This is a genomic window from Rhizobium skierniewicense Ch11, assembly GCF_023757665.1.
GTDB classification, from domain to species: domain Bacteria; phylum Pseudomonadota; class Alphaproteobacteria; order Rhizobiales; family Rhizobiaceae; genus Agrobacterium; species Agrobacterium skierniewicense.
In genome coordinates this window covers 57672-115342 of the sequence record NZ_RXPG01000002.1, presented here as the reverse complement: position 1 = coordinate 115342, position 57671 = coordinate 57672, and the positions used below count along the sequence as shown (strand labels likewise).

56 protein-coding genes and 6 pseudogenes (2 of these 62 cut by a window edge) are annotated in these 57671 nt (G+C 54.7%); 49 read left to right on the top strand and 13 right to left on the bottom strand.

Going from position 1 to position 57671, the window contains the following annotated elements; all coding sequences use genetic code 11:
* A pseudogene (locus EKM04_RS01340) lies at positions 1–35 on the top strand (IS66 family transposase) (its annotated part extends 165 nt beyond the left edge of the window); the annotation flags it as partial.
* A gap of 388 nt (positions 36–423) precedes the next feature.
* Here the strand turns inward: EKM04_RS01340 and EKM04_RS01335 are convergent.
* Positions 424–1593: a phospholipase D-like domain-containing protein gene (locus tag EKM04_RS01335; RefSeq protein ID WP_234900485.1), complete on the bottom strand. Its 1170-nt coding sequence runs from the start codon at positions 1591–1593 to the stop codon at positions 424–426.
* Positions 1594–2873: 1280 nt separating this feature from the next.
* Here EKM04_RS01335 and EKM04_RS01330 point away from each other — a divergent pair.
* From EKM04_RS01330 to virG, 25 genes and pseudogenes are all read left to right on the top strand, one after another.
* Complete coding sequence (locus tag EKM04_RS01330) at positions 2874–3752, top strand: hypothetical protein (RefSeq protein ID WP_012478051.1); 879 nt, start codon at positions 2874–2876, stop codon at positions 3750–3752.
* Entirely contained in the window at positions 3749–4207 is a 459-nt protein-coding gene (locus tag EKM04_RS01325; RefSeq protein ID WP_012478052.1) for a hypothetical protein, read from the top strand. Before EKM04_RS01330 ends, EKM04_RS01325 begins: the two co-directional genes overlap by 4 nt.
* Positions 4208–4225: 18 nt before the next feature.
* Complete coding sequence (locus EKM04_RS01320) at positions 4226–4561, top strand: hypothetical protein (RefSeq protein WP_174018771.1); 336 nt, start codon at positions 4226–4228, stop codon at positions 4559–4561.
* Between the two features lie 626 nt (positions 4562–5187).
* Complete coding sequence (locus EKM04_RS01315; protein ID WP_012478054.1) at positions 5188–5532, top strand: hypothetical protein; 345 nt, start codon at positions 5188–5190, stop codon at positions 5530–5532.
* Entirely contained in the window at positions 5522–7387 is a 1866-nt protein-coding gene (locus EKM04_RS01310; protein WP_173994894.1) for a zeta toxin family protein, read from the top strand. The genes EKM04_RS01315 and EKM04_RS01310 overlap by 11 nt, the downstream gene beginning before the upstream one ends.
* A gap of 365 nt (positions 7388–7752) precedes the next feature.
* Entirely contained in the window at positions 7753–9021 is a 1269-nt protein-coding gene (locus EKM04_RS01305; RefSeq protein ID WP_012478062.1) for a cytochrome P450, read from the top strand.
* 68 nt (positions 9022–9089) lie between these two features.
* Positions 9090–10265, top strand: a complete 1176-nt coding sequence (locus EKM04_RS01300; RefSeq protein WP_065657570.1) for a cytochrome P450 — start codon at positions 9090–9092, stop codon at positions 10263–10265.
* Between the two features lie 236 nt (positions 10266–10501).
* Positions 10502–10939 (top strand): VirK family protein, encoded by a 438-nt coding sequence (locus tag EKM04_RS01295; protein ID WP_012478064.1) that lies wholly within the window; start codon positions 10502–10504, stop codon positions 10937–10939.
* Between the two features lie 351 nt (positions 10940–11290).
* On the top strand, positions 11291–11428 hold the full coding sequence (locus EKM04_RS22870; protein ID WP_080728825.1) for a transposase: 138 nt from the start codon (positions 11291–11293) through the stop codon (positions 11426–11428).
* Positions 11429–11530: 102 nt separating this feature from the next.
* Positions 11531–11797: a hypothetical protein gene (locus EKM04_RS01285; RefSeq protein WP_174066250.1), complete on the top strand. Its 267-nt coding sequence runs from the start codon at positions 11531–11533 to the stop codon at positions 11795–11797.
* A gap of 456 nt (positions 11798–12253) precedes the next feature.
* The gene (virA, locus tag EKM04_RS01280) at positions 12254–14743 is read left to right on the top strand and encodes a two-component system sensor kinase VirA (RefSeq protein WP_012478065.1); all 2490 of its coding nucleotides are present in this window, start codon (positions 12254–12256) and stop codon (positions 14741–14743) included.
* A gap of 819 nt (positions 14744–15562) precedes the next feature.
* Entirely contained in the window at positions 15563–16306 is a 744-nt protein-coding gene (locus EKM04_RS01275; RefSeq protein ID WP_012478069.1) for an AcvB/VirJ family lysyl-phosphatidylglycerol hydrolase, read from the top strand.
* Positions 16307–16892: 586 nt separating this feature from the next.
* Positions 16893–17536 (top strand): annotated as a pseudogene (locus tag EKM04_RS01270) (IS5 family transposase); the annotation flags it as partial.
* A gap of 246 nt (positions 17537–17782) precedes the next feature.
* Positions 17783–18502, top strand: coding sequence for a type IV secretion system lytic transglycosylase VirB1 (locus EKM04_RS01265; RefSeq protein WP_012478071.1), 720 nt, complete (start codon positions 17783–17785; stop codon positions 18500–18502).
* Positions 18503–18516: 14 nt separating this feature from the next.
* Positions 18517–18882 (top strand): pilin major subunit VirB2, encoded by a 366-nt coding sequence (gene virB2, locus EKM04_RS01260; protein ID WP_012478072.1) that lies wholly within the window; start codon positions 18517–18519, stop codon positions 18880–18882.
* Positions 18882–19208, top strand: a complete 327-nt coding sequence (locus EKM04_RS01255; protein ID WP_012478073.1) for a type IV secretion system protein VirB3 — start codon at positions 18882–18884, stop codon at positions 19206–19208. Before virB2 ends, EKM04_RS01255 begins: the two co-directional genes overlap by 1 nt.
* Positions 19208–21577 (top strand): type IV secretion/conjugal transfer ATPase VirB4, encoded by a 2370-nt coding sequence (gene virB4, locus EKM04_RS01250; protein ID WP_012478074.1) that lies wholly within the window; start codon positions 19208–19210, stop codon positions 21575–21577. Before EKM04_RS01255 ends, virB4 begins: the two co-directional genes overlap by 1 nt.
* 14 nt (positions 21578–21591) lie before the next feature.
* Positions 21592–22254: a pilin minor subunit VirB5 gene (gene virB5 / locus EKM04_RS01245; RefSeq protein WP_012478075.1), complete on the top strand. Its 663-nt coding sequence runs from the start codon at positions 21592–21594 to the stop codon at positions 22252–22254.
* A gap of 96 nt (positions 22255–22350) precedes the next feature.
* Entirely contained in the window at positions 22351–23238 is an 888-nt protein-coding gene (locus tag EKM04_RS01240) for a type IV secretion system protein (RefSeq protein ID WP_012478076.1), read from the top strand.
* Positions 23239–23259: 21 nt separating this feature from the next.
* Entirely contained in the window at positions 23260–23439 is a 180-nt protein-coding gene (locus EKM04_RS01235; RefSeq protein ID WP_371507047.1) for a type IV secretion system lipoprotein VirB7, read from the top strand.
* Complete coding sequence (locus tag EKM04_RS01230) at positions 23426–24139, top strand: type IV secretion system protein VirB8 (protein WP_012478078.1); 714 nt, start codon at positions 23426–23428, stop codon at positions 24137–24139. The genes EKM04_RS01235 and EKM04_RS01230 overlap by 14 nt, the downstream gene beginning before the upstream one ends.
* The gene (gene virB9 / locus EKM04_RS01225) at positions 24136–25017 is read left to right on the top strand and encodes a P-type conjugative transfer protein VirB9 (RefSeq protein WP_012478079.1); all 882 of its coding nucleotides are present in this window, start codon (positions 24136–24138) and stop codon (positions 25015–25017) included. Before EKM04_RS01230 ends, virB9 begins: the two co-directional genes overlap by 4 nt.
* Positions 25014–26147, top strand: coding sequence for a type IV secretion system protein VirB10 (gene virB10, locus EKM04_RS01220; protein WP_173994896.1), 1134 nt, complete (start codon positions 25014–25016; stop codon positions 26145–26147). The genes virB9 and virB10 overlap by 4 nt, the downstream gene beginning before the upstream one ends.
* 39 nt (positions 26148–26186) lie before the next feature.
* Positions 26187–27218, top strand: a complete 1032-nt coding sequence (gene virB11 / locus EKM04_RS01215) for a P-type DNA transfer ATPase VirB11 (RefSeq protein WP_173994897.1) — start codon at positions 26187–26189, stop codon at positions 27216–27218.
* Positions 27219–27349: 131 nt separating this feature from the next.
* Positions 27350–28153, top strand: coding sequence for a two-component system response regulator VirG (virG, locus tag EKM04_RS01210; protein WP_012478082.1), 804 nt, complete (start codon positions 27350–27352; stop codon positions 28151–28153).
* 110 nt (positions 28154–28263) lie between these two features.
* Here the strand turns inward: virG and EKM04_RS01205 are convergent, their stop codons facing one another.
* Together EKM04_RS01205 and EKM04_RS01200 are read right to left on the bottom strand one after the other, a co-directional pair.
* Complete coding sequence (locus EKM04_RS01205) at positions 28264–28872, bottom strand: conjugal transfer protein VirC2 (protein WP_173994898.1); 609 nt, start codon at positions 28870–28872, stop codon at positions 28264–28266.
* A gap of 2 nt (positions 28873–28874) precedes the next feature.
* Positions 28875–29570 (bottom strand): conjugal transfer ATPase VirC1, encoded by a 696-nt coding sequence (locus tag EKM04_RS01200; protein WP_012478084.1) that lies wholly within the window; start codon positions 29568–29570, stop codon positions 28875–28877.
* Between the two features lie 268 nt (positions 29571–29838).
* On the opposite strand from EKM04_RS01200, the gene virD1 reads away from it, so the two are divergent.
* The 8 genes from virD1 (at position 29839) to EKM04_RS01160 (ending at position 41469) form a co-directional block, all read left to right on the top strand.
* On the top strand, positions 29839–30282 hold the full coding sequence (gene virD1 / locus EKM04_RS01195) for a T-DNA border endonuclease subunit VirD1 (RefSeq protein ID WP_173994900.1): 444 nt from the start codon (positions 29839–29841) through the stop codon (positions 30280–30282).
* A gap of 33 nt (positions 30283–30315) precedes the next feature.
* The gene (locus EKM04_RS01190) at positions 30316–31590 is read left to right on the top strand and encodes a T-DNA border endonuclease VirD2 (RefSeq protein WP_173994902.1); all 1275 of its coding nucleotides are present in this window, start codon (positions 30316–30318) and stop codon (positions 31588–31590) included.
* Between the two features lie 654 nt (positions 31591–32244).
* Complete coding sequence (virD4, locus tag EKM04_RS01185) at positions 32245–34203, top strand: type IV secretion system ATPase VirD4 (RefSeq protein ID WP_035258346.1); 1959 nt, start codon at positions 32245–32247, stop codon at positions 34201–34203.
* A gap of 100 nt (positions 34204–34303) precedes the next feature.
* Positions 34304–36814, top strand: a complete 2511-nt coding sequence (locus tag EKM04_RS01180) for a virA/G regulated protein (protein ID WP_173994904.1) — start codon at positions 34304–34306, stop codon at positions 36812–36814.
* Between the two features lie 449 nt (positions 36815–37263).
* Entirely contained in the window at positions 37264–37461 is a 198-nt protein-coding gene (virE1, locus tag EKM04_RS01175) for a type IV secretion system effector chaperone VirE1 (protein ID WP_012478090.1), read from the top strand.
* Positions 37462–37465: 4 nt separating this feature from the next.
* Positions 37466–39115 (top strand): type IV secretion system single-stranded DNA binding effector VirE2, encoded by a 1650-nt coding sequence (locus EKM04_RS01170; RefSeq protein WP_012478091.1) that lies wholly within the window; start codon positions 37466–37468, stop codon positions 39113–39115.
* A 66-nt stretch (positions 39116–39181) separates the two neighbouring features.
* A complete protein-coding gene (locus EKM04_RS01165; RefSeq protein WP_012478092.1) occupies positions 39182–41200 on the top strand; it encodes a VirE3 in 2019 nt (672 codons plus the stop codon).
* Complete coding sequence (locus EKM04_RS01160) at positions 41134–41469, top strand: TIM barrel protein (RefSeq protein WP_234900486.1); 336 nt, start codon at positions 41134–41136, stop codon at positions 41467–41469. The genes EKM04_RS01165 and EKM04_RS01160 overlap by 67 nt, the downstream gene beginning before the upstream one ends.
* A gap of 103 nt (positions 41470–41572) precedes the next feature.
* Here the strand turns inward: EKM04_RS01160 and EKM04_RS01155 are convergent, their stop codons facing one another.
* The 3 genes and pseudogenes from EKM04_RS01155 to xth form a co-directional block, all read right to left on the bottom strand.
* The gene (locus tag EKM04_RS01155; protein WP_174018307.1) at positions 41573–42055 is read right to left on the bottom strand and encodes a hypothetical protein; all 483 of its coding nucleotides are present in this window, start codon (positions 42053–42055) and stop codon (positions 41573–41575) included.
* A 12-nt stretch (positions 42056–42067) separates the two neighbouring features.
* Positions 42068–42313: a hypothetical protein gene (locus EKM04_RS01150; RefSeq protein WP_012478103.1), complete on the bottom strand. Its 246-nt coding sequence runs from the start codon at positions 42311–42313 to the stop codon at positions 42068–42070.
* A 44-nt stretch (positions 42314–42357) separates the two neighbouring features.
* Positions 42358–43106: pseudogene (gene xth, locus EKM04_RS01145) on the bottom strand (exodeoxyribonuclease III).
* Positions 43107–43278: 172 nt separating this feature from the next.
* Here xth and EKM04_RS01140 point away from each other — a divergent pair.
* From EKM04_RS01140 to EKM04_RS01075, 14 genes and pseudogenes are all read left to right on the top strand, one after another.
* Positions 43279–44160: pseudogene (locus EKM04_RS01140) on the top strand (lactate dehydrogenase); the annotation flags it as partial.
* Positions 44161–44291: 131 nt separating this feature from the next.
* Entirely contained in the window at positions 44292–44594 is a 303-nt protein-coding gene (locus EKM04_RS01135; RefSeq protein ID WP_065657584.1) for an integration host factor subunit beta, read from the top strand.
* A 3-nt stretch (positions 44595–44597) separates the two neighbouring features.
* Complete coding sequence (locus tag EKM04_RS01130) at positions 44598–44942, top strand: hypothetical protein (protein WP_012478106.1); 345 nt, start codon at positions 44598–44600, stop codon at positions 44940–44942.
* A 98-nt stretch (positions 44943–45040) separates the two neighbouring features.
* A pseudogene (locus EKM04_RS23125) lies at positions 45041–45103 on the top strand (cold-shock protein); the annotation flags it as partial.
* 32 nt (positions 45104–45135) lie between these two features.
* Positions 45136–45756: pseudogene (locus EKM04_RS01120) on the top strand (DUF7007 domain-containing protein); the annotation flags it as partial.
* Positions 45753–46118 carry a dsRNA-binding motif domain-containing protein gene (locus tag EKM04_RS01115; RefSeq protein WP_065657589.1) on the top strand — a complete coding sequence of 122 codons (366 nt, stop codon included), beginning with the start codon at positions 45753–45755 and terminating at the stop codon, positions 46116–46118. The pseudogene EKM04_RS01120 and the gene EKM04_RS01115, both read left to right, overlap by 4 nt.
* 386 nt (positions 46119–46504) lie before the next feature.
* Positions 46505–47104 carry a hypothetical protein gene (locus tag EKM04_RS01110; RefSeq protein WP_173994906.1) on the top strand — a complete coding sequence of 200 codons (600 nt, stop codon included), beginning with the start codon at positions 46505–46507 and terminating at the stop codon, positions 47102–47104.
* 165 nt (positions 47105–47269) lie between these two features.
* Complete coding sequence (locus EKM04_RS01105; protein WP_233284305.1) at positions 47270–47665, top strand: ProQ/FINO family protein; 396 nt, start codon at positions 47270–47272, stop codon at positions 47663–47665.
* Positions 47666–47779: 114 nt separating this feature from the next.
* On the top strand, positions 47780–48199 hold the full coding sequence (locus EKM04_RS01100) for a helix-turn-helix domain-containing protein (RefSeq protein WP_065657591.1): 420 nt from the start codon (positions 47780–47782) through the stop codon (positions 48197–48199).
* A 184-nt stretch (positions 48200–48383) separates the two neighbouring features.
* Positions 48384–49316, top strand: a complete 933-nt coding sequence (locus tag EKM04_RS01095) for an ArdC family protein (RefSeq protein WP_173994908.1) — start codon at positions 48384–48386, stop codon at positions 49314–49316.
* 147 nt (positions 49317–49463) lie between these two features.
* Complete coding sequence (locus EKM04_RS01090) at positions 49464–50180, top strand: antitoxin Xre/MbcA/ParS-like domain-containing protein (RefSeq protein WP_065657593.1); 717 nt, start codon at positions 49464–49466, stop codon at positions 50178–50180.
* Positions 50152–50775, top strand: coding sequence for an RES family NAD+ phosphorylase (locus tag EKM04_RS01085; RefSeq protein ID WP_080728845.1), 624 nt, complete (start codon positions 50152–50154; stop codon positions 50773–50775). The genes EKM04_RS01090 and EKM04_RS01085 overlap by 29 nt, the downstream gene beginning before the upstream one ends.
* Positions 50776–51435: 660 nt before the next feature.
* Positions 51436–51747, top strand: a complete 312-nt coding sequence (locus tag EKM04_RS01080; protein WP_003517402.1) for a DUF736 domain-containing protein — start codon at positions 51436–51438, stop codon at positions 51745–51747.
* 320 nt (positions 51748–52067) lie between these two features.
* Positions 52068–52229 carry a hypothetical protein gene (locus tag EKM04_RS01075; RefSeq protein WP_174018777.1) on the top strand — a complete coding sequence of 54 codons (162 nt, stop codon included), beginning with the start codon at positions 52068–52070 and terminating at the stop codon, positions 52227–52229.
* A 149-nt stretch (positions 52230–52378) separates the two neighbouring features.
* Here EKM04_RS01075 and EKM04_RS01070 read toward each other — a convergent pair whose 3' ends face one another.
* The 7 genes from EKM04_RS01070 to traC all read right to left on the bottom strand — a co-directional run bounded on the left by EKM04_RS01070 (position 52379) and on the right by traC (position 56406).
* Positions 52379–52657, bottom strand: coding sequence for an HU family DNA-binding protein (locus EKM04_RS01070; protein WP_003517400.1), 279 nt, complete (start codon positions 52655–52657; stop codon positions 52379–52381).
* A 33-nt stretch (positions 52658–52690) separates the two neighbouring features.
* Positions 52691–53002: a WGR domain-containing protein gene (locus EKM04_RS01065; protein WP_035258710.1), complete on the bottom strand. Its 312-nt coding sequence runs from the start codon at positions 53000–53002 to the stop codon at positions 52691–52693.
* A 229-nt stretch (positions 53003–53231) separates the two neighbouring features.
* Entirely contained in the window at positions 53232–53744 is a 513-nt protein-coding gene (locus EKM04_RS01060; RefSeq protein ID WP_234902686.1) for a thermonuclease family protein, read from the bottom strand.
* Positions 53745–53746: 2 nt separating this feature from the next.
* On the bottom strand, positions 53747–53944 hold the full coding sequence (locus tag EKM04_RS01055; RefSeq protein ID WP_012478133.1) for a hypothetical protein: 198 nt from the start codon (positions 53942–53944) through the stop codon (positions 53747–53749).
* Between the two features lie 15 nt (positions 53945–53959).
* Positions 53960–55903, bottom strand: a complete 1944-nt coding sequence (traG, locus tag EKM04_RS01050; RefSeq protein WP_173994914.1) for a Ti-type conjugative transfer system protein TraG — start codon at positions 55901–55903, stop codon at positions 53960–53962.
* The gene (gene traD / locus EKM04_RS01045; RefSeq protein ID WP_065657595.1) at positions 55890–56105 is read right to left on the bottom strand and encodes a type IV conjugative transfer system coupling protein TraD; all 216 of its coding nucleotides are present in this window, start codon (positions 56103–56105) and stop codon (positions 55890–55892) included. Before traD ends, traG begins: the two co-directional genes overlap by 14 nt.
* 4 nt (positions 56106–56109) lie before the next feature.
* On the bottom strand, positions 56110–56406 hold the full coding sequence (traC, locus tag EKM04_RS01040; protein ID WP_012478136.1) for a conjugal transfer protein TraC: 297 nt from the start codon (positions 56404–56406) through the stop codon (positions 56110–56112).
* A 253-nt stretch (positions 56407–56659) separates the two neighbouring features.
* Between traC and traA the strand changes: the two genes are divergently transcribed.
* Positions 56660–57671, top strand: partial view of a Ti-type conjugative transfer relaxase TraA gene (gene traA / locus EKM04_RS01035; protein WP_173994917.1) — the start only. Its footprint extends 2291 nt past the window's final position; the window shows 1012 of its 3303 coding nt (coding positions 1–1012); its start codon is at positions 56660–56662; its stop codon lies off the right edge, out of view.

Sequence of the window (57671 nt, the reverse complement as noted above, 5' to 3'; positions counted from 1 at the left end):
GGCTGAACGACGTAGAAGCGAAGGCATGGCTCGCCTAATAACTGTGATGGCGACCTCGGGTGCTTTACCGGCGGCATTAAGATGGTCTTATTTGGACTTGAGGACGGCGTTCAGGCGGCATGCGGCGAGGGGTGGCTTTTTGAGCACCTGCCGGACGACGGCCCTTCGTCCGGCAATGGATGCCCGTCCGCTCCATCGTCCGGATTGACGGCTCATCGGGCGCCAGACCGGACAAAGCGGCTGCGGCCTTCTCATCCAACTACTCGTCGCTCGACGCTTTGCGATTCCGGCCGCACGCCGGACGAGGCGGTCAGCGGCGACCCCAGCGTTGACTAGCTGATCGACTGAGAGGTTCTTTGTTTTTCCGCTTCGCACCGGTAAATACCACCATGATCAGTCCTCAGATGGCACCAGAGGAAGCTCCTAAACCGCGACAACGAAGACGTCATCAAAGGCTGCGAAACCGCAGACATATTCACTAGCGATAGTATTTAGGACAGTCCTCGCGAGGATTGCGTTGAGCAATGTTGCGTCGTCTCCAACATCGGCTTCAACAATGAATGCGCTACAAGCTGATCGATAATATTTCCTGACATCGCCAAGCGTCATTTTTTCACGCGACTTTTTATAAAAAAGTTTTAGAAGACACTCAAGATTGAATAAAATTTCGTCACCTGGAGGGGGCGGAAGTGATTTCTCCATCAGCGCTCCAATTGAGCGATTGATCCCGCTCTCCGCGTAGAGGACATTTACCCAAGCCTGTGGCCAATACTTCCGAAGGTGTTTGCTGGACACAGCGTGGTCGACATCGTGCTTCGACAAGTTCACTCCTGTGCCGTAAGTCATTTCGACATAGCGCTGACACGCCGCACGATAGCTGTGAAAGTCAATGTGAGCCCAAATTTGAGAATAGCTCAAATAACCAGCTGGTGTTTGAACCTGTCCTCGTAAAACCAGAACCCGCTCCCTCTCAAAATCCTTCGCTCTTTTGAAGCGCGTTGAGAGCTCCGTGAGCTGGTGGTCTTTTGCCCAGTTGCGAAGGTGATCTTTCGTGCGAAAAGCAATTGGGGCTCGGTAGCCGTGTTCAACCAAGGTCTGAAAATCGAGCCCTGTACTGACAACGACGAAAGGATGTGAGCTAAAGGAGGGTGCTGGTATCATGACTTCCCGACTTGAACGACTTCGCGAAACCACAGTTAGCCCGAAGTGGTTAATCAGGGCCCAATATGCGTTTGAACAATTGCACACATCGAAGGCGCAACCGCGACTGTGACCGGAATATCCGAGGGTAGGCTGGATCGTCCACGACGCGTCATCGGCTACGCAGTTAAAGTCACCCATTCCCATTCTCTGGGGGAGTTCTCCGCTACCGACGGGCTCAACCCCATCCAGAACCTTCTTCAGGTTTTCGTCGAAAAGTCCCAGCAAGTAGGTCGCGATGCCGGGTGCCTCCAGGTACAGCCCCACCTCATCCAGCGGATCGTCTTCAGACCCGGATTGGGACCCCCAATTCATCGTACTGACGACCACGTCGTTGGAGTCCCATATGAGAAACCTTAGCATGAACCTGTGGTTCGCGCGCAGATATGACATCTACGGTTCCCTCCAGCCTTTTACGGTGAGCGGCCATGTGCTTGCGCTTCGTTGGACCGGATTGTCGTGAATAATAAATCCGGACGTCCTTCAGTCGACCTCCTGCGACCTCGGCCGGGTTCAATAATCCAGGGACGACGTTGGCGCCCATTCTGTTCGTGATGCAGACAAAGCTTTCATTTGCGCTGTGGGCTGCCTTTCGCAGAAGTGGTCCATGGTCTTGCGCGTGGAGCACAGTCAACCGTGCCTTGGTTGTTGGTGCCTGATCAGACCCGGTGGTCAGCGGGGTCTTACCCGTCTGGCTTCAGATGCAAGGAATTGAAGAATTTCCACCGATCGGCTCGCGCTGGCGAGGGAAACCGCTATCCCTTTGAGGATGTCTAGGCCAGCCGCGACGGCCATCGGTCGCGGAGTTCGATTGAAACCTCCACGGCGGAGAAGGGTGAGGACAAACAGTTGCATGATCCAATCACAACGACTGTTCCACCCTATACGTCGTCGGCAGCAAGGGATTTTGCATGACTTCCAACGCTGTCGCGATGGACCAGGAGGAAGCCGCGGCTAAGTCTTACTGCCCAAAGTCTCTCATGAAGTTCCTCCAGCGCCAATGCGTGCCTCGCTTTATCCAGGGAAGTGCCAAAAAATAAATGGCACCGCACGCCACCCCGATATGCGTCTTCCAGCGCCGTGTATATGCGCGCCCGGTGCACTCTTCCTCTTTCATCTGACTGGCTGACGATGAACGTCGACAGTACGAAGATGTCCAAAACCGCAGCCCGCACGATGCGTTCGAAGCGCTCGATGTGCTCGGGCGATCCAACAACCAGCTGATCGAGAGCGAAGGTCGTCTCAATCGAAGCAGGGGCGGATGGCTCGCCCTTCGATGCTCGAGGGAGAACCGCCGTCTTAGGGTTTCGTCCACCGCCGCGACCAGGTTGGCGCTAGCCCCCTCGGGATTTCGCCCCTCTTGAAAGCAGCGAGGTCGATCTCAAGGAATTTCTTCTCCATACCCGAGCCTGTGGTCCGAACTCCACGAAGCCATTCACCGGGGCGTAGAGATTGGGATACGAACTGACTGACCCGGTGAAGCCAAAGTGCTTGATCGAAATATTACGGTTTCGGGCTCCCATCAAGACTTGTACTGACCATACCGCTTCGGTGGTTGACGCGGACAAGCATTCCTTTATCGACGCGTATAAGAATAAGAAACGTAAAATTCTTCCTTGCAACCGAGAGTTATTTGATTAACACTTCATTATGGTGCCAGGGGGAAATAAAAAATGCGAATACTACTTGTTACGCTGACGTCAATTTGCGCTGGTTGCGCTGTTCTACCAAGCAAAAGCGACCTGGATGGTTTTGCCGCCGCCACATCGAGCAGTGCGAAAACGGTTGCTGCCGCCGTCTCAGCAAGCAATCAGGTGGCCACAGACCAGGACGAGCAACTGCAGGCGATACAATATATTCGCGGCGGCAGATATGCTCTTGTAGAGTTGCCACAGTCAAAGCTGACTAACAGACTGGATGCGGATCAGCTTCAAATACGCCTTGCGGCGATTAGCGATCTGCAAAACTATGCCAACGCGGTCGGCAAAGCCGCCGATCAGGGAACTGTCGATCAACTTGAGGCGTCGGCTGAAAAGCTGACGAATTCGGTGGCGGCTTTGGCCACCGCGATGGGCGGCTCGCCGATGGTCGCGCCAGCGATCAAAGTTGTGGGCCGCGCGGCCGCGTCTGCGGTCTCAGACACTTACGTTAGGCAGGTGCTGGATGTCGTTCGTAAGACGGATCCTGTGGTAAAAAACCTAGTCGATCTTCTCAAAAATGACCTTGGCCCCCTTCAAACGGATCTGTGGGTTCAAGCTACAGCCTATGCCGGGCTTCGCGACCAGCAACTTGCGGTCCTGCGACGGGATCCGCGTGTCAACAGAGCAGCCCTCTACGAAGCCTACATGAATGCACGCTCAGATGTTAAGGCGCGATACGCTTTAGGCGATGCCGCCACTCCGATTTCTGATCTCCTTCAGTCAATCCACGACACGCACCACGCGCTAACGACCGGTTCGGGCGATATCGGACTGACGATAAAGCGCCTCAGCGCATTGGCAAAGGACAGTGCGGCACTTATCGAAGTCACGAAAAAGGATGCTGTAGAATGACGCCCAGTGAAGAGTTTGACGCCGCAGCGCAAGAGGCACAGGAGATGTTCTCGAAGTTTCCGCTCGACGATATTAAACAGCCAAGTGCGATTCAGGAGTGGTTCGATAAACTAAAACCGTCGCTCTGGAAGGCTGATGCCGGCGTCAACGCCGCGAGGCTTGCGATCCTTATTGCCGACTCAATCAAAGTTCTGATTGCGACTAAGTCATTGTCCAATGACAGCGAGAAAGCAGAGTTTGCCAATTCAATCCGCGTCTTGCAGTCTCACTACTTCCTGGCGAGGAAAAAAGCGATGGAGGAGGCGGCTTCACGCTACACAATTACCGCACAACTTCGCGCCCAGGCGGGGACGCTGAATAAGGCGTATAAAAAGGTTATCGCAAGTACGGCAATCCTCAATCAGCTCGGCGATGCGATTGATGGCCTCACATCGCTCGTTGGCGCGCTCAGATGACTTGAGGTGTTTGTACGTTTGGACGAGCATCACGCGATCTTAGCTCCTCGACCGAAAACTCTGACAGATGCAGAGCTGCATGTTTTCGTGGCGATTGCGTATGCCGACCAAGAGGGGCTTGGTGATAAATTCCTCGATATTGAAGACCCTGCAGAATACATACCTGTTATGTCTGTTGAGGAAATGGATGCCACCACTTCCGATCTAGTGATCAACGGCTTCATAAATGAGCGTGATATTATTGGATCAAGAAATATTCGAGCGACGCAGCTTCTCTTTGAGACATTCGATGCTCAGGTGATGGGGTGGAGTACGGATGCAGATGCCGTCAAGCTTGCAAAGCTGATGTTATAAAATCCGGAGCATGATTCACCCAGTTTGGCCGAGAAAACAGAATGGCCGCTTCGACGGATCAATCCCACCATCCGCAATTTGATGAACGCACATCCTGAATGGCTATGGCGCGATGATTTCGGACAGCCCTATCCATCACACGGTCTGGTTATCGGCCGGCGGGAAAAATCCGGTCTCCAGCGCTTTATCGCTGACCATGGAAAAGCAGTCACGGCATAGGATAGTGAACAACCTCGCCATCAAATCCGCTGGACTGCGGATTCCGGCGTGAAACCGGCCCTCAATCCGACAGAAGACCGGCCACCATTCCGATTTGAAGCCGACCAATTTCCGGCACCGATGATACCCCTTGGTCAGCAACTTGGCATCAATTACCTCCGGACGAATGAGGACATTTTGATGCGTGCAATGAGAAGGCTGACCATGAGACAATTAAGACAAATGCTTCGGTTTGCCGGAAACGGGGCGAGCACCCGCGAGATCGCCGTCGTACTGGGAATAGCCTGCAGTATGGTGCAGAATATAGCCGCGTATACTGCAAATGTAACGTAAAAATCTTGGTCGCAATCAAAGGTTCTCATTGCGGCCGTATCTTTCGCCGATCGACTTTTAACGAGGAAGAAATCATGTTTCCGGATCTTGACTGCCGACTAGGCGTAGAACTGGGGCTTCCAAAACACTACCGGGATAAGCCAGCGTTTGAGATCATAAACGACGCTCATGATCTCGTGGGGGCACTCACTTCACGGCTGATCACCTTCAGATATAGCGGCTATGAGCATTTTGAGGAGCTCGGGGCACAATACACCTTAGCGGATACTAAACGCATCGAATTTTCACAGCGATTGGAACGACTTGATGGTAACGCAATAAAGGCAGTGAACCTGATCGATGAGCTAAATCACTTCGTAAGAATGTTCGTTGATCCGTGGCTCGTCAAATTTGAGGATTTACGCGTCAATGAGAGATGATCCAGGAGTTGCTCGAGCGCTTTCCCTCTCGTTACAAGATAAGCACGACATTTTCGAGACCCAGATCATTCCGGCAATCGGTGCGCGGGGGCCGTCTGTTGCAAAGCCAACTTTCACCGTTGTATGCGGCCAGCAGGGTGCCGGAAAGAGCACCTTAGTTCGCCAAATCAAGAGTAGAACGGGCGGTGAAAGCACCCAGCGAATAATAGCTGATGATCTTAATGCATACATTCCTGGTAACAATGCAGCCCTTCTGCAGGGCTCGCATGCGTTAGAGCGAGCGAATTCGACGGCAGTGACAGAATGGTATCATCAATTATTTGATCGCAGTATCACTAATAGATATAATATTATACTGGAGTCTTGCTATCCGCCAAATCATTACGCGTCGCTCTTAGATAAGGCGCGCTCCAATGGATACAGAACAGAACTAAATATTATCGCGACGGACAGGATAACGAGCTTTACAGCTATTCACGATCGCTTTGAAAGGGCACTGGCGAACTCGTTTATTGCCTCAACCGTATTGCCAGATGTCGAAACTCACGATCATTATTATTCAATTTGGCCACGTGTAGCGCTCGAGGTCGAAAATTACAAAACATTTGATAGAATTGCAATTGTACGCAGGGACGGTGAAACGTGTTACGACAATGAACAAGCTCTAGCAAATAACGGAGAATCGATTTGGGGCCGGGAGCCAGGCGCGTTAAGGGCATTGATGGATCATCGAAATCGCCCGCTGGACGAGAGACAGCAGCACTGGGTTAACAGCGTTTGGGAGAGGCTCTGTCGAAGCGTCGCATTCGCCCAACATCCAGATTCCGCCCGCCTGCCAATCGCTTCATATCAAAGTGACATCGCAACAAGGCTGAGAGAACACAGTGATCTCAGTTCGTTCGAAACACGTCCCGAATATATGCGAGAGTTTTCGAACAAGTTTTCATGGAATTTAAAGCGCGACATTTCTTTTGTGGTTAATCGCAAGAGTAAGAACGGTGAATTCCGAGAAGATGCGTTTGAAGAGCTGTTTTGCGAAAGGATAACGTCTGTCCATCATTCTCTTCAGGAGGCGATCACGGCACGGTTTGAATCCGCCGTCGGAAAATCGAATGACGAAGGCGATGTACGTTCTCGCGATGTTTCGACATTTTACGCTCGCACTGCTGGGGAGAGTTCTACAACCAAGCGATTGAACATCAGCACAAACCCACGAGGCGTGGTGCCGAGTGCTGACGTCGTCAATATCTCTGAACAGCAGGCACAGTCTGTCAAGTATCGGCGTCCTAAGTTTCTCGTTGAGGTCTCAAAGCACGTCTATAGACCAATCGAACAGTATAATCGGATGGTCTTCGATCGAGTCAGATTTCCAAACATCACTCGTGACCGGCGTAAGTTGAATGTATTGATCCGCACGGAAGACGGCACTGGCTACGAAACATCTAGCTCGTTAAAAACGCGCCTGGGATCGGAGCAGCATAATCTCTTCACCAAGACAATGAACGAGGGTCAGCTACCCCATAGTCTCGCGTCCACGAAGACTGGTAAACTGCCTATAGTTTTGGTTGACGCGGGAAATGGTGCAACCTTTATCGCCGGCGAGAAATTCCCTTTGTTGGACAACGGACGCCGGATACCAACGACTATTTCTGCCGATAGAATTTTAGTCAGAAATGAAAATGGGACTTTCAGCGAGCTTTGTCAGCGTTTGGCTGGAAACACCGAACTATTGCTTCCACCAGAAGCGATAGTTCAACTGGGACTGCAGCGTCAACAAGCTGTCAATCGAGCTCGTGCCAGAGAAGCATCGGAGTTGGAGCAACGAACTCGCGAACATTCCTCTGGAAGAGTTTGATCAAAAGTGCACCGGCCGGTTTTGTCGGATGAAACTCCGGATTCGGGACGCCGATCATGAAAGCTATCAGTGTTCAGTGCGATACGTCCGACAAGTCGACATCGTGCTTCCGCCGATCTATGCCCGTCGCAGAAAATTTTTGATCGCCATAGTAAATACCGCCAATGAGGTGCGCGATGGTGACGCGTCACCGATAGCTCGGCAATGACGATTTGATTCGTTCGTTACAGATGAAACCCGATTCTAATGTGTAAGACTATTTTTTGTTGCTACCGTGGGGCGAGAGCAGTCGCATAGGCTAAGCCTTTAAGTCTTATTGCCATTTACGTCGTCTCTCGCGTCGTCTTTGGTGAAGGTATATTGCAATGATTGCGAACAGCTCTTCCGATGTCTCTATGGCCGACCAGAAGTTTCTAAATGTCGCGAAGTCAAATGAAATCGATCCCGACGCCGTTCCTATAAGCAGACTTGATTCTGAAGGTCACAGTATTTTTGCAGAATGGCGACCGAAGCGCCCGTTTCTTCGGAGAGAAGATGGCGTCTTTCTCGTTCTCCGCGCAGACCATATCTTTCTGCTGGGCACCGATCCACGCACCCGGCAAATAGAAACTGAGCTCATGCTGAATCGAGGCGTCAAAGCTGGTGCCGTTTTTGACTTTATAGGTCACAGCATGTTGTTTTCGAACGGTGAAACGCATGGGAAGCGGCGCTCAGGCCTTTCAAAGGCGTTCTCATTCCGCATGGTTGAAGCGTTACGCCCGGAGATTGCGAAGATAACGGAGCGTTTGTGGGACGAACTACAAAAAGTTGACGATTTCAATTTTACTGAAATGTACGCGTCGCAATTGCCTGCGCTGACGATCGCAAGTGTCCTTGGCTTGCCGTCTGAGGACACGCCGTTTTTCACACGACTTGTTTATAAGGTTTCCCGCTGCTTGAGCCCGTCGTGGCGAGATGAGGAATTCGAGGAGATTGAAGCTTCCGCTATCGAGCTTCAGGATTACGTTCGGGGCGTGATCGCGGATAGTGGCCGTCGGATGAGGGATGATTTTCTCTCGCGCTACTTGAAGGCGGTACGGGAAGCCGGAACGCTTTCGCCCATTGAGGAGATCATGCAACTCATGCTTATCATACTCGCTGGGAGCGATACAACGCGCACTGCAATGGTTATGGTGACGGCTCTTGTGCTCCAAAATCCCGCGCTCTGGTCTTCTTTAACTGGCAATCAATCCTATGTCGCAGCCGCCGTGGAGGAAGGGCTCCGATTCGAGCCGCCAGTTGGCTCTTTTCCGCGGTTGGCCCTCGAGGATATCGATCTGGATGGATACGTGTTGCCAAAGGGAAGCCTCCTCGCGCTCAGTGTCATGTCTGGCCTGCGAGACGAAAAACACTACGAGAACCCTCATCTTTTTGATGTTGGGCGTCAACAAATGCGTTGGCACCTCGGGTTTGGCGCGGGAGTTCATCGTTGCCTCGGCGAGACGTTGGCTCGGATTGAATTGCAAGAAGGACTTGGAACACTTTTGCGCCGCGCGCCGAATCTTACGGTGGTAGGTGACTGGCCACGGATGATGGGTCACGGAGGCATCCGGCGCGCCACCGGCATGACGGTCAAATTGAGCGTCGACCGGTGAAGTCAATCCGCGCCGCTCGGGTGGAAGAGAGGCGCGTATCAATATCAAGCATCACTTGGAGATTTCCAATGCCATGTGCGCCAGTGGACGACGTGACGACCATCGATGACCTAACACTCGATCCCTATCCGATTTATCGCAGAATGCGCGTGCAAAACCCGGTGGTACACGTCGCCTCGGTCAGACGGACGTTTCTAACGAAGGCCTGCGATACTAAGATGGTGAAGGATGATCCTTCACGCTTTAGTTCTGATGATCCCAACACGCCGATGAAGCCGGCGCTTCAGGCTCATACTTTGATGCGTAAGGATGGAGTTGAACACGCTCGGGAACGAATGGCCATGACTAGAGCATTCGCACCCAAAGCGATCGCGGAGCATTGGGTGCCGATCTATCGTGACATCGTGAACGAGTATCTAGATCGCCTTCCGCGCGGAGACACCGTGGATCTTTTTGCAGAGATCTGTGGTCCGGTTGCTGCTCGCATACTGGCACATATTCTAGGAATTTGTGAGGCATCAGATGTCGAGATGATCCGCTGGTCGCAACGGCTTATTGACGGAGCCGGCAACTTCGGATGGCGACCCGAGCTCTTTGAGCGATCGGACGAGGCCAATACGGAGATGAACTGCCTCTTCAACGACTTGGTCGAAAAACACCGATCCGCGCCGAACCCCTCGGCTTTTGCGATCATGTTGAATGCACCTGATCCTATACCCCTAAGCCAGATCTATGCCAACATCAAGATCGCCATCGGCGGAGGGGTCAACGAGCCTCGTGACGCTCTCGGCACGATCCTCTATGGATTGCTGACCAATCCGGAGCAACTCGAGGAGGTCAAGAGACAGCAATGCTGGGGGCAGGCCTTCGAGGAAGGGCTGCGCTGGGTTGCTCCGATTCAAGCGAGTTCGCGTCTCGTGCGGGAGGACACGGAAATTCGTGGCTTTATCGTTCCGAAGGGCGACATTGTGATGACTATTCAGGCCTCCGCCAATCGTGATGAAGATGTCTTTGAGGATGGAGAAAGCTTCAATGTCTTTCGCCCGAAGAATGCGCATCAGTCCTTTGGCTCCGGCCCGCATCACTGCCCAGGCGCGCAAATCTCGCGGCAAACCGTCGGCGCGATCATGCTGCCCATACTGTTCGATCGATTTCCGGATATGATATTGCCCCACCCTGAATTAGTGCAGTGGCGCGGCTTCGGCTTCCGCGGGCCCATTAATCTACCTGTGACACTAAGATGATCGAAGCCACTTTCGCTCAGGAGTTATCACGTTAAGGCGCAACTCATAAAAATGCGTCACCGATTACTTGATGCGCACGCTTACTATATCTCAAATCAATTGTCGAACCTCGGTTGAAGTCCATTGTCTACGTCGCGTATATCTCCCGTATTTTGCTTTTGCTGCCGACCGATACCGCTGCGGTTCAATAGTTGCGGAATGTGGTGCTTTCGGATTCACTCAAAAAGGAGTCGCTTATGAAACGTATCAGTACAATCCTTGTCGGCGTATTTTTGGCTGCGCCGGTTTATGCAGCCGACAATATTCATACATTAGGGACGTTGTCTGAAATTGAACTAGCGCTCACTGCCGGAAAGCCGGTGAACGTCACGGTTGATTTAAGTTTGTGTGCTCCCGGGGTGGCCGATACTCCGGCGACGAAAACGCAAGGAGGCATGCGCATAGATGCGTATCGAATAACAACTGACGGCACCCTTGCGTTTGCAGATCAGCACTTCACCATTGACCGTGACGGTAAACCCATAACTCAATTTATTCGTTATCAGATTCGGTCAAACGGTGACGCCGATTTCACGATGGTTACATTCAACATGCCAACATATGAGCGAAAAGGTACCAGCTTGGCCTACAAGTGCGCGATCGACCACGGGTTGAGTTTTCGTACTCCACAGTGATTTTTGCGTCCAATCTGATCCGATGCAAGCCCAAGGTGACGCTTGCAATTACCCACATTTGAGCGTCGCTGCCATTTCGGTTCTGAGGCGAATATCTGTCAGCCGGCTGAGTCCACGCCAGACGACCGTATTTCCCGGAGGAGGATCTGAAGTTCTAGCAAGGTTGCCACCCAAACGAGCGAGTTTGGTGAGATAGAAGTTTAGCGATTCGCAACGAAGCACGACCGCAGAACCACTTACTTCGAAGGCTTCGTATATATCGTTCCTGCAGTGATCTGGCTGCGATGAATGTCGATTCGTCCTGGTGGTAGCATCAGGGATAGTCCTACGACGAAGCATAGGATTTAAGTCATCACGTCTGTTAAATGCCGCCGGCGCTGGCCACGCGAAGACAAAGAGCGCCTCGTCGCTGCCTGCTTTGAGCCGGGCGCAGTTATCTCTGAGATTGCCTGCGCGGACGGTATCAATGTCAGTCAGTCGGAAGCATAGCGATGTAATAATCAAGTTGGGTCGGGACCGACGTGTCCGCGTGGATAGCAACATCGACACGGAAGCACTTGGCCGTATTCTCGATTGCGTGCTGGGGCTGCGATGATCATGGTCCCTGCTGGTGTGAAGGTCTGGCAGGCAACGGGCTCCACCGACATGCGCAAAGGCTTCCCCGGTCTGTCGTTGATCTTGCAGAAAGCACTGATGCCTGACCCGAGGTGTGGGCACTGTTCGTATTATACGGTCGTGGCGGCCAACGACCGACATACTGCATACGGATATCGTTTCGCGACGATCTCCTACAGCCGTCAAAGCTTTCGAGCGCAAGCGCCCATCACGCAAACTCTTCCCGGTTCATCTGTCGCGTGAGCGTGTCGTTATCGCCACCCCTACGAACTGTGCCTGCTGCGAATCCGCCAAACTGTCATAGCTTGGCGAGGATGTTACCGAGACCCTTGGAAGTCATCCGAGATTTGGCGGCGGCAACCTCTGCAAAATGCGTTATGAGCCTGGTTTTTCAGCCACAGACAAGTATCGCGTTCGTGAAAAAGCGCACGCGCGATAGTTCTTTAGCCGCACCTCTGACGCCCCATTTACGGCCGGATCTTTGCCTGACCTTGCAAAGTCGACTCCATCGCCTTACGGCACGAATAACAACGTCGCGTTTCATCGACGTCCCATCAGCCGCTTGTGTGTTCAATTCTTCTCTGTTTCACTTGAAACAAATTGAATAGATATTCCCGCTTTCAAAGCCATTTACAAATCCTCTCGTGCAGCCTAACGCCATTGGCGTGGAACAAGCGTTGGCACGAGGAAGTAAGTGCGATGAACGGAAGGTATTCACCGACGCGGCAGGATTTTAAGACAGGCGCGAAGCCTTGGTCTATATTAGCCCTTATCGTTGCCGCAATGATTTTCGCGTTCATGGCGGTTGCGTCCTGGCAGGACAATGGGACTACCCAGGCAATCCTTAGCCAAATACGATCGATTAACGCTGACAGCGCCTCACTGCAGCGCGATGTACTCCGCGCTCACACGGGCACCGTGGCGAACTACCGCCCCATTATCTCCAGGCTGGGAGCTCTGCGGAAGAATCTGGAAGATTTGAAGCAATTATTTAGGCAATCTCATATTGTAAGTGAGAGCAATGCTGCTCAACTGCTACGCCGGCTAGAAGTGTCTCTAAATTCGGCTGACGCGGCGGTCGCCGCCTTTGGTGCGCAAAATGTCCGCCTGCAAGATTCGCTGGCCAGTTTCACTCGTGCTTTAAGCAATCTTCCAGGAAAGGCCTCAAGCGATCAGACTTTAGAAAAACCAACAGAATTGGCTAGCATGATGCTCCAATTTCTTCGGCAACCAAGCCCGGCTATTTCATTCGAGATCAGCCTTGAACTAGAGAGGCTCCAAAAACAACGCGGTCTCGATGAAGCTCCCGTGCGCATACTTTCGCGTGAAGGTCCCATTATCTTATCGCTTTTGCCACAGGTGAACGATCTGGTGAACATGATTCAGACGTCTGACACCGCAGAAATTGCGGAAATGTTGCAGCGTGAGTGTTTGGAGGTCTATAGCTTGAAAAATGTGGAGGAGCGGAGCGCACGTATCTTTCTTGGGTCCGCTTCAGTGGGTCTTTGCCTGTACATCATCACCTTAGTCTATAGGCTACGCAAAAAAACCGATTGGTTAGCGCGGCGTTTAGATTACGAAGAGCTAATCAAAGAGATCGGAGTATGTTTTGAAGGTGAGGCGGCCACTACGTCGTCCGCGCAAGCTGCACTTGGTATTATTCAGCGCTTCTTTGATGCCGATACGTGCGCGTTAGCTCTAGTGGACCATGACCGTAGGTGGGCTGTCGAAACATTCGGTGCGAAGCACCCAAAACCCGTGTGGGACGACAGGGTGCTACGCGAAATAGTCTCTCGTACCAAAGCGAACGAACGGGCGACGGTATTCCGCATCGTATCGACGCAAAAAATCGTACATTTGCCTCCCGAAATTCCAGGTCTTTCGATACTACTGGCTCACAAATCCACAGATAAACTAATTGCGGTTTGTTCACTGGGTTACCAAAGCTATCGCCCTCGACCTTGCCAAGGCGAAATTCAGCTTCTTGAACTCGCCACCGCCTGCCTCTGTCACTATATCGATGTTCGGCGTAAGCAGACCGAATGCGACGTTTTGGCCAGACGATTGGAGCATGCGCAACGCCTTGAGGCAGTTGGTACACTTGCCGGCGGAATAGCACATGAATTTAATAACATTTTGGGGTCAATCCTCGGGCACGCAGAATTGGCGCAAAACTCGGTGTCTCGAACATCTGTCACCCGAAGATACATTGACTATATCATTTCGTCAGGCGACAGAGCCATGCTCATTATCGATCAGATCTTGACGCTGAGCCGAAAACAAGAGCGCGTGATCAAGCCATTTAGTGTCTCAGAGCTTGTGACCGAAATCGCTCCCTTGCTACGTATGGCTCTTCCCCCAACCATCGAGCTTAGTTTCAGATTTGATCAAATGCAGAGCGTGATCGAAGGAAGCCCGCTTGAACTTCAACAGGTACTAATTAACCTCTGCAAGAATGCTTCCCAAGCCATGACTGCAAATGGTCAAATCGACATCTTCGTCGGCCAAGCTTATTTACCAGCTAAGAAAATTCTGGCGCATGGTGTTATGCCACCTGGCGACTATGTTCTACTATCTGTCAGCGACAATGGTGGAGGCATTTCAGAGGCTGTGCTACCCTACATTTTTGAACCCTTCTTTACGACACGTGCTCGCAACGGTGGAACGGGTCTCGGCCTTGCTTCTGTGCATGGTCATATCAGCGCGTTTGCAGGTTACATCGACGTTAGTTCAACTGTTGGGCATGGGACGCGCTTTGACATTTATCTCCCTCCGTCTTCTAAGGAGCCCGTCAATCCCGACAGCTTTTTCGGCCGCAATAAGGCACCGCGTGGAAACGGGGAGATTGTGGCACTTGTTGAGCCCGATGACCTCCTGCGGGAGGCGTATGAAGACAAGATCGCCGCTCTGGGATATGAGCCGGTCGGTTTTCGTACCTTTAGTGAAATTCGCGATTGGATTTCAAAAGGCAATGAAGCCGATCTGGTCATGGTCGACCAAGCGTCTCTTCCTGAAGATCAAAGTCCTAATTCCGTGGATTTAGTGCTCAAGACCGCCTCCATCATCATTGGCGGAAATGATCTCAAAATGCCCCTTTCAAGGGAGAATGCGACCAGGGACCTTTATCTGCCGAAGCCGATATCGTCCAGAACTATGGCGCATGCAATCCTAACCAAAATCAAGACGTAGAGTTGCGACGTATCAGGACTGGGCAATCAGATTTCGGTTCGGTGGAGCGCGACAGGGGAACTACATGAAAGATCGAACGGCATAGGTTCAATGGATCAAGCCGGGCGAGGCGGCTTGATTTGTCCGATCAGGTCCGGTCGTTTGGTTGAAAGGATTTGCGCACCAACTATGACACCACCATCATTGGTGCCAGCAGATTGAAGTAGGCCTGAACCGGTGCGGTCAAAAATCGGGGTGGACGTCGGCTATTGTACAGGTCAGATTGCTGCCAAATGCCGACGCGGGAATTGGGCACGGTGTCGTAAGCGTGGACAGAGATTACCTCGTCGTTGATCGAACACGAGAGCCATCTGACGAACACCTTATGCCGCCACCCATTAACATCCACTGCGATTCTCGTCTTCTTCAGCACGAGCATGAAGTCTCAAGAAGTAAACTTCGAGCGTTGGTCAGCCTATAAGATGAGTTCGCCAGAAAGGGCAGGCGTTCGCGCCTCCCTCAATGCAGAAGGCTACTTCCATTGTGGTCGGCAACTGCCAGGATGGGAACTCTCCCGATAATCCAACCAACGACAGCGCAGTGGTAAACAGAGCCACCCCATCAGGAATATCGCCCATTCCGTCATCAGCGTGGTGACGTGCATCAGGCGCGCTTGTTGCAGAACTTTAAGTGCTTCTTTCGATTCGAGATCTCAGCAAAAGTTCTCCGCAAACCTTCACCGCGGGCTTACGTGTCTTTTGTAACAAATTGCGACGCAGTTGATATCCACTTGAAACATTAGTCCGAAATTATCGAGATCTCCGCTGATAAGGTATCGAAATGGCGATAAAATTGGTATTGATACTCGTATTCACACTCTTTCCCGCGGCAGACGCTGCATATGCGAATGACCGCGCCAACGGTTTCATGTGGTCAAACGGGGGCGAAACTGGAGTGAGGCTTCCTCTTCGGGTGTTCAATGCCAAGCCAGCCAAGAACACGGTGGCGATCATTTATTCCGGAGACGCTGGATGGCAAAATATCGATGAGGCGATTGGTACCTATCTGCAGACGGAAGGGATTCCTGTCATTGGCGTCAGTTCACTTCGGTATTTCTGGTCGGAGCGGTCTCCAAGCGAAACTGCTAAGGATCTTGGTCACATAATCGATGTCTACACCAAGCATTTCGGTGTGCAGAATGTTTTACTTGTAGGATATTCTTTCGGCGCGGACGTCATGCCAGCAAGCTTCAATAGGCTTACGCTTGAGCAAAAAAATCGGGTTAAGCAAATCTCTCTCTTGGCATTGTCACATCAAGTCGACTATGTCGTCTCATTTAGGGGCTGGCTCCAACTCGAAACGGAAGGTAAGGGCGGCAATCCTCTGGATGATCTCAGATCCATTGACCCTGCAATCGTCCAATGCATGTACGGGCGCGAAGACCGTAATAATGCTTGCCCATCTCTCCGACAGACCGGCGCAGAGGTGATAGGCTTCAGCGGAGGCCATCACTTTGATAATGATTTCAAAAAACTGTCTACGCGCGTCGTCTCAGGCCTCGTGGCACGCCTAAGTCATCAGTAATCTTTAGTTCCTGCACCGCTTTAGTATTGACTGGGATAGCGACGCCTGTGATGCAGACATCGGATATTGTGTCGTTAAGTAAAAGGCCTTCGTCTGATCGCGAGACTCGCTAGTGGTTTTCAGGTGAGTGAGATGTTTTGCCGCAAGTTGCGCTGAGATCGCATCTGCCTGCGGCTGCCGCACCTCCAGATTGGCAGCAACAAGATCATCCTTCAAGGGAAGATGCCTATAACGCATGTGTTGACGACTTTCGCCTCGTGAATGATCCGGTCTGTTCCCGACAGTGGGATGCCGTCGCGATAGAGCAGGCTCTCGCGCCAGGAGGAATTTCTCCGATATGACTTCTCTCCTTCTACGTGCCCAAAGCAGCAACGAAATCATCTATCGCGGCCAAAAGAGCGGTCATGTGAAAGCACCCTTGCCAGTCAATTCCCTGGCCAAGGTCAGCACGGCGATACTGCGAGGTGTTGCTACACCACGGAGGCGATCTAGAAGGACGATTTCATCATTTAGGCCGCACACTCATAAATCAGGTTTGCAAATCGGTCTGATTTTGATTCATTGAGGCTTGACTTGGAGGCCACTGATAACCCGTCCCCGCTTTGATGTCACCGATTTCGAATGGACTGTTGTTCAGTCCTTTGTTCCCAAATAAGCCGCGTCGCGTGCCGCGCGTTGACGCGGGTGATCAATGTCATCTTGTGGCGCTTCCGGACGGGCCCGCCCTGGGCAGACGTTCCTGATCGATACGGTTCCTGTACAACCTGCTACAATCGCTTTGTACGATGGCGTGAGGCAGACGTCTGGGATCATATTCTGAGTGTGATTTCCAAGGCTTTCGATAGAATGTCGTCATGATTGACAGTTCCTGTGTCCGCGTCCACCAACATGCGGCGACGGGAAACAGCGGGATCAAGACGATGGCTGTATGGGACGTTCCCGTGGCGGTTTGACCACCAAGATTCACGCTGTTGTCGATGCCGACGGTTGACCGATCCGTCTTGCGCTGACAGCGGGTCAAGCCCATGACCGCCGCATGACCGAAACATTTTTACAAATAATCGCTTAGAGTGCGTTTCTGCTGGCGGACAAGGCATATGATACCAACGCGATAAGAGCATTTGCAAAGCGCAAGCAGGCATGGGCCAATATTCCTGCCAAGAGCAATCGGAAGGAAGCTTCCCGTTCATCGAATGGGTTTACAGACAGCGTAACCTCGCCGAGCATTTTCGTTCTGAGCCTGACCTGACCAACTGCGGCCTGAATAGGTCGATCCGGTTGCTTAGTCATGGATGCGCGGTTCTCGGTCCATGTTGCGTTCCAAGACGCCGGGCGAGGTTTCTCGCTTCAATTGAAATCATAAAGAAGCAATTGAAAATTTTCGAGTAACCGACCCTCCCGATAATCTTCAACATAAAACAACGCACTTCTTCCAACGGGAGAGGCGGTGTTAGTTGCGAGCTAAGGAGATAAGGTATGCTTAAGAGATCGGGGTCGCTTTCTCTTGCCTTGATGGTCTCCTTCTGTTCGTCGAGCCTTGCCACGCCACTCTCATCTGCTGAGTTTGACCATGTTGCTCGCAAGTGTGCCCCATCAGTTGCGACATCTACGCTTGCGGCGATAGCTAAGGTGGAGAGTCGCTTTGATCCTTTAGCGATTCATGACAACACGACCGGCGAAACGCTTCACTGGCAAGATCACAGCCAAGCAACCCAAGTCGTCAGGCACCGTCTCGATGCACGGCATTCGCTGGATGTTGGCCTCATGCAAATAAACTCTCGAAATTTTTCTATGCTCGGTCTGACACCTGACGGTGCGCTCCAGGCGTGCACATCATTATCTGCCGCTGCAAACATGCTGAAAAGTCGTTATGCAGGCGGCGAAACGATTGACGAGAAGCAATTTGCGCTTCGTCGGGCGATCTCCGCTTACAACACCGGTAATTTCATCGGCGGTTTTGCAAACGGCTACGTGCGAAAAGTTGAAACAGCTGCTCAATCGCTGGTGCCCGCGTTAATCGAGCCTCCAAAAGACGATCACGAGGCGCTAAAATCCGAAGAGACGTGGGATGTTTGGGGGTCATATCAGCGCCGCTCACAGGAGGATGGCGCTGGCGGTTTAATCGCTCCGCCACCGCCACACCAGGACAACGGCAAATCCGCAGACGACAATCAAGTCTTATTCGACTTATACTAAGGAGGTGCGCATTGATGCGATGCTTTGAGAGATACCGTTTACATCTAAATCGCCTCTCGCTCTCGAATGCGATGATGCGCGTGATATCGAGCTGCGCCCCAAGCTTGTGCGGTGCAATTGCATGGAGCATTTCCTCATCCGGACCCGCCGCAGCGCAATCTGCGGGTGGCGGCACTGACCCCGCCACAATGGTTAACAATATATGCACGTTTATCCTTGGTCCGTTCGGCCAGTCACTCGCTGTTCTCGGCATTGTCGCTATCGGGATCTCCTGGATGTTCGGGCGGGCTTCGCTTGGGCTGGTTGCCGGCGTCGTCGGCGGCATTGTTATCATGTTTGGGGCGAGCTTCCTCGGCCAAACGCTCACTGGCGGTAGTTGATGGCTGATCGTTTGGAAGAATCGACCCTTTACCTCGCAGCCACACGGCCCGCATTGTTTCTTGGGGTGCCACTGACATTGGCAGGGTTATTCATGATGTTCGCCGGCTTTGTCATCGTTATCGTTCAGAACCCGCTCTACGAAGTCGTTCTCGTGCCGTTATGGTTTGCAGCCCGGCTCATCGTGGAGCGAGACTACAATGCGGCGAGCGTCGTCCTGCTATTTTTGCGGACCGCGGGAAGAAGCATTGATAGTGCAGTTTGGGGGGGCGCTACTGTTAGCCCAAATCCAATTAGGGTTCCCCCACGAGGGAGAGGAATGGTGTGATGCTCGGCGCGAGTGGAACGACCGAAAGATCCGGTGAGATCTATCTCCCTTATATTGGCCACCTCAGCGACCATATCGTCCTTCTTGAAGACGGATCGATCATGACCATTGCGAGAATTGATGGCGTTGCATTCGAGCTTGAGGAAACTGAAATGCGCAATGCGCGTTGTCGTGCGTTCAACACGCTGTTGCGCAATATCGCTGATGATCATGTGTCAATATATGCTCACCTCGTACGTCATGCCGACGTGCCATCATCGGCGCCGCGACACTTCCGTAGTGTTTTCGCCGCTAGCCTGAACGAAGCTTTTGAACAGCGCGTGCTCTCCGGCCAACTCCTCCGCAATGAACACTTCCTTACGTTGATTGTCTACCCACAGGCGGCTTTAGGGAAGGTAAAGAGGAGGTTCACCAAGCTAAGCGGAAAAAGGGAAAACGATCTCACGGGCCAGATCAGGAACATGGAAGATCTTTGGCATGTTGTCGCTGGCTCTCTTAAAGCGTATGGCCTGCATCGTCTTGGCATCCGCGAGAAGCAGGGTGTGCTCTTCACCGAAATTGGCGAAGCGCTACGGTTGATCATGACTGGTCGGTTCACACCGGTTCCGGTCGTCAGCGGCTCACTCGGCGCTTCGATTTATACCGACAGAGTCATTTGCGGCAAGCGAGGACTCGAGATCAGAACGCCAAAAGACAGTTACGTTGGATCCATCTATTCGTTTCGCGAATACCCTGCAAAAACACGGCCGGGCATGCTCAACGCGCTGCTATCCCTCGATTTTCCACTTGTTCTCACGCAGAGTTTTTCGTTCCTGACTCGCCCGCAAGCGCACGCGAAACTTAGCCTCAAATCGAGCCAGATGCTGAGTTCCGGCGATAAAGCCGTGACTCAAATCGGCAAATTATCCGAGGCTGAGGACGCACTTGCGAGCAACGAATTCGTTATGGGCTCACATCATTTGAGCCTTTGCGTCTATGCAGACGATCTCAATAGTCTTGGGGACAGGGGCGCGCGGGCTCGGACACGAATGGCGGATGCAGGTGCCGTGGTTGTCCAAGAAGGTATTGGTATGGAAGCGGCCTATTGGTCCCAATTGCCGGGGAATTTTAAGTGGCGCACACGCCCTGGCGCAATCACTTCACGCAATTTCGCAGGGTTTGTCTCTTTCGAAAACTTTCCAGAGGGCGCCAGCTCAGGCCACTGGGGCAACGCGATTGCCCGATTTCGTACCAATGGCGGAACGCCTTTCGACTATATCCCGCATGAGCACGATGTTGGCATGACGGCAATATTCGGGCCTATCGGGAGGGGTAAGACGACGCTCATGATGTTTGTTCTAGCCATGCTCGAACAGAGCATGGTCGACCGTGCAGGTACGGTCGTGTTCTTTGACAAGGACCGGGGTGGCGAATTGCTGGTTCGCGCCACAGGAGGAACATATTTGGCACTTCACAGAGGCACACCCAGCGGGTTGGCGCCGTTGCGTGGCCTAGAAAACACAGCAGCCTCACACGATTTTCTGCGCGAATGGATCGTGGCTCTCATCGAGAGTGATGGTCGGGGTGGGATTTCTCCGGAAGAGAACCGCCGTCTGGTCCGTGGTATCCATCGTCAGCTCTCGTTTGATCCACAAATGCGTTCAATCGCGGGGTTACGTGAATTTTTGTTGCATGGGCCCGCCGAAGGCGCAGGAGCGCGGCTCCAACGCTGGTGCCGGGGCCATGCGCTTGGCTGGGCATTTGACGGCGAAGTTGACGAAGTAAAGTTAGATCCGTCGATTACCGGCTTCGACATGACGCATCTTCTCGAATACGAGGAAGTATGCGCTCCCGCTGCAGCATATCTCCTGCATCGGATTGGAGCCATGATCGACGGCCGCCGTTTTGTGATGAGCTGCGATGAGTTTCGCGCCTATTTGTTAAACCCTAAATTTTCGACTGTCGTCGACAAATTCCTCCTGACCGTTCGAAAAAACAACGGGATGCTAATACTGGCAACGCAGCAACCAGAGCATGTTCTGGAATCGCCGCTAGGAGCCAGCTTGGTTGCGCAATGTATGACGAAGATTTTCTATCCATCACCAACCGCAGATCGATCGGCTTATGTCGATGGACTGAAATGTACCGAAAAGGAATTTCAGGCGATCCGTGAAGACATGACGGTCGGCAGCCGTAAGTTTCTTCTTAAACGAGAAAGTGGAAGCGTCATCTGCGAATTTGATCTGCGGGATATGCGTGAATATGTCGCCGTGCTTTCGGGGCGTGCCAACACGGTGCGCTTTGCAACTCGACTACGCGAGGCACAAGAAGGCAACTCATCTGGCTGGCTCAGCGAATTCATGGCCCGTCACCACGAGGCAGAAGATTGATAAGGTAGGAAACGATGAAGACGACGCAACTTATTGCAACAGTTTTGACCTGCAGCTTTCTATATATTCAGCCCGCGCGGGCGCAGTTTGTTGTTAGCGACCCGGCAACGGAGGCTGAGACGCTCGCGACTGCGCTCGCGACTGCGGAGAATCTCACTCAGACTATAGCGATGGTTACGATGTTGACGTCGGCCTACGGCGTTACTGGACTACTGACTTCGCTCAACCAGAAAAATCAGTATCCTTCGACGAAGGACCTAGACAATGAAATGTTTTCGCCGCGAATGCCAATGTCGACCACGGCACGTGCGATCACCAGCGATACAGATCGTGCAGTCGTGGGTAGTGATGCTGAAGCGGACCTGTTGCGATCGCAGATCACCGGTTCCGCAAACAGCGCTGGCATTGCGGCTGACAATCTGGAAACGATGGACAAACGCTTGACGGCGAATGCTGATACGTCTGCTCAGCTTTCCCGATCTCGCAATATCATGCAGGCAACCGTGACCAATGGTTTGCTTCTCAAGCAGATCCATGACGCAATGATTCAAAATGTACAGGCGACAAGCCTATTAACGATGACTACCGCGCAGGCCGGCCTTCACGAGGCGGAAGAGGCGGCCGCTCAACGCAAGGAGCATCAAAAGACCGCTGTCATCTTTGGTGCCCTCCCCTAAGGCTGGGCGATTTGTTCATCCGCCCGCATCCTCGCCGAATGCGAGCTCATTTTATCCAACATTATGCGACAAACCAGTCAAGTTCAGGTCCAATCGATGAATTTCACGATTCCGGCGCCGTTTACGGCCATTCATACGATCTTCGATGTAGCCTTCACGACAGGCTTGGACTCGATGCTTGAGACTATCCAGGAGGCGGTGAGTGCGCCATTGATCGCCTGTGTCACTCTTTGGATTATTGTTCAGGGTATTTTAGTCATACGCGGCGAAGTCGATACCCGTAGCGGTATCACTCGGGTGATCACGGTCACCATCGTTGTTGCTCTAATTGTTGGGCAGGCTAACTACCAAGACTATGTGGTTTCCATCTTCGAAAAGACGGTCCCAAACTTTGTTCAGCAGTTTAGTGTAACCGGCTTGCCTCTGCAGACTGTTCCGGCACAGTTGGATACAATGTTCGCCGTGACCCAGGCCGTTTTTCAGAAAATCGCATCCGAAATCGGTCCGATGAACGACCAGGACATCCTTGCTTTCCAAGGGGCACAGTGGGTCCTTTACGGCACGCTCTGGTCTGCCTTCGGAGTTTACGACGCCGTTGGAATTCTCACGAAAGTGCTTCTCGCGATCGGGCCTCTGATCCTCGTCGGATATATTTTTGATCGCACGCGGGACATCGCAGCTAAGTGGATCGGGCAACTTATCACCTACGGTCTCTTGCTTCTCCTCTTAAACCTCGTGGCAACGATCGTCATCCTAACCGAAGCGACTGCGCTCACCCTTATGCTTGGTGTAATCACCTTCGCCGGTACGACCGCGGCCAAGATCATTGGTCTTTACGAACTCGATATGTTTTTTCTGACAGGGGATGCGCTCATTGTCGCTTTGCCGGCGATCGCCGGCAACATTGGAGGCAGTTACTGGAGCGGCGCAACCCAATCTGCCAGCAGCTTGTACCGTCGCTTCGCTCAGGTTGAGCGAGGCTAGGTCGCGCAAAAATTCGCCTCAATGGAGAATTCTATGAAGTATTGCCTGCTGTGCCTAGTTGTCGCTTTGAGCGGCTGCCAGACAAACGACACATTAGCGAGCTGCAAAGGCCCGATCTTCCCGCTGAATGTGGGGCGATGGCAGCCTACTCCGTCAGATCTTCAGCTCGGCAATTCGGGTGGACGCTATGACGGGGCCTGAATATGCCATGCTAGTGGCGCGCGAAAGCCTTGCCGAGCACTATAAGGAAGTAGAAGCCTTTCAAACCGCGCGAGCGAAATCGGCGCGACGTCTCTCCAAACTCATTGCAGCTGTCGCAGCTATCGCGATTTTGGGAAATGTTGCTCAAGCGTTCGCTATAGCCACAATGGTGCCGTTGAGCAGGCTTGTGCCCGTATATCTATGGATACGGCCGGACGGCACCGTTGACAGCGAGGTGTCTGTCTCGCGATTGCCTGCAACTCAAGAGGAGGCCGTCGTTAACGCCTCATTGTGGGAGTATGTTCGCCTGCGCGAGAGTTATGATGCCGATACCGCTCAGTACGCCTACGACCTGGTATCGAACTTCAGTGCCCCAACAGTGCGCCAGGATTACCAGCAATTCTTCAACTATCCCAATCCCAGTTCGCCTCAAGTCATTCTTGGCAAACGCGGCAGGGTGGAGGTCGAGCACATCGCTTCAAATGATGTAACTCCAAGCACGCAGCAAATTCGCTATAAAAGGACCCTCGTCGTTGACGGCAAAATGCCGGTGGTGAGTACGTGGACCGCGACAGTTCGCTACGAAAAGGTGACCAGCTTGCCCGGCAGATTGAGACTGACCAACCCGGCAGGTCTGGTTGTCACCTCCTATCAGACATCGGAAGATACCGTTTCAAACGTAGGCCACAGCGAACCATGATCAGAAAAGCACTTTTCATTTTAGCATGTTTATTTGCCGCTGCGACTGGTGCGGAGGCTGAAGACACTCCAATGGCGGGCAAGCTAGATCCGCGCATGCGTTATTTGGCTTACAATCCCGATCAAGTGGTGCGCCTCTCGACGGCGGTTGGAGCTACTTTGGTCGTCACATTCGCCACGAACGAAACGGTGACAGCGGTTGCCGTTTCAAATAGCAAAGATCTAGCAGCCCTACCGCGGGGAAATTATCTATTTTTCAAGGCAAGCCAGGTCCTCACGCCTCAGCCAGTAATCGTGCTAACCGCAAGCGACTCCGGGATGCGCCGTTATGTTTTCAGTATAAGTTCCAAGACTCTGTCCCACCTCGATAAAGAGCAGCCCGATCTCTATTACAGCGTCCAATTCGCCTACCCCGCCGACGATGCGGCGGCTCGGCGAAGGGAGGCACAACAGAAGGCTGTTGTGGACAGACTACACGCGGAAGCACAATATCAACGGAAAGCTGAGAATTTATTGGATCAGCCTGTCACAGCCCTTGGTGCGGCGGACAGTAATTGGCACTACGTCGCCCAAGGCGATCGTTCGCTGTTGCCACTCGAAGTCTTCGACAATGGATTTACGACGGTATTCCACTTTCCGGGCAATGTACGCATACCCTCCATCTACACCATCAATCCTGATGGCAAGGAAGCTGTTGCCAACTATTCAGTTAAAGGGAGCGATGTCGAGATTTCTTCGGTCTCCCGAGGTTGGCGTCTGAGGGATGGCCACACAGTCCTATGTATCTGGAATACCGCTTACGATCCCGTTGGCCAAAGGCCGCAAACGGGCACGGTGAGGCCCGATGTGAAACGCGTCCTGAAGGGGGCGAAGGGATGAATAACGATAGTCAGCAAGCGGCACATGAGGTTGATGCATCTGGATCCCTGGTCTCCGACAAACATGGCCGGCGTCTTTCGGGGTCTCAGAAATTGATCGTCGGAGGTGTCGTTCTCGCGTTATCATTAAGCCTCATTTGGCTAGGTGGGCGCCAAAAGAAGGTGAATGAGAACGCATCGCCGTCAACTTTGATCGCAACAAACACCAAGCCATTTCATCCAGCTCCGATTGAGGTGCCGCCGGATCCTCCAGCGGTTCAAGAGGCTGTTCAGCCTGCTGCTCCTCTACCGCCGAGGGGCGAACCGGAGCGGCATGAGCCACGGCCGGAAGAAACACCGATTTTTGCATATAGCAGCGGCGATCAAGGGGTCAGCAAACGCGCCATTCAGGGCGACACGGGCCGAAGACAAGAAGGCAAGCGTGACGACAGCTCGTTGCCGAATGGCGAAGTGTCCGGCGAGAACGATTTGTCGATACGTATGAAACCCACCGAGCTGCTGCCCAGCAGGGCCACGCTGTTGCCGCACCCCGATTTTATGGTAACGCAAGGGACAATAATTCCGTGCATCTTGCAAACCGCAATCGACACAAATTTGGCAGGCTATGTAAAGTGTGTCTTGCCTCAGGATATTCGTGGAACAACGAACAATATCGTGCTTCTTGATCGTGGCACCACCGTTGTTGGCGAAATACAGCGTGGCTTGCAACAGGGAGACGGGCGCGTTTTTGTGTTGTGGGATCGCGCCGAGACACCTGACCATGCGATGATCTCGTTAACATCGCCAAGCGCGGACGAACTCGGTCGCTCAGGATTGCCGGGCTCGGTCGACAGCCACTTCTGGCAGCGTTTTAGCGGAGCTATGCTCTTGAGTGTTGTTCAAGGCGCCTTCCAGGCAGCTAGCACCTACGCCGGCAGCTCGGGTGGCGGGATGAGCTTCAACAGCTTTCAAAATAACGGTGAGCAGACAACTGATACGGCCCTTAAGGCAACCATCAACATACCGCCAACCCTGAAGAAGAATCAGGGTGACACCGTTTCCATTTTCGTAGCACGGGACCTCGATTTCTTTGGTGTTTACCAGCTCCGCCTGACTGGCGGCGCCACGCGGGGGAGGAACCGCCGCTCTTAATGAATTCAAATTTCCGCTTAGAGATAGGATACATTGTAAATGGAAGTGGATCCGCAACTACGCTTTCTTCTGAAGCCGATTTTGGAATGGCTCGATGACCCGAAGACTGAAGAAATTGCGATCAATCGACCTGGAGAGGCATTTGTGCGCCAAGCCGGCATTTTTACCAAGATGCCTTTGCCCGTCTCTTATGATGATCTTGAAGATATCGCAATTTTAGCGGGCGCGCTGAGAAAGCAGGATGTCGGACCACGTAACCCCCTCTGCGCCACTGAACTTCCTGGTGGTGAACGACTACAAATCTGTCTGCCGCCGACCGTTCCCTCGGGCACCGTCAGCTTGACCATTCGACGGCCAAGCTCGCGTGTTTCTGGTCTTAAAGAAGTCTCCTCCCGTTATGATGCTTCGAGGTGGAACCAGTGGCAGACACGAAGGAAACGCCAAAATCAGGATGATGAAGCTATCCTTCAGCATTTTGACAACGGGGATTTGGAAGCGTTTCTGCACGCATGCGTCGTCAGCCGACTGACGATGTTGCTATGTGGCCCTACCGGAAGCGGCAAGACAACAATGAGCAAGACCTTGATCAGCGCCATCCCCCCCCAGGAAAGGCTAATCACCATAGAAGATACGCTCGAACTCGTCATTCCACACGATAATCATGTTAGACTACTCTACTCCAAGAACGGTGTTGGGCTGGGTGCTGTGAGCGCCGAGCACTTGCTCCAAGCAAGTCTGCGTATGCGGCCGGACCGGATATTGCTTGGCGAGATGCGCGACGATGCAGCATGGGCTTATCTGAGTGAAGTCGTCTCGGGACATCCGGGATCGATTTCAACAATACACGGCGCGAATCCAATCCAAGGATTCAAGAAACTGTTTTCCCTTGTCAAAAGTAGCGCCCAAGGTGCTAGCTTGGAAGATCGCACACTGATTGACATGCTCTCTACGGCGATCGATGTCATCATTCCATTCCGTGCCTATGAGGACGTTTATGAAGTAGGCGAGATCTGGCTCGCGGCGGACGCACGACGCCGGGGCGAGACCATAGGCGATCTCCTTAATCAATAGTAGCTGTAACCTCGAAGCGTTTCACTTGTAACAACGATTGAGAATTTTTGTCATAAAATTGAAATACTTGGTTCGCATTTTCGTCATCCGCGGTCAGCCGCAATTCTGACGAACTGCCCATTTAGCTGGAGATGATTGTACATCCTTCACGAGAAAATTTCTCAAGCGCTGTGAACAAGGGTTCAGATTTTAGATTGAAAGGTGAGCCGTTGAAACACGTTCTTCTTATCGATGACGATGTCGCTATGCGGCATCTTATTATCGAATACCTTACGATCCACGCCTTCAAAGTGACCGCGGTAGCCGACAGCACCCAGTTCACTAGAGTACTCTCTTCCGCGACGGTCGATGTCGTGGTTGTTGATCTAAATTTAGGTCGTGAAGATGGGCTTGAGATCGTTCGAAATCTGGCGGCAAAGTCTGATATTCCAATCATAATTATCAGTGGCGACCGCCTTGAGGAGACGGATAAAGTTGTTGCACTCGAGCTAGGAGCAAGTGATTTTATCGCTAAGCCGTTTAGTACGAGAGAGTTTCTTGCACGCATTCGGGTTGCCTTGCGCGTGCGCCCCAACGTTGTCCGCTCCAAAGACCGACGGTCTTTTTGTTTTACTGACTGGACACTTAATCTCAGGCAACGTCGCTTGATGTCCGAAGCTGGCGGTGAGGTGAAACTTACGGCAGGTGAGTTCAATCTTCTCCTCGCGTTTTTAGAGAAACCCCGCGACGTTCTATCGCGCGAGCAACTTCTCATTGCCAGTCGAGTACGCGACGAGGAGGTTTACGACAGGAGTATAGATGTTCTCATTTTGCGGCTGCGCCGCAAACTTGAGGCGGATCCGTCAAGCCCTCAACTGATAAAAACAGCAAGAGGTGCCGGTTATTTCTTTGACGCGGACGTGCAGGTTTCGCACGGGGGGACGATGGCAGCCTGAGCCAATTGCATTTGGCTCTTAATTATCTGGCTCAAAGGGTGACTGAGGACGCGGCCAGCGGCCTCAAATCTACACTCAATATTTGGTGAGGGGTTCCGATAGGTCCCTCTTCACCAATTGCTCGATGGCTTCTCTCCAGCAAAGAAGGACGCGAGCGCGGCGGTAGCCAGCTTGTGGCCGAAAGCTCGAGCGGTCTCCAACCCCAACGGATCAAAATGACTTCGAGCGACCTCGAGCAACGCAACCGGGAACATGCGTGAGGTCTGAACGAGAACGGATTTTTCTGTAGTTGAAGGGATCGGATAGCTTTTCGGGGCCACGCGAAATGATCCATCTGCCAGCATGCTTTCGAAATCGTCCAACGCGCGCCTTAAAATCATTTGTAGCGACTTCGAGGGACTGTATTGCCGAACGAGGTTGTCATATGTTTTCGACACTTGAGGCGCGGGCGGTCGCGCTGAAAGAAAAACCTGGAGCTTTTTCGGGGACGGAGGTGGACTAAGGGCATCCACAGTTAGCTTAAGTTGTCGATCGGGACTGTAAATGTGATCGGCGACGAGAGGCTCACGTTGCTGGTCTTTCTCGTCGGCTTTTTCAGGCAAGTGCTGGAGGTCCAGCTTCTGGGGAACAAGTGTCGGGTTGGGATGGTGGATCTCGGGTCGATCACCAGCAAGCCGCCGTGCTTCGCCGACCGACAACGCGGGCTTGTGAATTGCCATCTTCAAGCCTCCAAGATTTTGCTGATCAGTTTCGAAATGACCACGACTTCCTCCATCGCAATCCGAAGATTCCTCTCTATGAGGCGCATCGTCGGATCAGTTCCCGTGTTTAGTAATGTAAGATGCAACATGCCGCGTTCTTTCATCGCGGCAAATGCATCTCTTTCATGCATGGGAGACGGTACAACTGGAAGGCTCTCTAGCGTCTCTGACATCCTGCGTTGGGATGTTGTCAATCGGCCGACCGGGACGCGTTGGCGCAAAACAGCTGTAGGAATTGCCAAATTTTCACTCAACAGCAGCTCGATGACGTAGCGGTAGGTAGATAGTGCCTCGTCGATGTCGAGCGGCGTTAGCATGGTTGGGATCAGAAGCAGGTTTGAGCTAGCGATGATTGTGTTGTTGAGCTCGCTCGAGCCGCCACGCGTATCGGCCAACGCATAATCAAATCCTTCGAGCTCGGCATTTTCATAGGCTGCTTCAAGAAGGGGCATTTCGTCGGCGGAATAGACTTCACAGCGAGGATCCCAGGTACTGCTTTGTAAGGCGTTTTCTCTCCATCGCGTCAGAGGCCGGTTTTCGTCGGCATCGAAGAGGGCCACTCGTTTACCGTCATTTGCCAAAGCAGCGCAAAGGCCCATGAGTGCGGTGGTTTTGCCAGCACCCCCTTTGAAAGAACAAAACGTCAAAAGTTGCATATTCTGATCCCGCCTATCCTGTGAAACCGGAGTGCATTTGTATTTTTGTTCGTATAAATGTTTTTGTGGTTATCGATGAGTAAAAGCGTTGTTACACTATTTTTATTTCACATTCGTTATAAGAAAATTGCAAATGTAGCAAGTATATTCAGTATTTACTGTAAATGTACTGTTGATTTCATATTGAGCAGGGCTAGACTTCCATCCGTCTACCCGGGCACATTTCGTGCTGGAGTATCCAGACCTTCCGCTTTCTTTGGAGGAAGCTATGTCAAAACACACCAGAGCCACGTCGAGTGAGACTACCATCAACCAGCATCGATCCCTGAAAGTTGAAGGGTTCAGGGTCGTGAGTGCCCGTCTGCGATCGGCCGAGTATGAAACCTTTTCCTATCAAGCGCGTCTGCTGGGACTTTCGGATAGTATGGCAATTCGCGTTGCGGTGCGCCGCATCGGGGGCTTTCTCGAAATAGATGCAGACACACGAGAAAAGATGGAAGCCATACTTCAGTCCATCGGAATACTCTCAAGCAATGTATCCATGCTTCTATCTGCCTACGCCGAAGACCCTCGATCGGATCTGGAGGCTGTGCGAGATGAACGTATTGCTTTTGGCGAGGCTTTCGCCGCCCTCGATGGACTACTGCGCTCCATTTTGTCCGTATCCCGGCGACGGATCGACGGTCGCTCGTTACTGAAAGGTGCCTTGTAGCACTTGACCACGCACCTGACGGGAGAAAATTGGATGCCCGATCGCGCTCAAGTAATCATTCGCATTGTGCCAGGAGGTGGAACCAAGACCCTTCAGCAGATAATCAATCAGCTGGAGTACCTGTCCCGTAAGGGAAAGCTGGAACTGCAGCGTTCAGCCCGGCATCTCGATATTCCTGTTCCGCCGGATCAAATCCGTGAGCTTGCCCAAAGTTGGGTTACGGAGGCCGGGATTTATGACGAAAGTCAGTCAGACGATGACAGGCAACAAGACTTAACAACACACATTATTGTAAGCTTCCCCGCAGGTACCGACCAAACCGCAGCTCATGAAGCAAGCCGGGAATGGGCAGCCGAGATGTTTGGGTCAGGATACGGGGGTGGCCGCTATAACTATCTGACAGCCTACCACGTCGATCGCGATCATCCACATTTACATATCGTGGTCAATCGTCGGGAACTTCTGGGGAAGGGGTGGCTGAAAATATCCAGGCGCCATCCCCAGCTGAATTATGACGGCTTACGGAAAAAGATGGCAGAGATTTCACTTCGTCACGGCATAGTCCTGGATGCGACTTCGCGAGCAGAAAGGGGAATAGCAGAGCGACCAATCACATATGCTGAATATCGACGCCTTGAGCGGATGCAGGCTCAAAAGATTCAATTCGAAGATACAGATTTTGATGAGACCTCGCCTGAGGAAGATCGTCGGGACCTCAGTCAATCGTTCGATCCATTTCGATCGGACGCATCTGCCGGCGAACCGGACCGTGCAACCCGACATGACAAACAACCGCTTGAACCGCACGCCCGTTTCCAGGAGCCCGCCGGCTCCAGCATCAAAGCCGACGCACGGATCCGCGTACCATTGGAGAGCGAGCGGGGTGCCCAACCATCCGCGTCCAAAATCCCTGTAACTGGGCATTTCGGGATTGAGACTTCGTATGTCGCTGAAGCCAGCGTGCCCAAACAAAGCGGCAATTCCGATACTTCTCGCCCGGTGACTGACGTTGCCATGCACACAGTCGAGCGCCAGCAGCGATCAAAACGACGTCATGACGAGGAGGCAGGTCCGAGCGGAGCAAACCGTAAAAGATTGAAGGCCGCGCAAGTTGATTCCGAGGCAAATGTCGGTGAGCCCGACGGTCGCGATGACAGCAACAAGGCGGCTGATCCGGTGTCTGCTTCCATCCGTACCGAGCAACCGGAAGCTTCTCCAACGCGTCCGCGTGACCGTCACGATGGAGAATTGGGAGAACGCAAACGTGCAAGAGGTAATCGTCGCGACGATGGGCGCGGGGGGACCTAGAGACAGGAAGGACCGAATAATGGCAAATGGTCAGTTCACGATACGCTCTGCTCGCCCGGCCTCCGTCGGACTGACAGGCGAACGGCGTGGAGCCGCATCCGCCTCTAGCTCTGCACTGTCCAATGTTCAAAGAGATGTTAGGGATAGGCTGATTCCAACTAGCTCACCAAGATTACCAAATGCAGCCATATTGCGTGATTCCTCGGGAAGAGCGTCGACTGGTCTGCGGTACATGGCGGCTACTCTTCATTGGTCTGCGATCGCGCCATTATCGCTAATAAACAGCAACGACCTGGCTCCGGCCGCTTATGACTTTGAGACGCGAAATAACGCAAGAAATGTGACTGCCAAAGTCGGCAGGGCAGTCCCTGTTCCCAAGCAAGGCGGGCTCGGCAAAACGCTCGCATCCGTACCCCTTAGTACACGTATATCAAGGGTCAATTCCGACCGAAGACTGCCCGCTGACGCAGAAGACCGCCCTGAAACGCGCGACCCCCAGAAAGGACGTGGCAGTCATGGTGCGACGCCAACCTTACATGAAAAGATTGGAACCGCGTTTGCTCGAAGATTGCGAAAGCATACGTACTATATTGTTTGCAGTTGCTGCCAGACCCGGAGCGCGTTGACGATGGGTGCAAAGATTTCGGTGAAGTCATGAACTCCAGCAAGACTTCGCCCCAGCGTATGACCCTGAGCATCGTATGTTCGCTGGCAGCCGGTTTTTGTGCGGCCAGCTGCTATGTAACGTTCCGCCGGGGCTTCAACGGCGAAGCGATGATGACGTTCGACGTTTTCGCTTTTTGGTATGAGACCCCGCTTTACTTGGGTTATGCCAGCACCGTCTTCTGGCGTGGTTTATCTGTTGTCATCTTTACCTCGCTGATCGTTCTTTCAAGTCAGCTCATCATATCGCTGCGCAATCAGAAGCATCATGGGACAGCTCGTTGGGCAGAAATTGGCGAAATGCGGCATGCTGGTTATCTGCAGCGTTACAGTCGCATCAAGGGGCCGATCTTTGGAAAGACATGTGGTCCCCTTTGGTTCGGCAGTTATTTGACCAATGGCGAACAGCCACACAGTCTTGTCGTCGCGCCAACGCGTGCTGGCAAAGGCGTCGGCATCGTCATTCCAACGCTGTTGACCTTCAAGGGCTCGGTAATCGCCCTTGACGTCAAGGGAGAATTGTTTGAACTGACGTCCAGAGCACGCAAAGCGAGCGGCGACGCAGTTTTCAAGTTCTCCCCCCTAGATCCTGAGCGGAAGACTCATTGTTACAATCCGGTCCTGGATATTGCCGCACTTCCGCCCGAACGCCAGTTCACTGAAACACGCCGTCTAGCTGCGAACCTTATTACGGCTAAGGGAAAGGGAGCAGAAGGCTTTATTGACGGCGCACGTGACCTGTTCGTCGCGGGAATCCTTACCTGCATTGAGCGTGGCACACCAACGATTGGCGCGGTATATGACCTATTTGCGCAGCCTGGCGAAAAGTATAAGCTTTTTGCGCAACTCGCGGAGGAAAGCCTAAACAAAGAGGCTCAGCGTATCTTCGATAATATGGCGGGCAACGACACGAAAATTCTGACATCGTACACCTCTGTGCTGGGCGACGGTGGACTGAACCTGTGGGCTGATCCGCTTATCAAAGCAGCGACAAGCCGGTCAGACTTTTCCGTTTACGATCTCCGGAGGAAGAAGACCTGCATTTATCTTTGTGTCAGTCCCAACGATCTGGAGGTCTTGGCACCACTTATGCGCCTGATGTTTCAGCAGCTCGTGTCAATCTTGCAGAGATCGCTGCCAGGTGAAGACGAGTGCCATGAAGTTTTATTTCTCCTCGACGAATTCAAACACCTGGGCAAGCTTGAGGCCATAGAGACCGCGATCACAACCATCGCCGGTTACAGAGGCCGCTTTATGTTTATTATTCAAAGTCTTTCGGCCTTGTCGGGCACATACGATGACGCAGGAAAACAAAACTTTCTGAGCAATACTGGCGTACAAGTATTTATGGCCACGGCTGATGACGAAACTCCAACCTACATCTCAAAAGCTATCGGCGAATATACGTTTAAAGCGCGTTCGACCTCTTACAGTCAAGCCAGAATGTTCGACCACAACATCCAGATTTCTGATCAAGGTGCAGCCCTTTTGCGCCCCGAACAAGTGCGCCTGCTAGACGATCAGAGTGAAATCGTTCTCATCAAAGGGCGACCTCCACTCAAATTACGAAAGGTGCAGTATTATTCCGATCGTACGCTGAAAGGCCTTTTCGAACGCCAGATGGGCTCTCTGCCTGAGCCCGCACCCTTGATGCTTTCCGACTATAGCAACGATCAAGTTCAATACCACTTGGCTCCGATAGCAAATTTTAATGAGGATGCTGCACCGCAAAACAGAACTGTGGCCGAGGACCATGGAAGTGTTAAAGTCGGTGCTGATATCCCTGAACGCGTGATGGGAATAAATGGTGACGAGGAACAAGCCGATGCGGGCGAGATACCGCCGGAATCGGTTGTGCCTCCAGAATTGACGCTCGCTCTGACCGCTCAACAGCAATTGTTGGACCAGATTATTGCACTTCAGCAAAGATCGAGGTCCGCACCGGCATAGCCTGCGAAATGATCTTAATGGTGCAATTCGTTTCAGGCGGCATGTTGCGGTTCAACAAAGTGTACGCCAGATCCCAATTGGCCCTTTACGAGGTGTCGGTATGACAGGAAAGTCGAAAGTTCACATAAGAGGTTCGGCTGACGCGCTTCCTGACGTTCCTGGCGGAAGTACTACCGCCCCTTTTTTAACCGAACCTTCTCGGGATCAGGTTGATGCCTCGTTTGAGGTCCAAACCGACTACAGCCAGTCTACTTCCGTGTCGTTTACCTATGATGGTGTTGGACTTGGTCCTGCCGAGCGTGCGGCTTACGAGAACTGGTGCGAACCGGGCCGGCCCACTTGGAAAGATCTTATAATCAAGGCACGTGTCGATCCGATTGACGATGTGACCTGGCTCCGAGATTTAGAAGAGGACACCCCCTCAACCTTCAGATACGAAGGGATGCCTCTGGGCATCGGGGAACGACAGGCCTACGAAAATTGGCAAGAGGACGCTCAGCCGACATGGGAAGACCTTGTTGTCAGCGCACGCTTGACGGAACTTGGCCGTCCACACGGGATTACCGGCGAGTATACATCCCTCGCAGGATCGAAGAATACAAGTTCAATTTCATTGAAGCGAAAGCGGAGCAACTTAATTGATGATGAGAATTCATCCGGATCGTTTTCATATGACGGGATGAAGCTCGGGGAAGCCGAGCGTTCTGCATATGGTGACTGGGCCGAGGCGGAGCCACCCACGTGGAAAGATTTGGTATTGAGGGCACGCGTTTCCTCGATCAATGACTCTGCTTGGCTTTTTGATTCACAAACATCTTCATCATCATTTGAATACAACGGTGTTCCCTTGGGCGAGCCGGAACGGCAGGCTCTCAGACAATGGCAAGGAGACGCTCAGCCTACCTGGGAAGATCTCGTTGTTAACGCGCGTATGGCAGAACTTTGCCATGCTGGTTGGATTGAAGGTCAAAAAGGTTGCTTTGAAGAGCGCGGGGAGGCTCTGCCCGCGTCGGAACGCGGTTCGCAACGCCCCATTGGTCAACGGACAGATTCCTCCGATTCTTTTGTGTATGATGGCACAAGGCTCGGAGCACCTGAGCGAACTGCTTATGAACGCTGGAGTAAGAGGGAACGCCCGACTTGGGAAGATCTCATCTTAGATGCACACCAGGCCAGGACTGAAAGTGACGCTGTTACGACCCAAGCGATTGGTCAGTCGTCCTCACCGGTTTTCTTATATGAAGGAAAGTCGCTCGGAGACAGGGAACGAAAGGCTTACGAAAAATGGCGGCAGCCAGCCCAACCGCGATGGCAAAATCTTGTAGTGAACGCTCGTCTGGCAGAAATCGATCCCTCAGCCTGGATTGCCGATGAGCGCGATCCGCTTGATGATAGCGACGCGCTTGGTCGCCCGTCGTACACAAGCTTGACGGATAGATCAGACGTCCCTTTAGACGATCAATCAATCTATCGTCGTTCCGACCTAGTAAGGGAGCAGGTGCCAGAATCGTCTCAAAGGCAATTCGCAGCATGTTCAGAATCTGAAACGAGGCCTGTGCAATGGTTTACTGCTTCTGGGTCAGATGCAAACAATACGGAAAATATCACCGCCAGCGATCCCGTCGATCGCACGGGTGGAGTTAAGCGGCTAGGCTCCAAAAGCGACAGAACCGTTACAGCTTCTATCCATGACGTGAATTCCAGCACAAGGCGACCGTTGCTTAACGAATTTGGATCGGAGGCTCCGCGCCCTTCGCCAGAAAAGACTGTTCGCTTAAGAAGCGACAATATTGGCACCTATGGGAGCCGGAAAAATGAACGAGCGCGGCTCGCGACCGAAACCGGTGCGTATGAGTCGGAGCATATTTTCGGGTTCAAGGCTGTCCACGATACTGCGAGAGCGACGAAAGAGGGCCGGCGTCTCGAAAGGCCCATGCCCGCCTACCTTGAGGATAAGGGGCTTCATCGCCAACATATTGGCACCGGGAGAGGACGGACCAAACTTGTCGGGCGCGGATGGCCGGATGACACAAGCTATCGCTCGGATCAAAGGGCAACTCTGTCGGACCCCGTTGCGCGCTCGGAAGGCGCGACGGCCTCAAATGGGTATCAATTGAACCAATTGGGTTACGCGCACCAACTCGCTAGCGATGGCCTGCAAAGTGAATCGCCCGATGGTGTTGCCTTGCCAATTCAAGTGGCAACAACGAGCTACAACTATACAGTGAGCCGCGATCCTGTCCTTGTTCCGCCGGATAAAAACGAAGCCCCTCAATTGCTGCATCTTGGTCCCCGTGGTCAAACCGAAGCTGTTCTTGCCCGCGAAACAGCATTGACTGGAAAATGGCCGACTCTCGAGCGTGAGCAGCAAGTGTATCGCGAGTTTTTGGCCTTATATGACGTAAAAAAAGATCTTGAGGCCAAATCAGTCGGCGTAAGACGGAAAAAAAAAGAAGTTATTTCTGCGTTAGACCGAACTGCGCGCTTGATAAGCACGTCGCCTTCGAAAGCTCGATCCAAAGCAGAGACTGAAAAAGCCATTGACGAGCTCGATGATCGACGAGTTTATGATCCGCGTGATCGAGCTCAAGACAAAGCGTTTAAACGCTGATAAGTCGCCAATATAGTGATCATTTGCAGTATTCGCATCGATCGCTGGTTGATATTCTGCCGCTGGTCGACCGGCTGCTCGTCGCCAAAAATGCTCACAGGGATACGATGGCCTCGGTCAGGCCGCGTGCGTCCTGTCTTTCCAGTTCCTCCCTTTCAGCTCGATTGTGGCATCATTTATTGCCTGCTCATTGCAGTTGAAACGCGATATCCGTTTCAAGACCCGGGTATGGATGGTACTTTGGAGATATGAGCACTTGCCAGACTTCCCGGTCGGAGACTTAAAAATTCCGATAAGAGGTTACGGACGACGGACCTTATAAGTGGATCGTCTAGTGGTGGCGCCGATCAAAACAGTTCCGCCCCCGGCTTTGCTCAAAGTAGCAAAGCAGCTTTAACTCGGGTTGCGGAGGATTTTCTAGAAAACCGCAATTTTGCAGGAGAGAACATATGGCCATCATCAAGCCGCATGTGAACAAAAATAGGACAACCTCGCCGATAGAGAGACCGGAGTCTCTCATAGAGGAAATGAGCGGCAGTCATCCGCCGAGTGGTTTTACCAACCTGGATCTCGCTATGATCGAGCTGGAGGACTTTGTCCATCGGTGCCCGCTCCCAGAAGACAATCTTGCTGGTCAGAAGGAGTGAGACGATGGATCCGTCTAGCAATGAGAATGTCTATGTGGGTCGCGGTCACAACATCGAAAATGATGATGACACTGACCCCAGGCGTTGGAAGAAGGCGAATATCAGTTCCAACACCATCTCCGATATTCAGATGACGAATGGCGAAGACGTACAATCAGGGAGCCCTACCCGAACGGAAGTTGTAAGCCCACGTCTGGATTATGGATCGGTCGACTCCTCCTCCAGCCTTTATTCTGGCAGCGAGCACGGAAATCAAGCTGAGATTCAAAAAGAGCTGTCCGTCTTGTTCTCGAACATGTCTTTGCCAGGCAACGATCGGCGCCCGGACGAATACATTCTCGTGCATCAAACGGGACAAGATGCTTTTACTGGTATTGCCAAAGGCAACCTCGACCAAATGCCCACCAAGGCGGAATTTAACGCGTGCTGCCGTCTCTACAGGGACGGAGCCGGTAATTACTACCCGCCACCTCTCGCATTCGACAAGATTAGCGTTCCAGAGCAACTGGAGGAAAAATGGGGGATGATGGAGGCGAAGGAACGTAACAAACTGCGGTTTCAGTACAAGTTGGACGTATGGAATCATGCGCACGCTGATATGGGGATCACGGGCACAGAGATCTTTTATCAAACAGATAAGAACATAAAGCTCGACCGGAATTATAAACTAAGACCTGAAGACCGATACGTACAAACAGAAAAATACGGGCGCCGGGAAATTCAAAAGCGATATCAACACGAACTCCAGGCTGGTTCGCTGCTGCCCGATATTATGATCAAAACTCCCCAAAATGACATCCACTTCGTGTACAGGTTTGCCGGCGACAATTACGCCAACAAACAGTTCAGCGAGTTTGAACACACCGTCAAGCGCAGGTATGGCGACGAGACTGAGATCAAATTGAAGTCAAAGTCAGGCATTATGCATGACTCGAAATATCTGGAATCCTGGGAACGGGGCAGTGCGGATATTCGCTTCGCGGAATTCGTTGGGGAAAATAGAGCTCACAATCGGCAGTTTCCAACTGCGACAGTAAATATGGGACAGCAGCCAGACGGGCAGGGCGGTTTGACCCGCGACCGTCATGTGAGCGTTGACTTCCTAATGCAAAGCGCACCCAATTCGCCTTGGGCGCAAGCTTTGAAAAAGGGAGAACTGTGGGATCGCGTTCAGTTGCTTGCTCGCGACGGCAACCGCTATCTGTCGCCGCCCAGATTGGAATATTCTGACCCTGCACATTTCACCGAGTTGATGAACCGGGTTGGTTTACCCGCATCGATGGGTCGGCAAAGCCATGCGGCTAGTATCAAATTCGAAAAGTTTGACGCGCAGGCAGCGGTTATTGTCTTAAATGGCCCAGAGTTACGTGACATTCATGACTTGTCTCCTGAAAAACTGCAAAATTTGTCCACCAAAGATGTCATCGTCGCCGATCGCAATGAGAATGGTCAGAGAACTGGCACGTACACCAGCGTCGCGGAATATGAGCGCTTGCAGTTAAGGCTGCCACCCGATGCAGCGGGGGTGCTTGGTGAAGCAACTGACAAATATTCACGTGATTTCGTTCGGCCAGAGCCGGCGTCGCGTCCAATCAGTGACAGCCGCAGGATATACGAAAGTCGACCGCGTAGCCAAAGCGTCAACAGCTTTTGACGTTCCTGCTGCCGCGTCAACGAGGAAGCTCGTTTGACCCGGGTTTGCCAATGAAAGGGCTCAATCATGGTGAACACTACAAAGAAAAGTTTTGCGAAGTCGCTTACGGCAGATATGCGCCGTTCTGCTCAGCGCGTTGTCGAGCAAATGCGAAAAGCATTGATTACCGAAGAAGAGGCGCTCAAGCGGCAAGCCAGACTGGAGAGTCCCGATAGGAAGCGAAAGTATGCTGCTGATATGGCGATAGTCGACAAACTCGACGTAGGGTTTCGAGGCGAAATAGGCTATAAAATTCTTGGAAATAACCGGCTTCGAGTAGACAACCATAAAGAATTAACGCGTGAGCACGGTAGACTTCGCAAAACCAAAACGGTTCTGAAGCGTAACCCGGTGACGCAGGAAGTCTATTTGGGTTTATATGAAAGGAAGTCCTGGTTAAGTGTCAGCAGCCATTTGTATGCTGCGGACGGCACACTCCGCATGAAGCACGTGAAATACAAAGACGGACGTTTTGAGGAAAAATGGGAGCGCGACGAAAATGGCGACCTGATCCGCACAAGGTACGCCAACCGTGGCAGGCTCTTTCAACCTGTATCCGAGAAAATGGGCGCGCCGTATCGGAGCGGCCCTGACGACCGGCTCTATCGCGATCTAACCCGTCGAAACGGTTTCAGACGGGAGACATTCGAACGGGACGATCACGGAAACCTCGAGCGTATCGGCAGCAACCATGTCGGCTTTTCCAAGATTTCAGTGAAGGCACCCAATCGTCAAACCTCCCAGACGAAGATTCAAAAACTTGGTGGCGCTTTCAACAAATCTTTTAGGTCCCTTCTGGACAAGGAGGGCAATGAAATGGGCCGCGATATTTTGAGCCATCGACGGCTCTATAACAAGCGGTCTGCTGTCTACGATGAAGCTACCGGACAATTGAAGAGTGCCAAGCATACCTTCGGCAAGATCTACAGGAGCGAAACCGAATATCTCAGCGCGGGCCTCAAGAAGGTTTCAAAAAAGATACTCGGGGTGACGGTCTACCGGAAATTTGCGGCGCTCAGCGAGCGAGAATCCGAGGCTGAGAGACTGCGTAGTTTTGAATCCGGTGCGCATCGCCAGATCTGGCAGGAGCGGGCAGCGATTCCCGGTTCGCCCCTCCCGGAGACTGATGACATTCATTTCGCACAGCAGTCGCACCTAGCCAAAGCCAACCCTGATCACGTCGAAGCTGACGTCACGCGTGTGACAGATCAACATGTTGATGTTGCTGGACAAACATCATCGTCTCCCCAACGGAACTTGGAAGGATGGTTAGATTCTCAATCACGATACAAGCCAGCAAACATGCTGTTGTCAAATCCAGACCTTCAAGCGAACGGACCTCGCCCATACGAAGGGTTAGCTCATCTCACCCTCCGGCGCGATAATGAATCTGACGGGCACAAGGAGAATGATCAGCGGCTGCGACATTTCTCCCAGCCAGAGCCGTTGGTGTTACCGCATCCCGGGTCGCCGGAAATAACTAAGGTGTTTGGCTCGCGGGGAGAGCCGGCACACCCGAGTGGAAATCTGCACACGGCGGTTGGAGAAACGGCTTGCGAAGGACCGGTGATGTCTTCATCCTCGGACAATCATCAGCCAGCTCCAGGACAGCAAGAACTTTTAAGTTTCCTTCATAATGCGCCAGCCCCAGTTTCTGTAGCAATACATGATGATCAAGAGCGACTTGCGGGGGAGGCGCCCGGCGGCTCTTTCAGAGGTAGCTCAGGGCGAACGAGTTCAATGTCGGAGAGTATCTTCGACGAAGATGTACAAGGGCATTTGGTACGGGATTATTCGATCAATACTACTAACGGGTTTATTGACCCGCAATCGTTGTTCGGTGAACCGGACTTATCGAGAGGTCCAAAATCGGGGCCAGAAATTCCATCGGAAGATTACCATTTGTCAGCTTCGGAACAGGAAAATTTGCTGAATCAATTGCTTAGTGTGCCACTGCCGGTTCCTTCACCGAAGCCCGAATGCGCGAGGTCTATGATTTTCGAAGGTTCACGTTCAAGAGAGCGTTCCACCTCCAGAGGGTTCTAAGGTGGAACGCGTCTAGGCTTGCCTATCATCACCACCTCATGATGGTCGCGGAGACCTTCGAAGAGATATCCGACATCATTGGAGAAGCTGGGCCGGAAACTGGGCTTCTTCTTGACACCGGACACGCCGCGGCAGCCGGATTCGACTACGCGAAGCTCATCGAGCGGTTCGGCGACCGCATCGTTCATATTCATCTGAAGGACGTTCGCAAGGCAAGCCGCGCCGAGGTCCAGTCAAAGGATCTCCCATCGGTTGACGAAAAGACATGATTTTCGTTAAGCGCGTCGCAGGGCAAGGCCGCAATCGCCCGCAGCAAAGGGCCGGCAATTGAGGTTGGCCCCGCTACCCCCTATCAGATTGTCGCCGACATCATCAGACGAGATTGGCAAAAGCTGCAGCTGGTATGCTGCTATGCGGCAAATCAAGACGGTGGTCGATCGTCTCGAGCGGTTGAGTGCGGCGGCCAGAGCGAGCCAGACCAACTTTTTGTCGAACTGTTCGCAGAAGATGGGCCGCCCGCAGGGAACTGCATCGCACCAGAACCGACGCGACCATCAAGTCTGCTCGCGGACCGCTGAGGTGCAGGTCAGCGGGCCGACGCAGATATCGGCTTTGAACGTTGGCTCCCGCAGACGGGGCTCGCCGCGGCGGGCCAATCGTTCGCTGACTCCTCGACGTCTTCAGCCGGATCGGGTCACGGTCGTAAGCCAAGCGATGTTTTGCAATGACGTCTTGGAGCGTTTCGATCACCGTGACCGTTCGATGGCCCTCATTCGCAAACCGGTCGATAATCTCGGCGACAAGATCATCCAGACGCTTGAACAGTAGTTCGGCATTGTCGGGTCCATTTGTCACGATCTTCGCTCCTCAGATATCGATCCGCCGCTGCTGCCAGTCCTTATATGGCACCAATAGCTGTCCGGGAAATCGCTCTTCGATCGTGATCTCAACCATGGCGATCCTGACAAAGACCTCGCTGCTGTCACGGTCTTTGGAGGGGGTATTTTCGCTTTCGTCTTCGAGCTTTTGCATCAGCGCAAACAGTTCTTCGTCGGTCATCGCGGAAAGTTGGTCTGCAAACTCCGCATCATCAAACTCTTGTCCCTCTGCCATTGTCTGTCTGCTCCTCTGTCATCGATGGGTTTGGCGACAACGGACTAATCATCATCCAGTTCAATCCAGACCGGGGCATGGTCGCTGGTGTGCTCCCAGGCACGCACATGTTTGTCGACACCGCAGGTCTGCAGTCGCTCCCGTAGTGACGGACTGAGAAGAAAATGGTCGATGCGCAGACCGGCATCACGCGCGAAGGCTTTCCGGAAATACTTCCAGAACGTATAGATCCGTTGTTCGGGATGCAGCAGCCTGACGGCGTCCGTCCAGCCTATGGCAATAAACTCGGCATAGGCGGCCCGTACTTACGGCCGAAACAGGGCATCGTCTCGCCAGCGCTCGGGTTTGTAGACGTCGAGATCGGTCGGCATCACATTAAAAGCGCCGACAAGGGCGACGGGCACATCAAGCTCCAACAGCCCCGCGGCATAGGAATGTAGCCGCTCGAACCAGCGGAGTTTGTAGTCAAACTTTGGCCCTGGTGCTGGATTGCCGTTCGGAAGATAAAGGCAGCCGACGATCAGGCCATTGATGGCAGCCTCGATTTAACGGCTGTGACTGTCGTCGGGGTCGCCCGGGAGGCCGCGGCTTGTCTCGCGCGGCTCCTATCCCGGACAAGGACCGCAACGCCCTTCCAGCTCTTCTGACCATGCCAGATGGCGCCGTAGCCGGCACGCTCGATTTCCCGGCGGGGAAACTTCTCGTCCGGCGCCTTGAGTTCCTGCAGACAGACGACATCAGGCTGCGCTTCGGCCAGCCACCGCAGCTGCGCTCGCATTCCGGAAGCGGACATTTCCGCCCGAGTTGGTGACGATGGAGCGGACAAGCGAGCTATGGGCGAAAAAGAAAGCTGCGCCCGAGGCGCCGCTGCTGCTTTGATGGCGGCTTCTTCCTGTCGATACCGGAATTCATGCGATGCCAATCACCGAGGCGCGTACGAGACCTTTCGATTAATCACCGAGTAACAGGATAACCAGCACGACGAGGTCGAGATCTACCCCTATGCCACGCAAGGCTCACTCGACGCCACCATGTGGCAGAACAACGAACGCAAGGCGAGGTTCATTGCCGCGGCCCTTTCGGGTGATACCTCGATCCGCCGGCTGGAGGACCTGAACGAGGGGCGGGCCAACCAGTTCGCCATGGCCAAGGCGATTGCAAGTGGTGACGAGCGCCTGATGCAAAAGGCGGGGCTGGAGGCCGACATTGCGCGGCTGGAACGGCTGCGTGCCGCCCATGACGACGATCTCTTTGCCGTGCAACGGCAGGTCCGCGACGCCGAGCGCGAGATCGAAACCGCCGGCCGTCGCCTTGGCGATATCGCAGTTGATATCGAGCGGCTTGTGCCGACCTCAGGTGATGCTTTTGCGATCAACGTCAAGGGCGAGACCTATAGAGAGCGTAAGGAGGCGGGGAGGGCGCTGATGAAGGAAATCCTCACCCTCGTCCAGTTGCGGCATGAAGGGGAGATTCACATTGCTTCCATCGGTGGCTTCGATCTCGTCTACGATGCCGAAACGTTCGGGCGTGGTGACAATTACCACTATCAGACCCTGCTTCAACGCACCGGCGCGGATTATGAAATTGAGTTGCCGGTGACCGTCGCGCCGCTTGGAGCTATCTCTCGTCTCGAACATGCGCTCGACGGGTTCGGGGAGGAGCGGGAGCGCTATCGCCAGCGGCTGGAGGAATACAAACGCCGGCTGATCTCCTACCAGTCACGGCAGGGTGGCGCCTTTGCATTCGCGGATGAACTGGCGGAAAAGCGCCATGCGTTGCGAAAGGTTGAGGAGGCGCTGGGAAAATCGGCGCGCGGTGATGTGGAGACGAACGAACTCGCCGCATGAGATCACCTCCATGAGGCGCGGTCCGCTGCGGCGAACACCACGGTAACGAGGCCTAGCCGAACCGCGCACGGTTTGTCGTTGAGAAGGCCTACAGGCTTCCCAAATGCCTCGTTTTCGCTAAAAAGTCTGTCATGATTAAATCCGAGCTTGTTGATCTCCTTGCCGCGAGAAATCCATACCTCCATCGTCGCGATGCGGAGAATGCCGTCGAGTCCGTTCTCGATGAAATCACCGGCGCCCTCGAACGGGGAGAGCGCGTCGAAATCCGGGGTTTTGGCACCTTTGTCGTAAGGCATCGTCCCGCACGCTCGGGGCGCAATCCCCTCAACGGCAACGCGGTGCTCGTCGAGGAAAAATGGGTGCCGTTCTTCCGCGCCGGCAAGGAGATCAAAGATCGTCTGAATATGGCGGAAGAACCGCGTGGCAAGGAGTAATCGTTGATCGAATATTCGAGACATGGGTTCTGCGAGGCCCTTCCCGAGGACATTCGTGAGACGGTCGAGATGATGGCGCTGGAATTTCTGCCCGAAACCTGGCCCGTCCGGTTTGTCGCGCTTCTCTCGATGCTGGAGGACATCACAAGCAAGGTCGAAGAGGTCCACCGGCCGTATGTGGTCAACAACTGGGTGGTCATCGTCAGCGGCTTGCTCGAACATTTGCCACGTGATCTGGCCTCGCCGGAGTGCCTGGCCCTGATGCGTCACAGTGTACTTGACCGTTTTCGGCAAAGCCATTCAACAATCGCCGGACGTGGAGCAGCAGAACGAGATCTTGCGGCGTGAATATCCGCAATAGTCGATCGCCGAAGATCTGCTCCGCGATTATGAAATGTGGTCCGCCAAACAATCGCAGATAAAGCCCAGCTAGCAGGGAGAAGAATATGCCGACAGGCAAGGTCAAGTGGTTCGATGCCACCAAGCGGTTTGGCTTCATTACGCCGGACGATGGTGGTCCGGATGTTTTTCTGCACCTGAGCAGCATAGCCGCGAGCTGCTTCTCCTTGCACGCAGACCCGCGCGGATACACTGCAACACGCCCTGGGGTCCGTCGCAAGGCGCGACGATCTATGCCGAGGGTGTGGTTTTCCACACCACGGTGGGACATGGCGGCTTCAAACTCTCGGCTGAGCGCAACGCCCGGGTCCATCCGATGTTGGGTCGCGACAGCGGATTTTATGAAGAGGATGCCGAGTGGGCCATCGTCGCGCTGACGTTTCCGGATCTCTTCACCGTGTTCGAGCGAAAATGCGCAGACAAAATGATCCGCGATTGCTGGCCGGACGCATGTGAGGCAGTCTTCGGCCGGGTTCTCGTTCCCGGTGAATCCATGGAAAAAGATCGGCGGGCCTTCGAGCTGCGACATGCCAACGACTGGGTCGTGATCTCCGCGCTTCGCTCGGACCATCATCCCGGCATGACGGAGGTCATCGCCACGCGTGGTGGCAGGCGCGATCACGGTGTGGAGGAACGCCGCTTTCTGGTGCCGTCCGTAGACTATCAGGCCGGCGGTTTCGGCTTCGTCATAGACGAGACCCGGTATGCGGCATTTGACGGCCCATCGAGCTTCGCATCATGGAACGGGAGGGATGCGGCATGATCTCCTCCATCGACCACCACGTGGAATTGCGGCGCATGGAGGACGCCTGCCGGCAGACGCGGCACCAGATCGGCATGATCGAGCGTCAGATCATCCGCAAGATGACCGCCCTGATACCATCGCTTGGCGCGCGCAAACCCAGGAATCGACGTGGCAGACCGCATGAGCCGGACGCGTTCCTCAACCGCTATCGCACCAATCTCGCCGCCATCACCGCCGAGCGGCAGCCGGAAATCGATGCGCTCTCGAGGAAGCTCGCGCGGCAGGAAGCGGCAATTGCATCCTTGCGTGCCCGTACAGCTCTCCCCGGCAACGCTGGTCAAACTGCGCCGCAAGCCAGCGGTGACGTCCGGCGCCTGTGATGGCTGGCAAGCAAGGCAGGGAGGTAGGAAGGGTGGATTGGCCTGGCCTGGCCTGGCGCAGGTCTTGCATGGTTTCCTCTCCACTTCGGTATCCGAGGTTTGCCTCTGGCCGTTCCGTCCTTCGGTTTCGTGGCGGTCTGAACCGGCGCCCGTTCGGTTCAAGGCCGCTGTCGCGCCGCGGGGCGGCCGGTCATGCCGCTCTCGACAAAGCAGGCACGCGGGCTTCGCAAGGGCTTGGGCAGCCCCGCTTGACCGCATGCCTTCTTCGCTCGATCTGGCCTGCCCGGACCCTGAACCGCCCGGTTTGCGCCGGTTCCTTGTCGCCGCACCGAAGGACGGAACGGCCAGGGGGCCGACGCTTCGGTGAAGCAAGAAGGAAACCAATCATGGCAAAGTCCACCACCCAGTCCCGCCAATCAGCTCGCCCCTCCGCGCGCGTCGTGCCGCTGCGCAAAGGCGCCACCCTCGAAATGGTCCGCCTTGCATGCCCCGACGAAACCCAGGCGCTCCGGATCGCCGAAAGTTTTGGCACCGCCGTTCTCGATAGCGACGGCATCCGCGACATGCACGAGCGCCTGATCGTCGAGACCGCAACTGCTCTTTCCGATGGCCTTGGCGAACGGGCGATGCAGATCCATCTGCAGCGCATCGTCGGCGCCTATGTCGGATCGGCCCATGGCGCCGGCCAGTTCTACTCCCGCGCCGTCACTGAGGCGCGGGACGCCACCGCCAAGAGTGCTGCGGATGCCCGCGACGAGGATCTCGACGGTCCGGTCGGTTACGACAGCGCCGCCCAGCGCAAGCGCGAATTCGCAGCTGACATGGGTATCCAGGCGCATGCGCTCAGAATGGCAGCCGTCGGCGCTGTTGCTGCCTATGAGCAAGTGGTCGGCGAAACCTGGAAGCCGTTCGACCGCCCGGTCGAGAACCCCGGCCAGACGCTCGACCGCAAGGCAGCCGCAGCGCAGCTATCCGCCTTCGAGTAACACCCATCGCGGCGGGGCTCCAGCCCCGCCAGACCTTCACATAGACGGTTGTCCTGTTTTCGTCAGAACTGCATGCTTATATGCGAGGAGATCGATTTCGAAAGGATATCCATGGAAACCGTTTCAGCCCCCAGGACCAAACCTTGGCCGAAGTCACAGGGACCCGTGTTGGCCAACGCCTCCGATTTGCGAAAGGCCGCGGCCATCAACGCGCTTCTTTCGACCCCGGCGCCGGTTCTTCCCGTAAAAGACGGTGATCCGATCCTACCGTTTGTGATCGGCATATTCGATACGTTCCGCTCCTCGTTGCAACCCGATGTGCCGGCAGTGCGCCTGCGCAGGGCGATTGCCGCCTATGCGCGCTCGAAGAACTATCTGCTGGCGAGCGCGCAGCCGGACGCCATGCGTCATGATGCAACCGGTACACCTGTCACTCCGGTCGATGAGGCGGATCGCCTGTCAGCGCAGTTGCGCGTCGAGGAAATCCGGCGAGAGAGACAGACGTCGGCAGAGGCTGGGCGGACCGAAGAGGTTGCAACCGGGCCAAGCCCGGACAAGTAGTTTCAAAGCCGGGGAAATCCTCCCTTCGATCATGCGCGTATGAGAATGCGGCCTTGCAACGGATACAATTGTTGCTTCATTCTGCAGCCATCACATGCGGAAGGAGCCGGATAATTGAGTGATACAAGGAAAGCCCCGCACGCGATCGACGTCGAAGTCGGCGCCCGTATTAAGCTGAAGCGGAAGCTTTTAAGGATGTCCCAGCAGTCATTGGCGGGCAAGCTTGGCGTGACCTTCCAGCAGGTCCAGAAATACGAGAAGGGCGCCAACCGCGTGGGCGCCAGCCGCCTCAGCCAGATCGCGACGGCGCTGGATGTTCCGATGTCCTATTTCTTCGACGGAAACCAGGGTGGGCGGCAAGACGACGATAATCCCCATATCACACGCGAGACCGACGAGGTTGCGCTGTTCCTGTCTTCGAGGGAAGGCTTCAATCTCAACCGCGCCTTTATGCAGATCCCTTCGGCTGCCGTGCGGCAGAAAGTTGTCCTGCTGGTGAAGTCGCTCGCTCGCGCCGAGGAAGAGGCGCAATAATCGGTCTCATCGCGACCCGTCCCGCCTCCGGTCCTGCCGGGGCTAGGGTTTCGCGCAAGGGCTTCGCCCTCCTTCACGTTGTTACGGCGCGTTCCGCGTGCGCTCATCCCTGATCTGCCCGGCTTTTGGACCACCGCGACGGGGTCGCGATGGTCGCGACCTCCGAAAACGGAGGTTCAAGGATATGAAAAGAAAAGGGCAGGGCGAGCGCGCCGATCTCTATGCGGGGATCACCGACAGGATCGTTGCGGATCTGGAAAAAGGCGTCCGTCCGTGGATGAAACCCTGGTCGGCCGCAAACACGACCGGACGGATCACCCGGCCGCTACGCCACAACGGCGAAGCCTATAGCGGTCTCAACGTGCTGCTGTTGTGGTCGGAGAGCACAGCGAGGGGCTATGTCTCGCCGACATGGATGACGTTCAAACAGGCCTTGCAGCTGGATGGAGCTGTTCGCAAGGGCGAGACCGGAACGACGGTCATCTATGCAAGCCGCTTCACCAAGTCGGAGACCGACAGCAATGGCGGCGAGGTGGAGCGCGATATTCCGTTCCTTAAATCGTACACGGTGTTCAACGTGGCGCAGATCGACGGCCTGCCTGACCACTATCATGGCGTACCCGAACCGCTCCTGAGCCCGATCGAGCGCATCGGTCACGCCGACGAGTTCTTCCGCAATACCGGCGCAGTCATTCGGCACGGCGGCAAACAGGCATACTATTCTCCGGCCATGGACTATATCCAGATGCCACCGTTCGAAGCCTTCCGCGATGCCGCCGGGTATGCGGCAGTCCTCAGCCATGAGGCGACCCACTGGACGGCGGCAGAACATCGCGTGGGACGCGACCTGTCGCGCTATGCCAAGGACCGGACGGAGCGAGCGCGGGAAGAACTCATTGCCGAACTTGGCAGTTGCTTCCTCTGCGCTGACCTCGGTATCGCGCCGGAACTTGAGCCGCGGCCGGATCACGCGTCCTATCTGCAGTCATGGCTCTCGGTGCTGGCCAACGACAAACGGGCAATTTTCCAGGCGGCAGCCCATGCGCAGCGGGCGGTCAATTATCTCCACGGTCTTCAGCCAAGGGCGGATGCCTGCGCGACGAGGGAGGTAGCGTAATCGCGCTCGTCTCTTTTTGGGCGTCCTTTGGTTCGAGCAAAACAATAGCTTTCTGTGGACCTATCCGCCCCATGGGAATGTGACCTACAATCTAGACATTCCGGACAATCTGTACTATCTATCGTGGTAGATGATAGGAGCAGGAACATGGTCACATCCGTCAGAAAATCGTCAGCAACCTCCTTGTCTGGGTTGAACCCGGCGGCCATTGCCGACGTCGTCGAGGTCCTCGCCCGTCATAATCCACGTCTTTCCAAGACGGCGCTTGCCGCGACGGGGCGTGTCGTCGCCGCAGTCACCGCAGCAACCGCACGTCTTGCCGCCGACCAGCAACGCCGGCTCGTTGCCGACGAGCGCGAGCTGGCGCAAGCCGTCGCGGTCGCGGTCGCTGGCCTCATCGCGGAGGCGGACGTCCGCCTCGCGCCGCTTGCGGTTGGCAAGTCCGTCGAGGTCAGTCAGGGCGCCGGTCTTCCCGCGCCCGTCGATCTCGATGAAGGAAGGCGCAGACTTGCAGCTTTTGCAGAGCCGACGCGTCTCGAGGACTGGGCCGGTCCTGTCGCGGGACCGGCCGAGATCGAAAAGACATTTGGCACGAAACGGTCGACGCTGCACGACTGGCAGAGGCGTGGCGCGGTGATTGGCCTGCTGAGGGGCGAACGCAAGCATGTCTTTCCATTGGCGCAGTTCGTCGATGGACGCCCGGTAGAGGGCATGGCTCAGGTGACGCGGATCATCGCCAACCCTCGTGTCGCCTGGCAGTGGTTGATCCGGACAAAGCCCGATATCGGCGGCTCACCGTTGGATCTCATGAAAAATGGTCGTCTGGACGAGGTCCTTGCTGCGGCCGAGCGTGATTTCGGCTGACACTGTGAAGCTCGATCCCAAAACAGTTGCCGATCTCGCACTGGCGTTTCGGCCGAATGCCTGGTTGCGCGTTTTGCCGCGTGCTCACATGGCGACGCCACTCGGCATGGGCTTTGGCAATAGCCGCTTTTCCAGCCCACACAGGCGATTTCGCCTGGCCTACATCGCGCAGGATCTGCCGACGGCGATTGCCGAAACGATCGTGCGTGACCGCTTCGAGGGCAGCGCCGACCGGGTGCTTGATGAAACAGAGTTCGAAGACTGGGCGATTGCCGAGGTTTCCGCTGTCGATCCCTTGACCGTCCTCGATCTGAGAACCACCGGTCTGCTCAAGCTAGGAGTTAGTACCGATGCTGCCCGTGCGAAAACACACAACGATGGGCAGGCGCTGAGCGAGGCCGTCTACGGGTCCTTCGATGCCGACGGATTGTTGTACGCATCGCGGTTGACAGGCGCCCATTGTCTGGCGGTCTACGACCGTGCGGTGACGCGCAAGCTCGCGGCGACGCCGGCAATCGAGCTTCTTCGACACCCGGGCCTAGTTCCTGCACTGAAGGAAATCGGTGTCTCGGTCCGGAGCGCTCGCTCTCCTTGAGAGGTATCCTCACTTTCGTTCATGGCCGCGACATGGATCCGTGGACACACCCACCGTCGACCGAGGGGGCGGCATCAATCAGCTGCGATTGAGTGCAGGACAGAATATGCTGATCGCAAATTCTGGAACGGACAGCGCGGCTTGTCCGGTCCGGTGTCAGCGGACACGATCTTACCTCGTGCGGGCACGAAACGATGTTGTTGTGACTGGCCCCTGCGTCTTGCCAACAACGGATAATTTTTGGCGAACAAGAGCATGCATGGACGACATGTAACCGATCTGAAACCGGAGCCGCCATCGAGACGGAAAGTTCGGCGACGCTCTGCGGACTCGTCGCATTGGCCCGGCAAATTCCCAAACGATCGATGTGGCCATTGCTGCCATCCATTCGGGCATAGGAAGTGGGCGCGGCCAACGCGGCCTCGATTTGACATGTCTGATCGAAGAGCGGCTGCGCCTCGATCGTTCGCCCGCAACGGCATCGCCACCTTTCTTCCCCTGCGACCTGCGTTCGCATTCCTCGCGGTCCAAGAAAGCCGTCTCCCGCCGCCCTCCATTGCATTCCGGTCCCTGGGGATGCGGTCCGATCGTCCCCGATCAAATCGACAGTCATCGAGGACGCGATGGTCGCGGCCCGATCAAACCGAAAGGATCACGACAATGGCAATCATCGGCGAATTCACCACCAACGGCAACACCATCCTCGGCCACGTACGCACTCTGACGGTCTCCATGAAGGCCCGCCTGAACCCGATCGAACGCACATCCCGCGACGCTCCCGACTTCCGGATCATGTCCGGAGCGGCCGAAGTCGGCGCCGCCTGGAGCCAGGTTTCCGGCGACGGAGAGCCCTACATCTCGGTCAAGCTCGACGATCCGAGCTTTCCGGCCCCGATCAATGCGGCACTTTGGCCGACCGAGAGGGAAGGCGACTATACGTTGGTCTGGAACCGCCCGAAGCGCGACGCCTGATCAAAGACGGAAGCCCTGCCGGAAACGGCGGGGCTTTTCCCTTGTTCAAACCAAGAAGGAACCGGGCATCTAGCCCGCTTCTTCTTCCGGTCGCGATACGGAGAGGCGGGGTCTGCTCAGAGTGACCAATCGTGCCGCGAGCAAATGCCGGCCTCAAGGACTTCGCGTGGCCCCCCGATTTTGCTTCCGCTCCGGTTCCCTGCGCTTCAACAAAACCGGCACCCCACTCGCCGCCTCTGGCGGTCGCCGACGCGATCCCTGACCCCGTCATTTCCTCACGCCCCGCGGCGTCATCTTTCTCAAACGTCAAGGAGATGACGATGCTACTGGAACAACATATCGAAGAACTGCGCGCCGAGATGAACCATTGCCACCCGGACGAGCGTCGCCAGATTGCCGCGGAGCTGGAACTGGCTCTGGCCGAACTGGCCGTTATCATGGCCGAGCAGGACGGTTCCGTTGACGCCGTGCCGTCCTTCTGAGGGCGGCATACACCCGCAATGCTGCCACCACCGTCCGATTGCCATCGAGATCGAGATCAGCTTTAAGCGTCAAGGCAAGCAGCGCCGATGACGCTACGCCGTCTGCCTTTGGCGGCTCCCCCTGATGACCCCGCTTGCCGCGGTTCGGCTCACTTGTTCAGCACATCTTTCAGTGCTTTGGCAGGCTGGAACGTAAGCTTCTTCGCAGCGGCAACCTTGATGGTGGCGCCGGTTGCCGGATTGCGAGCCTCACGCTCCGGGGTATCCTTGATCTTGAACTTGCCGAATCCCGGGATAGATGTTTCCGCTCCGGACGTGGCTGCCGTCGTGATCGACGCGAAGACGGTTTCGACGATCGATTTCGCCTGGGCTTTGGTCAGGTTCTGTTCGGATGCGATCTTTTCGGCGATTTCATTGGTTGTGGTCATGACGGTTTCCTCGTTAAAGACGGGAAAACCCTTTCAGGCGATCGTTACGTTGTCATGCGGCGTTGTCCATAGAGTGGCGCTCCTGCCGGGGTTTCCACAGTTTCTTGCCGGTTGATAGCCCCTTTTGCGCTTCTGCAATACCAGTTCGAGGAAGCGCGATATCGCATCATTCTCATTGCCGAACACCTCGGTCATCTCCCCGCCCGCCTTGCCGATCCGTCCCCATGTCCGTACCAACGCGGTTTCTCCGAACAGGGTTGGCCGGATCGCAAGCGCGTAATATCGGGCCATGTTCCTGTTGGCGTCGATCCTCTGGCAATAAAGCTGGTAGTGATGAATACCCATCCCCGCATGATCGTCGATCTTCACGCTACGGTCCAACGACACTTCTGAATCGAATGGCCACTTTCGATTCATTTTCGTGATGAATATCGGTAATCGGCTCCGGTTGGGTGAGACGGCTTCGCCGCACGGTTCTACTCGCTCCGCTCACCGAACCCGCAACGCGGTTTCGGCCGATTCCGGTGACGATCCTCTCGCGGAAACACTACGGCGGATGCAGGCAGGCGACCTTTCAGTGCATATCGCCGCCACACCAATCGATCCGGGGGCTGCCCCAGCGTCGGCCAAGCTTCTCCCGCACCAGCTGCTCGCCGAGCGACTTGCCTGCGCGTGAAACGATACGCAGCTTTCGGCCATAAGGATCTTCGTCCCGTACACCAGCCACCAGCGAAAATTCGGCCGCCGCATTGAGCAGCTGGAGCAATCGCAACTTTGCTGCTTCGCCGGCCAGGCGTTCCTCTTCACAGGCCGGCTGCGAGATTTCCGGCGCGTCGATATCGGCAATGCGGATCTTGACGCCCTCCAGCCAGAAGGTGTCCCCGTCCACAACGCAGGTCGTCCGTCTTCCCGTATCGCACAGCGTGAACGACGCTCGGAGCTGATCGCCCGTTTGTGCCGTCCCGATCATTGCGCAAAACAGCACGAGCAACCACACTGACTTCCGTGACGAACGCCGGATTTTGTGAGCTGGTTGACAGGTTTCGTTCCTTGCCATCGAGGCCATGGACCTCACTTCACCGTTCATCATCAATATCCCAGATATCCAAGAATATCGGCGCCAGAATATTCTCCCGCCTCATCGACATAAGCGATGACATCACCGGTCTGCAGATCGATGATGGCGCTGTCGAGCTGGCGGGCAACGGCGTCGATCTCGTGGATGCGGCATTCTTCGATTGCCTCTTCAGCTGTGACCTGTGCTTCACAGGCTTCCCAATATCTCATGGTTGCTCCCTCGATCTAATTCAAAGCCGGATTGTCCGTGCCGAAAGAGTTTTTCTGAAACCGGTTCTCTGCGACACAGGCCTTCATGTCCTCGCGCCGGAACCACATGGCGCGCCCGCATCGAAGGGGTGCATTGCCCGAGGTGAAGACGATCTGCTCGTCGGCGCGCATGCGCAGAACCTCATGCGAAAGGATCAGGGGCCGGCGGTTGAGTTGCTTCGACCGCGATCTCGACGATCCCTTCATTCCGGAGGAACGATTGGTTTGATCGACCTCGACCGTGGTGTCGCCACATCGCTTCGAAATGTAGTGAGCGGTGTCAGGATCGTTGATTGCAGAAAACGAAATCCAGGATGCGGATTCGAACCATTTGCTCGTCGCATCACGCCCTCCATAAGCCTCGCGCATCTGGCCGAGCGACTGGAAGATCAGCGTTAGCGTGATACCATATTTGCGACCGGCATCGCGGGCCGTTTCAAGGATGCGCAGGAATCCGAGACGGGCCACTTCATCGAACAGAAATAGCGTGCGCCCCTTCACATCACCATTGCGATTGTAAATGGCGTTGAGCAGCGAGCCGATGACGACACGCGCCAGGCCGGGATGCGCTTCCAGCACCTTCAGATCAAGTGCGATGAAGATGTCCGTTCCGCCCTCGGCGAGATCGTCAGTTGAGAGACTGTCACCAGAAACGAGGGCGGCATAGTTCGTGTACGACAGCCAGTGTGTTTCCTTGACCGCATTGGCGTAGACACCGGAAAACGTCTCCGGCGTCATGTTGACGAAAACCGCGACGTTCTCCTTCACGAAGTCGGATTCCGACTGTTCATAAATCTTCGTCAAACGTGCCCGAAGCTTGGGCTCCGGTTCGGAAAGATTAGCCCGGACACGGCGCAGCGTCTGCTCTTTCTCATCGGTATGGCCGGACAGACAAACGTCGGCGATGAGTGCGGTTAGAAGCTGCATGGCCGAGGCGCGAAAGAAGTCGTCGCGGGCGGACGCTGTGCGTGCATTGTCGGTCATGATCCAGGTGGCGACGGCGACGATGTCTTCTTCCTTCGTATTGCCATGACGGCCAATCCAGTCCAGCGCATTGAAGCCGACACCAGACGCTGTGGGATCGAGCACGATCACCTTCCGGCCGGCCTGGCGCCGGTGCTCGCTGACCATCGGAGCAACCTCGCTTGACGGATCCAGCACAACGAGACCGCCGCCCCATTTGAGCGCGGTCGGTATTGTTACTGAGGTCGTTTTGAATCCACCGGAACCGGCAAAGACGATGCCATGCGACGAGCCGAAGGAACCATCGAAGCAGAGCAGTGGCGCCTTGCCGCCGCCGCCCCAGCTTTGCTTGTCATCGGCCCGGAACGGCATGGCGGCAACACTATCGCGATCAACGCGATACCGCTCGCCGATGACGATGCCGCCGTGCTCAGGAAACAGCGTTCCGGCCTCCTGCATCTTCATCCAGTCGGCCTCGCCATGGACTGCACGCCTGCCACCGATCCGCTTTGGTGCAGCCATTGCGAAGGCTGCATTCCCCTTGATCGCAACCCGCAAGGCAAAGACGCTTCCGATGAAGGCGACGCCAACGCCAATCATCGTTGCCGGATCGGCATATGCGAGAACCGTTTGGCCAGCTGGCACATTGCCGGCAACACCAGCCAGGCGGATCGTTTCGCGTGTCATGGCGATGATGATGACCACAGCACTTCCTGCCAGAACGCTCAAACCGGCCACCTTGATATGCGTCGAACCATTGGCGGCAAAGAGCGCGACGACGCCGATCGCGGCAGCCACCACATGAGGCAGGGCGAGACCAGCCCTTCCCAGCATCAGCTTCGCTTGCGCTGATGTTCCGAGCGCCGACAACCGATATTCCATGCCTGACGTCAGGATCATCGCCGCGAGCATGATCGCCGCGGGCAGGATTGCCAGTAGCAGCCTATTCGCCCTCATTGCCAAAGGCCTCCGCGCCGATTGCCGCGAGTCGGGCCTTCTCCGTCTCGTCGCCCCTGATCCGTCTGTTGGCGTCGATCAGCAGGCCGAGCAGCAGAGAACGCTTCTCGTAGCGCAGTCCGGCTTTGACGATCAGGCCGCCGAGTTCGATTTTTTCGCGCGTGCCCTTCTTGCGCGCATCTGATGTTATCGTCTTTGCCATCCGCTCAAGCCTCACCAATGCCGCCCGCATCCGCGCCAGACGACTGCGCCGTGGAGGCCCCGCTTGCGTTTCGGCCATCTCCGGAATCCTTCTTTCCGGTTGCAATACCTTTGCCTCCGCGAAACCGTTTGGCGATCTCCTCCAAGGCCGCCTGAAGGTCCGCCTCGTCGATCTCGATCTCCCCGAGGCCGGCTTTCAGTGCGATGCGACCAATGCGTTCAGCCTCACGGGTCTCGGCCTGCTTGAGCTGATCCTGGAGTCTTGCGATTTCCTCCCTGATCTTCGATGACGGCTTCTTCATTCCGGTTGCTCCTTTGAACTCTGGGCGTTGCTCTTGCGACGCCCAGAGTCTCCCGGATGCGCTGGAAAAGACATGTGCAGATCTGCACATCGGCAGATCGCTCGCTTTGGTGGATGATCCCGACTGTTCCGAAGGAATGGCTCCAAGGGTCCAAGGGCGCAATTATACGTCGTGGCGCGACGTCTTGCTCAGAGGCCCGGAATCGCCTGGCCGCTCCCGACGAACAAGGTTCGAACCGGGAGCTTTTATCGCCGTGGCCATCGCACACTTCTCAGCCAGCATCATCAGCCGCGGCGACGGCCGCAGCGTGGTGCTGTCCGCGGCCTACCGGCACTGCGCGAAGATGGAATACGAGCGTGAAGCCCGCACCATCGACTACACGCGCAAGCAGGGCTTGCTGCATGAGGAATTCATGCTTCCTGCCGATGCCCCGAAATGGGCGAAAGCGCTCATTGCGGATCGTGCGGTTTCGGGCGCGGTCGAAGCCTTCTGGAACAAGGTCGAGGCTTTCGAAAAACGCTCCGACGCGCAGCTGGCCCGCGACCTGACGATTGCACTGCCGCTGGAGCTCACACCCGAGCAGAACATCGCCCTGGTCCGTGATTTCGTCGAGAAACACATCCGGGCGAAAGGCATGGTGGCGGACTGGGTCTATCACGACAATCCCGGCAATCCGCACGTCCATTTGATGAGCACGTTACGGCCTCTCTCCGAGGACGGCTTCGGGTCGAAGAAAGTCGCGGTCATCGGCGAGGACGGCCAGCCGGTGCGGACGAAGTCCGGCAAGATTCTCTACGAACTTTGGGGCGGATCGACCGATGCCTTCAACGTGCTGCGGGATGGGTGGTTCGAGCGACAGAACCATCATTTGGCGCTTGCCGAGATCGATCTTCGCATCGATGGACGCTCCTACGAGAAGCAGGGTATCGAACTTGAGCCCACCATCCATCTCGGCGTCGGTGCCAAGGCGATCGAGCGCAAAGCGGCGAGCCGGGGTGTCAGGCCGGAGCTGGAGCGGATCGAGCTGAACGAGGAGCGACGCTCGGAAAATGCCCGCCGGATCCTACGCAATCCCGCCATCGTGCTCGACCTGATCACGCGGGAAAAGAGCGTCTTCGACGAACGCGATATAGCCAAGGTATTGCATCGCTATATCGACGATCCCGCAGTCTTCCAACAACTCATGGTCAGGATCATCCTGAACCCGGAAGTGCTGCGGCTGCAGCGCGAAACGATCGATTTTGCGACCGCAAAGAAAGTGCCGG

Excerpts from the sequence above, each read along its gene's own strand:
- EKM04_RS01165 (WP_012478092.1), top strand. The coding sequence starts at position 39,182 with ATGGTGAACACTACAAAGAAAAGTTTTGCGAAGTCGCTTACGGCAGAT.
- virB9 (WP_012478079.1), top strand. The coding sequence starts at position 24,136 with ATGATCAGAAAAGCACTTTTCATTTTAGCATGTTTATTTGCCGCTGCG.
- EKM04_RS01310 (WP_173994894.1), top strand. The coding sequence starts at position 5,522 with ATGAGAGATGATCCAGGAGTTGCTCGAGCGCTTTCCCTCTCGTTACAA.
- EKM04_RS01095 (WP_173994908.1), top strand. The coding sequence starts at position 48,384 with ATGAAAAGAAAAGGGCAGGGCGAGCGCGCCGATCTCTATGCGGGGATC.
- EKM04_RS01070 (WP_003517400.1), bottom strand. The coding sequence starts at position 52,657 with ATGACCACAACCAATGAAATCGCCGAAAAGATCGCATCCGAACAGAAC.
- EKM04_RS01200 (WP_012478084.1), bottom strand. The coding sequence starts at position 29,570 with ATGCAACTTTTGACGTTTTGTTCTTTCAAAGGGGGTGCTGGCAAAACC.
- EKM04_RS01135 (WP_065657584.1), top strand. The coding sequence starts at position 44,292 with ATGATTAAATCCGAGCTTGTTGATCTCCTTGCCGCGAGAAATCCATAC.
- EKM04_RS01255 (WP_012478073.1), top strand. The coding sequence starts at position 18,882 with ATGGCTGATCGTTTGGAAGAATCGACCCTTTACCTCGCAGCCACACGG.
- virD1 (WP_173994900.1), top strand. The coding sequence starts at position 29,839 with ATGTCAAAACACACCAGAGCCACGTCGAGTGAGACTACCATCAACCAG.
- virB5 (WP_012478075.1), top strand. The coding sequence starts at position 21,592 with ATGAAGACGACGCAACTTATTGCAACAGTTTTGACCTGCAGCTTTCTA.
- virB2 (WP_012478072.1), top strand. The coding sequence starts at position 18,517 with ATGCGATGCTTTGAGAGATACCGTTTACATCTAAATCGCCTCTCGCTC.
- EKM04_RS01150 (WP_012478103.1), bottom strand. The coding sequence starts at position 42,313 with ATGGCAGAGGGACAAGAGTTTGATGATGCGGAGTTTGCAGACCAACTT.
- EKM04_RS01170 (WP_012478091.1), top strand. The coding sequence starts at position 37,466 with ATGGATCCGTCTAGCAATGAGAATGTCTATGTGGGTCGCGGTCACAAC.
- virB11 (WP_173994897.1), top strand. The coding sequence starts at position 26,187 with ATGGAAGTGGATCCGCAACTACGCTTTCTTCTGAAGCCGATTTTGGAA.
- virB10 (WP_173994896.1), top strand. The coding sequence starts at position 25,014 with ATGAATAACGATAGTCAGCAAGCGGCACATGAGGTTGATGCATCTGGA.
- EKM04_RS01075 (WP_174018777.1), top strand. The coding sequence starts at position 52,068 with ATGCTACTGGAACAACATATCGAAGAACTGCGCGCCGAGATGAACCAT.
- EKM04_RS01115 (WP_065657589.1), top strand. The coding sequence starts at position 45,753 with ATGATCTCCTCCATCGACCACCACGTGGAATTGCGGCGCATGGAGGAC.
- EKM04_RS01230 (WP_012478078.1), top strand. The coding sequence starts at position 23,426 with ATGACGGGGCCTGAATATGCCATGCTAGTGGCGCGCGAAAGCCTTGCC.
- EKM04_RS01205 (WP_173994898.1), bottom strand. The coding sequence starts at position 28,872 with ATGGCAATTCACAAGCCCGCGTTGTCGGTCGGCGAAGCACGGCGGCTT.
- EKM04_RS01235 (WP_371507047.1), top strand. The coding sequence starts at position 23,260 with ATGGAGAATTCTATGAAGTATTGCCTGCTGTGCCTAGTTGTCGCTTTG.
- EKM04_RS01080 (WP_003517402.1), top strand. The coding sequence starts at position 51,436 with ATGGCAATCATCGGCGAATTCACCACCAACGGCAACACCATCCTCGGC.
- EKM04_RS01240 (WP_012478076.1), top strand. The coding sequence starts at position 22,351 with ATGAATTTCACGATTCCGGCGCCGTTTACGGCCATTCATACGATCTTC.
- EKM04_RS01090 (WP_065657593.1), top strand. The coding sequence starts at position 49,464 with ATGGTCACATCCGTCAGAAAATCGTCAGCAACCTCCTTGTCTGGGTTG.
- EKM04_RS01160 (WP_234900486.1), top strand. The coding sequence starts at position 41,134 with ATGCGCGAGGTCTATGATTTTCGAAGGTTCACGTTCAAGAGAGCGTTC.
- virG (WP_012478082.1), top strand. The coding sequence starts at position 27,350 with ATGATTGTACATCCTTCACGAGAAAATTTCTCAAGCGCTGTGAACAAG.
- EKM04_RS01065 (WP_035258710.1), bottom strand. The coding sequence starts at position 53,002 with ATGGGTATTCATCACTACCAGCTTTATTGCCAGAGGATCGACGCCAAC.
- EKM04_RS01275 (WP_012478069.1), top strand. The coding sequence starts at position 15,563 with ATGGCGATAAAATTGGTATTGATACTCGTATTCACACTCTTTCCCGCG.
- traG (WP_173994914.1), bottom strand. The coding sequence starts at position 55,903 with ATGAGGGCGAATAGGCTGCTACTGGCAATCCTGCCCGCGGCGATCATG.
- traC (WP_012478136.1), bottom strand. The coding sequence starts at position 56,406 with ATGAAGAAGCCGTCATCGAAGATCAGGGAGGAAATCGCAAGACTCCAG.
- EKM04_RS01190 (WP_173994902.1), top strand. The coding sequence starts at position 30,316 with ATGCCCGATCGCGCTCAAGTAATCATTCGCATTGTGCCAGGAGGTGGA.
- EKM04_RS01060 (WP_234902686.1), bottom strand. The coding sequence starts at position 53,744 with ATGAACGGTGAAGTGAGGTCCATGGCCTCGATGGCAAGGAACGAAACC.
- EKM04_RS01325 (WP_012478052.1), top strand. The coding sequence starts at position 3,749 with ATGACGCCCAGTGAAGAGTTTGACGCCGCAGCGCAAGAGGCACAGGAG.
- EKM04_RS01315 (WP_012478054.1), top strand. The coding sequence starts at position 5,188 with ATGTTTCCGGATCTTGACTGCCGACTAGGCGTAGAACTGGGGCTTCCA.
- EKM04_RS01300 (WP_065657570.1), top strand. The coding sequence starts at position 9,090 with ATGCCATGTGCGCCAGTGGACGACGTGACGACCATCGATGACCTAACA.
- virE1 (WP_012478090.1), top strand. The coding sequence starts at position 37,264 with ATGGCCATCATCAAGCCGCATGTGAACAAAAATAGGACAACCTCGCCG.
- virA (WP_012478065.1), top strand. The coding sequence starts at position 12,254 with ATGAACGGAAGGTATTCACCGACGCGGCAGGATTTTAAGACAGGCGCG.
- EKM04_RS01335 (WP_234900485.1), bottom strand. The coding sequence starts at position 1,593 with ATGTCATATCTGCGCGCGAACCACAGGTTCATGCTAAGGTTTCTCATA.
- EKM04_RS01295 (WP_012478064.1), top strand. The coding sequence starts at position 10,502 with ATGAAACGTATCAGTACAATCCTTGTCGGCGTATTTTTGGCTGCGCCG.
- virD4 (WP_035258346.1), top strand. The coding sequence starts at position 32,245 with ATGAACTCCAGCAAGACTTCGCCCCAGCGTATGACCCTGAGCATCGTA.
- EKM04_RS01285 (WP_174066250.1), top strand. The coding sequence starts at position 11,531 with ATGATCATGGTCCCTGCTGGTGTGAAGGTCTGGCAGGCAACGGGCTCC.
- EKM04_RS01180 (WP_173994904.1), top strand. The coding sequence starts at position 34,304 with ATGACAGGAAAGTCGAAAGTTCACATAAGAGGTTCGGCTGACGCGCTT.
- EKM04_RS01110 (WP_173994906.1), top strand. The coding sequence starts at position 46,505 with ATGGCAAAGTCCACCACCCAGTCCCGCCAATCAGCTCGCCCCTCCGCG.
- EKM04_RS01265 (WP_012478071.1), top strand. The coding sequence starts at position 17,783 with ATGCTTAAGAGATCGGGGTCGCTTTCTCTTGCCTTGATGGTCTCCTTC.
- EKM04_RS01305 (WP_012478062.1), top strand. The coding sequence starts at position 7,753 with ATGATTGCGAACAGCTCTTCCGATGTCTCTATGGCCGACCAGAAGTTT.
- EKM04_RS01330 (WP_012478051.1), top strand. The coding sequence starts at position 2,874 with ATGCGAATACTACTTGTTACGCTGACGTCAATTTGCGCTGGTTGCGCT.
- virB4 (WP_012478074.1), top strand. The coding sequence starts at position 19,208 with ATGCTCGGCGCGAGTGGAACGACCGAAAGATCCGGTGAGATCTATCTC.
- EKM04_RS01055 (WP_012478133.1), bottom strand. The coding sequence starts at position 53,944 with ATGAGATATTGGGAAGCCTGTGAAGCACAGGTCACAGCTGAAGAGGCA.
- traD (WP_065657595.1), bottom strand. The coding sequence starts at position 56,105 with ATGGCAAAGACGATAACATCAGATGCGCGCAAGAAGGGCACGCGCGAA.